The organism is Terrihabitans rhizophilus (genome assembly GCF_033898525.1).
Taxonomy (GTDB): domain Bacteria; phylum Pseudomonadota; class Alphaproteobacteria; order Rhizobiales; family Methylopilaceae; genus Flaviflagellibacter; species Flaviflagellibacter rhizophilus.
This window is the reverse complement of record NZ_JAXAFJ010000012.1, coordinates 1-55,883: the sequence shown is the minus strand read 5'-3', so window position 1 is coordinate 55,883 and position 55,883 is coordinate 1. Positions and strand designations below refer to the sequence as shown.

Genomic DNA, 55,883 nt, shown 5'->3' with positions numbered 1-55,883 from the left:
GAACTGATGCCGACAGACGGCATCGTGAAGGAGACGGCAGAGAAGGCCATCGCGGGCCGCACCACGGATCAGGAGAAGGCGGAGGCGATCTATCAGTGGGTGGTGGACAACACCTTCCGCAATGCCAAGACGCGCGGCTGCGGCACCGGCGATGTGGCCTCCATGCTCCGTTCCGGGAATCTCGGCGGCAAATGCGCCGACCTGAATGCCCTCTACGTGGCGCTGGTGCGTGCCGCCGGTATTCCGGCCCGCGACATCTACGGCATCCGCGTGGCGCCTTCGCGCTTCGGCTACAAGAGCCTTGGCGCAGGGTCGGCCACCGTCACCAAGTCGCAGCACTGCCGGGCCGAGGTGTGGCTCGAGGGCCGGGGCTGGGTGGCGACGGACCCGGCGGATGTCCGCAAGGTCGTTCTGGAGGAGCCGCCGGGCAATAACGGTGTGGACGCGCCCAAGGTCGTGGCCGCACGGCGTGCCCTGTTCGGCGCCTGGGAAGGCAACTGGATGGGCTACAACACCGCCCACGACGTGGTGCTGCCGGGCTCCGACCATAAGGTCGCGTTCCTGATGTATCCGCAGGCCGAGATCGCGGGCGCGCTGCTCGACTGCCTCGATCCCGACAGCTTCCGGTATTCGATCACCGCCGCCGAGGTTCAGGCGTGACAGGTGCCGTGCTCGACGCGGTACTGACACATGGCGCCGCGCCTAAGCTGACCAGCCTTGCCCATGGCGGCGGATGCGGGTGCAAGCTCGCGCCCGCCGTCCTGCAGCGGCTGCTGGCGGACCAGCCGGCGGCGGCGCCTTACCGGCAGTTGCTTGTCGGCACGGAGACGGGCGACGATGCGGCGGTCTGGCAGATCGACGATGAAACCTGCGTGGTCGCGACCACCGATTTCTTCATGCCGATGGTGGATGATCCGCGAGATTTCGGGCGCATCGCCGCGGCCAACGCCATCTCGGATGTCTATGCCATGGGAGGCCGGCCGATCCTCGCGCTCGCCATTCTGGGCATGCCGCTCGACAAGCTCCCCGAGGAGCAGGTGCGGGAGATTCTGAAAGGCGGAGCCTCGATCTGTGCTGAGGCTGGCATCCCGGTGGCCGGCGGGCATTCCATCGACGCGCCGGAGCCGATCTACGGGCTGGCCGTCATCGGTCTGGTGAAGCCGCAGAACCTGCGCCGCAACAGCGGGGCAAAACCCGGCGATGCCCTGATTCTCACGAAGGCGCTGGGCGTCGGCATCTATTCCGCCGCCTACCGGAAGGGCGAGCTGTCGGCGGCCGGCTATGACGAGATGATCGCCTCCACCACGCTGCTGAACCGCGTGGGGGCCGATCTGGCGCGCGACGCCGACGTCCACGCCATTACCGATGTCACCGGCTTCGGCATACTCGGCCATGGCCTGGAGATGGCGCGCGGTTCCGGAGCCACGCTGCGGTTGCGACTGGCGGATCTACCGTTCCTCGATGAGGCGAAGCGGCTGGCTGGGGAGGGGCGCGTGACGGGCGCCTCCGGACGCAACTGGGCCAGCTATGGCGAAGGTGTGGACTTGCCGCCCGGACTTCTGGATGCGGAACGGGCTCTTCTGACGGACCCGCAGACTTCGGGCGGTCTACTGGTTTCCTGCGCACCCGAGCGTGCGGACGACCTGCTGCGCACGATCAAGGACGCAGGATATCCGCGTGCCGCAGTCATCGGGAGCGTGGAGGAGGGGCCAGCGAAGGTGGTGGTGGTGTGATCCACCCGCGCGTTCCGGAAGCGCCTCTGGCGCTGTCCGGACCCATACGCCGTGCCGTCGGCGATCAACATAGAGCCTTGACCAAACGGAGTATGGGTCCCGGACAGTCGCTTCGCGCCTTCCCTGGACGCTCGCAAATGCTAAGCCGTCCCCACCTCATCCACCCTGAGTTCTCGGCCCCAGACATCGAAGAAGCCGGCATCGTTCAGCAGCAGCCGGTCCAGGCGCAGCCGCTCTTCGAGCTGGCGCAGGCGGCTTCGCGCAACGTCGTCCGGCACAGGGCCGCCATCATCGGCACGCGTTCCGAAGAAGGCAGCCGCGTCCCAGCTGACGCCGGCACTGCGGAACATCATGGTGATGTCGCCCCAGTCCAGTTCGTCGCCGATGACGTGCACGAAGGTGGAGCGCAGCGGCTCGATCCGGGGCTCCGCCACGCGCACCAGCACGATCAGCGCGGTGAACGGACCGCCGCGCCAGATGCCGGCGAGCCATGCATCGAAGTCAGTGCTGATGGGCCTAGAAGTCGACAACCGGCGTCTCCTGCACATAGCGGTCGAACAGGTCGTAGAAGTCAGCCTCGGTTTCGGAGCGATACCATTCCTCGAAGCCCAGCAGGGCGGCTTCCGCCTCTTCTACTGGCGCATCGTCGCGGGCCGTGCCGGCCAGAGCGAGGAACGCCGGCTGCAGCCGGTCCAGCACCAGCGCCTGACGTGGGCCGATGGGCAGCCAGCCAAGATCAGCGGCCAGCTTCAGCCGCGCGCGTTCGGCCGCGTCTTCCGCCGTTTCGGTGCCGCTCATCGCCGAGGCGGAGCTTCGAACAAGATTGAGGCGGCGGAAGGCGTTTCGTCGTTCGCGGGCCAAGGTCTCGATGCGGCGGGCGGCCTCGCGGCGAAAATCGTCCTCGGCTTCGCCGGCCTGGGCGGCGGCCCTTTCGAAGCGGGCGATGAATGCGGCGTGATCGGTCATCGGCACCTAGTGAACTGGCGGAGGAGAATGGGAGTCGAACCCACCAAGGACCGTCTGACGGCCCCTCCCGGATTTGAAGTCCGGACGCCCCACCGGGGACGCTTCTCCTCCAAGGGGCGCATCCACCGGGCCGAACAGGTCAAGCCGCTGGCGGTTGATGCGCCGGAGATCGCCGCGCCGGATGGTGACGCCGTGGCGATCGAAGAATTCAAGGATCTGGATAGCAACCTTTCGCCCATTGTCGAGGCGATCGCGGAAGGCGGCGGCGTTGAAGCCTGCCGGCTGCTCCTGCGCGAGATCGGCGGCGATGCCTGCCATCTCGGCCACCGTGTCGCGCCTGAAGAAGTGGTCCAGCGCCACCTCGTGCACCTCGCCCCGGCGCTGCACCAGCCGGAACACGCGCCGTACCTCCTCCTCTCCACGCCCGAGCATTTGCGCCACATCGCGGACGCGGGGAGGGCGGAACCGCTCGGCACCACTGACGAGCGGCGTAATGCGGGTCCAGAGATGCTCATCCTCCGGCGTCAGGCGCACCTCATGCTCGGGGAGACGCACCCAAGAGCCCTGCACCACCACCGTGCCGGAAGCGGTCAGCGCCGCGAGCGCCTCGCGGAACAGGCGGGCCGTCAGCCTAGGTTTGACGGAGAGGCGAAGGCGCTCCAGCCCGAGGCCGACCTGGTCGGGATGCTCCGCATGATGGATGCGCAGGGTCTCGGTCAACGACCTCTCAAAGCGCTCCCAGTTCTGCGGCAGCATCGCCATGGCCCCGATGCGGACGAGGCCGAGTTGCCGGGTGAGCTCCAGACCCTTCTGAGCGCTGAGAGCGCGATCCCGGATGAAGGCATCCAGGTCTGCATAGCCCGGTGCGACCGAGAGCAGGGCATGGAGCGCAGTGGCCGCGTCGGCGTGCGCCAGTGCGGCCAGTTGCGCGAGACGTTCCGGGCTGCGGCGATGACGTTCCGGCGCACGCAAATCGAGAAAGCGACCGCCGCCCACGGTGCGCGAGGCGCTGGTGTCACGCAGCACGAAACGGTCCAGAGTGGCGGCAGCGATGGGCTGTTCGAGCACGATCTGCACCGCTGTCGTGCTGCCCGGCGCAAGAGGCTCTTCGCCCAGCAGGACAAGACGTGCGCCCACTTCAGCCGAGGCGTGATGCAGGCGCACCGGCATCCACATGCCGAGCGGCTTCTTCTCGGAGGCGAGCACGGTGAGTTCCGCGTCGATCCGCTGCGTCGGCGCGTGCAGCGTATTGGCGAGAACCATGTCCCCGCGATGGATGGCGTCCTTGCGGATGTCCGGTCCGGCCAGGTTCAAGGCGCAGCGGTCGCCGGCCACGCCGCGCTCGGCAGGGCGGTTCTGCGCATGGATCGAGCGCACGCGGGCCGCGACCCCGGACGGAGAAACGGTCAGCATGTCACCGATTGCAACGGCCCCGGAAAGCACGGTGCCGGTGACGACGGTGCCCGCGCCGGCAAGCGTGAAGGAGCGGTCCACGGCCAGACGGAATTCGCCGTCCTCGCGCCGGGCGGCTGGGCTTCGGCTGGGGTCGGAGAGGAGGGTCGCAAGATCCGGGATGCCTGCCCCGCTCGTCGCCGACACTGGCAAGATCGGCGCATTCGCGAACGCAGTGCCCGCGAGCAGGCGCCGGATCCCGGCCTCTGCCGCCACCAACCTTTCTCGATCCACCAGATCGGACTTCGTCAGCGCCACCACGGCTTCGGGAATGCCGAGCAGGCGGGCGATGTCCAGATGCTCCCGCGTCTGCGGCATCACGCCGTCATCCGCCGCCACCACCAGCAGCAGGAGGTCGACGCCGGAAGCGCCGGCCAGCATGGTATGCACCAGCTTCTCGTGGCCCGGCACGTCGATGAAGCCGATGACGCGCCCGTCCGGCTGCGGCCAGTAGGCGAAGCCGAGTTCTATGGTGATGCCGCGCGCCTTCTCCTCCTTCAGCCGGTCGGTGTTGACGCCGGTCAGCCGCGCCACGAGCGAGGTCTTGCCGTGGTCGATATGGCCGGCGGTGCCGATGATCACGACACGGCCTCGGGCTGCATTGCGGCCTGCGCGGCCTTGATGAAGGGAATGGCAAGCGTGCTGCCGTCGCGCTCGGCAGCCAGCAGCAGGTCCAGCGCGCGGGCGGGATCGCGTTCGACGCCCTGGCCGAGAAGTACGGCGGCGCCGAGCATGGCGCGTCCATCGGGATCGCCCGCTTCGGCCGCGCGGCTCCACCAGAGGGCGGCCTTGGCGGCATCGCGTTCCACGCCCAGCGCATCGTGGTGCATCATGCCCAGCCGCGTCATGCTGGTGGCGATGCCGGCCTCCGCGGCCGCGTCGGCCCAACGCAGCGCCTCCTCGCGGGCCGAAATTTCGCCGCTCTCCAGCAGCATCCAGGACAGCATGTCCTGTGCCGGGGCGTCGCCGGCTTCGGCCGCCAGCCGGTAGAGGCGCAACGCCTCGGCGTCGCTCTGCTCCACGCCTTCGCCCTTGAAATGCAGGGCGGCGAGATTGCGCTGTCCCACCGCATCGCCGCCTTCCGCCGCAAGCGTCAGCCAGCGCAAAGCGAGCGCGGTGTCACGCTCAACGCCAAGGCCTTCGGCAAAGCAGGCTCCCACATTGTTCTGCGCGCGCGGCACGCCGCTGTGGGCGAGTGGCCCCCAGATGGCGAGCGCGGTGGCATGATCGCCAAGCGCCGCGGCCTCGGCGGCCCGCGCCATCTCCTTGCCGACATCCGTGCCGGGATCCGTTCTGCCGAGCAGGCGGTCAAGAAGACGCATGAAGCTCACCCACCCGCAGGCCGTTCAGCTGATTTGTGAACGCGGCCTCATCCTCCAGGCAGCGCAGGTCGAACAGCAGGGCGCCCTCCTTGATGCGGCCGATCACCGGCAGCGGCAGGGCGCGGAAGGCGGCGGCGAGGTCTTCCACCGCGCGCCCGGACGCGCGCTCCGCCGGCCGCATGGACAGGCCGGCGCTTGGCATGGTTTCCAGCGGCAGGGCGCCGGAGCCGATCTGGCTTCCGAGATCCAAGGGCTTGATGGCCCAGCCGGACCCGAGTGCTCCGGCCAGTTTCGGCTCCAGCCGTTCGGCCAGGGCGCGCAGCTCAATCTGAGTACGCGTGAAAAGACGCAGGGTCGGCAGGCGCTTCGGAAGGCTGTCGGGATCGCGGTAGAGCTTCAGCACGGCTTCCAGCGCCGCCAACCGCAGCTTGTCCAGTCGCAGGGCACGTTTCAGCGGGTTCTTCGCCAGCCTTGCCACGAGGTCCTTCCTCCCGGCCACGATGCCGGCTTGCGGACCGCCCAGCAGCTTGTCGCCCGAGAACGTCACGAGGTCGGCTCCCGCGCCGAGCGCATCCTGCACCGTCCTTTCGTGCTGCAGCCCCCAGCGCGCGAGGTCGACCAGCGTGCCGGAGCCGAGATCGTCGACGAAGGGCAGGCCGTGCTGGCTCGCGAATCCCGCGAGCTCAGTCGCCGAGACCTCTGCCGTGAAGCCCTTCACCACATAGTTCGAGGTGTGCACCTTCATCAGCAGCCCGGTCTCCGGGCCGATGGCGTCCGCATAGTCGCGCAGGTGGGTCCGGTTGGTGGTGCCCACCTCGCGGAGGCGTGCACCGGCGCGGGCCATGATGTCCGGCATGCGGAACGCGCCGCCGATTTCGATCAGCTCGCCGCGCGAGACCACCGCCTCGCGGTCCTTGGCGAGCGTGTTCAGCACCAGCATCACGGCGGCGGCGTTGTTGTTGACGAGCACGGCGTCTTCCGCGCCGGTCAGTTCGCGGATGAGGCCTCGCACATGGTCGTCGCGTTCGCCGCGCCGGCCGCTTTCCACGTCGTATTCAAGATTGGTGGGCTGACGCATGGCGCGGGACACGGCCTGCACCGCCTCGTCCGGCAACAATGCCCGGCCAAGATTGGTGTGCAGCACCGTGCCGGTGAGGTTGATCACCGGACGCTGCGACGGCTGGTCGGCGTCTTCGAGCGCCGCCAGCGCGCGTTGCGCCACGGCGTCCAGCGGCACGGATGCCCGGTCGTCCCGCAGCCGTGCGAGTACGGCGCGAACCGCATCCGTGGTGGCGGTGCGGCCGTGGCGGGCGGAAGCCAGTTCGCAGACCGTGCTGCGCAGCACCTGGTCGACGGAGGGGAGGCGGAAGTCTTCGGGGCGTTCCATGGCCTCAATAGCCCAGCAGGAACGGGTTCACGCCGGCCCTTCGCCAGCCGGCCTCGGACACGAGAAGATCAAGCCCCAGGCTGGCCACATCGTCGGCCACGGGTTCCAGCTCCATGTCCTTGGTCTGGTAGAGGATCTTCATGTAAGTGCCACACTCGTCGCAGGTTTCCGCCTTGATCGAGTCGGCGACGCCTTCGATGGCCTGGTACGAGATGCCCTTGGTGGAGCCGCAGGAGACGCAGCGCACGCGCACCTGGTTCCACTGCGCGGCGCACAGCGAGCACTGCACGTAGCGCACGCCTTCCACATTGCCCGCGCCCACCACGGCGCTGCTGACGCTGGGCGCACCGCAGCACGGGCAGATGCCGTCCGCGACCTTCTGCGGAAGCTCGGCATCCAGCTGCGCGCTGCGCATCGCGGCGACGACCTGTAGGGCAGCCGCGGCAAAGATATGCTGGGCCACGGTCTCCGCCGGCACGACATCGCTGAGCACGGCGGCGAACATCGCGCGGCGCCCACCTTCATCGAGCATGCGGGCTTCTTCCAGCGCGGCGCGTGCCGCCTCCGGCATGTCGACGGCGCTCATCAGGGCCAGCAAGCGCTCCAGCGCACCGAGCGCGAGGGCGTCATCCGCCAGATCCTCACGCGGCACGACCGGCATGCCGCTCGCAGCCCGCATGTGCTGGTCGCGAGGGGTGGGCAGGACGGCCGGCGGCAGTTCGCGGGCGAGCCGGTCCTGCACTCCGGAAAGCGCCGCGAGAAAGGTCAGGAAGGGCTGGAGCTGGTGATCCGGCGCCAGCTTCGCGAAGCGCATCGCGCGCAGGGCGAACAGGGTGGACGGTTTCGGCAACAGGACGAAGGGGGGCTTGTCGCGCTCCGCGATGCCGACCGGTTCGCCGAATCCGGCAAGGCTCTGTTCGTCACTCATCCAAAAATCCTCACGAACCGCACGGGCCACGGAGAGGCAGGCCGGCACGGGCCGGCCTGCATGATGTCTTGTGTCATTCGGCGGGGCGCATGCTCCGCTGGGGCTGCTGCCGTTCGTCCACCACGCCTTCGCGCGCTTCCTCGCGCAGCCAGCCGCGATGATGCCGGAACGCCCAGCCGCCCGTCACCTTGCCCTCGGTCATCGCATTGATTGAGCCGCGGATGTAGAAGGCGGCGTAGATGTGCGCGATGACGATGAGCAGCATGGCTATCGCCATCAGTGCATGAACGATGTGCCCGATGCGCTGCTGCTCGATGGTGAAGGTCGAGCCGAAATATTCGTACCAGATCACCAGGCCCGAGCCGAACAGGACGAGGATCAGAAGGGTCATTCCCCAGAAGATCAGCTTTTGGGCGCCGTTGTACTTGCCGGCCTCCGGCATCTTCTCCTCGTTGCCCGCCATGACGTCGCCGATGTGGCGGACCCAGACCGTGTCCGAGCGGTTCCAGAAATTGTGCCGCACCATCTGGATGAACAGCACCGCGAAGCTGGCGAGCAGCACCACGCCGATCCAGGGATGCAGCATGCGCGTCATGGACCCGCCGCCGAACAGGCCGGACATGAAGAACAGAGCGGGATGGAACAAGGCCATGCCGCTGAGCGTCAGCAGGATCAGCGCGATGGCGGTGACCCAGTGGTTGAGACGGGTCGCACCGCGGTAGCGGTCGACCATGGTGCGCGTTTCTTCACGCCTGACGACCATTGGCTGCCTCCTCGTCGATGAGATGCTCGGCCTCACGGTCCTCCGCGCGGGACACCTCGTTCTTCCGCGCGATGGTGGCGTGGACGAAGGCGAAGGCTGCCGCGAAACCCAGCGTGGCCATGCCGGCATATTTCGTCACGCCCTTCCAGATCTCGACGACCGGGCTGATCTTCGGATCCTTGGGCAAGTTGGCGTAGAGTTGCGGCTGGTCCGCGTGATGCAGCACATACATCACATGGGTGCCCCCGACGCCCGGCGGGTCATAGATGCCGGCGTTCTTGAAGCCGCGCGACTTCAGGTCCGCGATGCGCCCGTCGGCATAGTCCAGCATGGCCTCCTTGGTGCCGAACACGATGGCGCCGGTGGGGCATGCCTTGGCGCAGGCCGGAGCCTGCCCCACGGAGACGCGGTCGGAGCACAGCGTGCACTTGTAGGCCTTGTTGTCGGCCTGGCTGATGCGCGGGATGTTGAAGGGACAGCCCTTCACGCAATAGCCGCAGCCGATGCAGTTCTCGGAGACGAAGTCCACGATGCCGTTGTTGTACTGCACGATGGCGCCGGGTGCCGGGCATGCCTTGAGGCAGCCGGGGTCCGAGCAGTGCATGCAGCCGTCCTTGCGGATCAGCCATTCCAGATTGCCGCTTTCAGGGTTCTCCCATTCGGTGAACCGCATCAACGTCCAGCTGTTCGGCGTCAGATCGTGCGGGTTGTCGTAGACGCCGGTGTTGACGCCCACTTCCTCCCGCAGATTGTTCCACTCGAGGCACGCCGACTGGCATGCCTTGCAGCCGATGCACTTCGAGACGTCGATGAGCTTCGCCACCTCGAAATCGTGGCGCACCTCCGGCGGCCGGAACGTGGTGGCCGAGATGCGGGCGAAGTCCTGGCTCTGTAGTCCTGCCATAACCGCCTCCTAGCTCACGACCGGGCCGTTGCTGGGCTCCACGTTCACCAGGAACGCCTTGAACTCCGGCGTCTCGATGTTCGCGTCACCCACGAAAGGCGTCAGGCTGTTGGGGCCGAAGCCCTTCTTGGCCGCGCCCGTGAAGCCCCAATGCAGGGGTATGCCCACGATGTGCACCGTGCGCCCGTCGCAGATGAGCGGCTTGATGCGCTTCGTCACCACCGCCTTGGCCTGCACCTCGCCTCGGTTGGACGAGACCTTCACCCAGCCGCCGGGCTGGATGTTCTTCTCGGCGGCCAGCTGTTCGCTGATCTCCACGAAGAACTCCGGCTGCAGCATTGCATTCACCCAGACATGCTTGGTCCAGTAGTGGAAATGCTCGGTGAGGCGGTAGGAGGTCGCCGCATAGGGGAACTTGTCGCTCGTGCCGAGCGCCTCCATGTCGGCCTTGAAGATGCGCGCGGCGGGATTGCCGCGGATCTTGGGGGCCAGCACATTGGCGATGGGGCTTTCGAACGGCTCGTAATGCGCCGGGAAGGGGCCATCCTTCAGCATGCCGCGCGTGAACAGGCGTGCCGTTCCCTCGGGGTTCATGATGAAGGGGCCGACATCCTGCGGCTTGGCGCCCGGTGCGATGTCCGGAACGTCGAAGCCGGACCAGGCCGTGCCGTTCCATTCGATCAGCTTGCGCTTCGGATCCCACGGCTTGCCGTTCACGTCGGCGGACGCACGATTGTAGATGATCCGCCGGTTGGCCGGCCACGAGAACGCCCAATTGGAGTAGGCGCCGGTATTGCCGGGGTCGTTCGTGTCCCGGCGGGCCATCATATTGCCCTTCTCGGTGTAGCTGCCGGAATAGATCCAGCAGCCGCACGCGGTCGAGCCGTCGTCGCGCAGCTGCGCGAAGCCGTCGAGCTGCTTGCCCTTCTCCAGCACCACCTTGGTGGTGTCCACCGGATCGGTCACCGTGGAGACGACATAGCCGTTCATCTCCTTGGCCAGCTCGTCCGGCATCGGATCGTCGGGGATGCGGTACGGCCAGTGCAGGTTCAGGATGGGGTCAGGGAACGCGCCGCCTTCCTTCTGGTAGAGGGCGCGCAGCCGCAGATGGATCTGCGACATGATCCAGACGTCGCTCTTGGCCTCGCCCGGAGGTTCCTGTCCGGGCCAGTGCCATTGCAGCCAGCGGCCGGAGTTCACCAGCGCGCCTTCGTCCTCCGCGAAGCAGGTGGTCGGCAGTTCGAACACCTCGGTCTGGATGTCCTCGGGCTTCACGTCGTTGAAGACGCCCTCGTCCTTCCAGAACCTTGCCGTCTCCGTCTGCAGCGGATCCATGACCACGAGGAATTTCAGCTTGGACAGGCTCTCGGTGATCTTCGTCCTGTTGGGGAAGGAGAGCAGGGGGTTGAAGCCCTGGCAGACATAGCCGTTCACCTTGCCCTGGTGCATCAGCTCGAAGGTGCGCAGCACGTCGTAGCCGGGCACGTCGAGCTTCGGCAGCCAGTCGAAGGCGAAGTTGTTCTCCGGCGTCGCAGCCTTGCCGTACATCGACTTCAGGAAGCTCACCATGAACTTCCGGTAGTTCTGCCAGTAGCTCATCTGGTTCGGACGCATCGGCTTGAACTGCCGCTTGCTCATATACGTCTCGAAGTCCGGTTCCTTGTCGGTCGCGAGCGTCAGGTAGCCGGGGATCAGGTTCGACATCAGGCCGATATCGGTGAGCCCCTGGATGTTGGAATGGCCGCGCAGGGCGTTCATGCCGCCGCCGCGAAGGCCGATATTGCCCAGCATCAGCTGCAGCATGGCCATGGCGCGGATGTTCTGCGAGCCCTTGGAGTGCTGGGTCCAGCCGAGCGCGTACATGCTCGTCATGACCTTGTCGGTGGCCGCCGTCTCCGAGATCATCTTGGCAACGGTCAGGAACTTGTCCTTCGGCGTGCCGCAGATGCGCTCCACCATTTCCGGCGTGTAGGGCGCGACATGCACCTTCAGCAGCTGGAAGACCGAGCGCGGGTGCTGCAGCGTGTCATCGCTGATGACATAGCCGTCCGGCCCGATCTCGTATTCCCAGCTCGAGCGGTCGTAATCCCGCTTGGCCTCGTCATAGCCAGTGAACAGGCCGTCCTGATAGCCGTAGCCTTCCTTGATCAGGTAGGGGGCGTTGGTGAAGGCGCGGACGTATTCGTGCTGAATGTTGTCGTTGTCGATGCAGTACTTGATGACGCCCAGCAGGAAGGCGATGTCGGTTCCCTGCCGGATGGGCGCGTAGAAATCCGCCACCGAGGCCGAGCGCGTGAAACGCGGATCGACGACGATGAGCTTTGCTCCACGCTGCGCCTTCGCCTCAGTGACCCATTTAAAGCCGCACGGATGCGCCTCGGCGGCATTGCCGCCCATGATCACGACGAGATCGGTGTTCTTGATGTCCGTCCAGGAGTTCGTCATCGCACCGCGACCGAATGTTGGGGCCAGACTGGCCACCGTCGGTCCGTGTCAGACGCGTGCCTGGTTGTCGAACGCCAGTGCTCCTGTGCTGCGAACCACCTTGTAGGTCATGAAGGCGGTTTCGTTGGTGGATGCGGACGCCGCCAGGAAGCCCGTCGAGATCCAGCGATTGACCGTCACGCCATCGGCGTTCTTCGCGATGAAGTTCTGGTCGCGGTCGTCCTTGAGCTTGCGGGCGATCTTGTCGAGCGCCTCGTCCCAGGAGATGCGGCGGAAGTCGCGCTCTCCGGGGCCGCGATACTGCGGGTACTTGGTGCGCGTTTCGGCATGCACGAAGTCCAGCAGCGCCGCGCCCTTGGGGCACAACGTGCCGCGATTCGTCGGATGGTCCGGGTCACCCTCGATGTGGATGATGCTGGCATGGGCGTTCTTGGACTTGTCGCCAAGGCTGTACATGATGACGCCGCATGCCACCGAGCAGTAGGGGCATGTGTTCCGCGTCTCCGTCGTACGTGCCAGCTTGAAAGGACGCACGGCTTGCGCCAGCGCCTGTTCCGGACCGCCGAACCCAAGGGCGCCGATTGCCGTACCGGCCATGCCGGTGCCAGCGCCCTTCAGGAATTGGCGGCGTGAGAGCTCCTTCAGCATCCCAGACCTCCTGCGGGCGACAAACCGCCCGAACCTAGTTTGGAATGATGCTACGGTGGGCAGACCGCGTCAATTGAATCGGCAGCAATCTCGATGACGTGACAGTGATCCCCGGTGGCATACCAGATATCAATGTATTTTTGCGACCGTTGATGCTTGTGAGGTTGTGCAGAATAGATGACGCCAACTGGTGATAATGATGCCGGTGCTGTTGACCTCGCCAGTGAAAGGCGAGCGAACACATGGTAAGAATATCGGCGTTTTCTGAGCAGATCATGATGTATGGGGCTAAGGCCGCGATCAGCTTCCTCTATTGTGACTGTCCAGTCCTTCCAGTTTGCCGGAACCCCGTGGCCCGATCCGCGTTCCGGTGAAGGGTCCTCCGTGCGAGGCAAAGCAGCGCGGGAGATGGTCATGAGAACACGGGTTCTTCTTTCAGGCGTCGCAATATTTTCTGTGCTGGCCTCTGCCCCGCTGATGGCGCAGGCACCATCCGGCAACATGCCCACCGGGAGGGAAACCACCGTCCCCGAATCCACGTTCAGCGCCACCAAGGATGCCGATATCGTCGGCGCGGACGGGCAGTCGGTCGCAACGCTGCGCGACGTCCTGGTCGGCCGTGACGGCCATGTCCGCCAGCTTCTGCTGGGTGAGGGTGGTCTGCTCGGGCTCGGCGAGACGCTCCGGGTGATGAACACGGATCGCCTGCCGCCGGTGCAGGACGGCAAGGTGCAGATTTCCGGGCTGACCAAGGAGAGCCTTGCCGCGCTACCCGAATACAAGGCTGCGGAACCTGCAGAGGCGAAGGCCGCCACGGGCTCGCCGCCCGTCTCCGGCGCCAACCAGCCGGCGCCGCAAAGTGCCGAGGTCAATGTCCCGGTGAAGCCCAGTGTCGCGGCTGACGCCGCAACGCCGTCCGCGCCCCAGCCCGATGTGCAGGCTCCTTTGACCGCCTCCCCCAGCACGCAGGAGGAAGCGGAGAACAGCCGCGCATCGGGAACGACATCCGTGGAGAAGGAGGAGAGCGCCACGGGTTCGGGCAGCGGCGGCATGGCCCCGCAGCAGGGCACAGGCAGCGGCGCGACGCAGAGCACGCCGCAGGCCAACGAGAATCAGGGGCGTGCCAACGAAGGCAACAGCGCGGGCAGCCGGCCCGACCTCAACGCGCAGTATGGGGTTACGGAGCAGCCCGTCGGTCAGTCGCAGCCGCAGGACAATGCGGATGAGGCCACGTCGCGCCCGACGGGCGGCGATGCCGTTCCGGCAGGCTCGCGGATGGCCTCGCGGGAGGAAAGCGTCGGCGGCGCACCTTCCGGCACCACGTCGAGCGACGGGGCGGGCGACGGCACGCTGTGGCGCCTCGGCAAGATCGTCGGCGAGAGCGTCCGCGGAAAAGACGAAGGCCTCAGCGTGAAGGACGTGCGCCTCTCGGGCCCGCAGGCCGTCGTCCTGCTCCAGCAGAGCGGCGTCGACGGCACGAGGATGCTGGAGTTCTCCAGCCTCAACCTTGGGGGAACGCCGGACGATCCGGAGATCGCGCTCGGCGTATCCGCCGATGCACGCCCGGCCGATGTGGAGGCCACCGGCGCCGGCGAAGTCAGCCGCTAGTTCACCGGAGGCTTCTGCTGCCGCTGCGCGGCGGAAGCGTCCTTCGGCCACCATGTGACACGAAATTGGCCCAGCTTCAGGCTGGGCACTTCGCCTTTTACTTCTTCACGCTTGAAGTTCGGCCATCGCCGAATGGTCAGCGTACCTCTCCACAAGGCTATGCGCGCAATCGCCATCGCATCCGCTCCTGCTACGGCAAGGCGGCATCATGTCAGGGTGTTGTGAAGGCAGCACTACGCCGTTTGACCCGCACGGCCGGGGCCCGCCTGCGTCACCTGAAAAGGGCGGGGCGGCGCAGTTGCAGCGCCATGACGAGGGCGAAGGTCTTCATGTCGACGATCTCGCCCGCCGCAGCCAAGGCCGCGAGGTCGGCCAAGGGCATCTCCACGATCTCGATGCTCTCGTTCTCGCTGCCCAGCCCGCCACCGGCGCCCGTACGGTCGTCCTCACGAATGGCGGCAAGGTACAGGTGCATCCGCTCGGTCGAGATACCCGGCATCGTCCAGGCGGTTCCGATGAACTCCACCTCGCGGAGAGTCAGGCCGAGCTCTTCCTGGGCCTCGGCACGAACCGAATCTTCCACTGATCCATGGTCGGCCAGCCCCGCCGGCGCTTCGAGCACCTGCATAACGCCGGCCGCATGAAGGGCCGGCGCGCGCAACTGGCGGACGAGAAGCGCGGTTCGACGCTCGGTATCGTAAGGCAGCACGGCCACCGCCTCGCCATGGTCTTCGATCTCGCGCGTGAAGCTGGCGCCGTCGGCGGTTCGCACAGTCGCGACGAACAGCTTGCACCAGCCGTCATGAGCCGTGCGGAGCTCCGTGATCTCAGCCATGGCGACCCCCGTCAGCGGCGCGGACGTTCGCGCCCGTCGCTGTCGATATAGACGAGCTGTCCTTGCTCGGCCTTGAAGAAATACTGGCTTGCGACAAGCCAGCCCTTCAGGGGCCGCAAGGGCAGAAGGCAGAAGATCAGCAGCACGGGCAGCGTGATCAGGGCGTTCAGCCAATAGGGTACCTGATGCACCACTTCGAGCCAGACGCCCAGAAAGGCCGGCGGCACGCAGAAGAACATCATCACGAAGAAGGCGGGGCCGTCCGCCGGATCAGCGAAAGAATAGTCCAGCCCGCAAACCTCGCAGCGCGGTGCAAGCTTGATGAAGCCGTTGGCGAACAGCCTTCCCTCGCCGCAGCGTGGGCAGCGGCCGCGCACGCCGGTCTGCATGGGGGAGAGGCGAGGCCAATGCTCATCGGGCGAGCCCTCGATGACGACGGGCTTCCCGGACGTGTCGTCCAGATCCTGCGATGTCATCGGTGCGGGCCTCCATTGAAACGCGTCGGGCGCCTGAGCATTAGCACAGGCACCGGACGCCTGAAGGTCCGGGCAGCGTGCAAAGCGCCGCATAGGACCAAATGTCCGGCAGCGTTCACGGCCGAACACCCATCCCGCTCGACTAGCCTTCGCTCACCACGCGAGCCGGCCAGGGCGTTTCTGGCACGGGCGTCAGCGGGCCGCGGCCCTCTGCCCAGGCGATCAGGTTGTCGACGGCAAGCTGCGCCATCGCATCCCGCGTGGCTGCCGACGCCGAGGCAACGTGCGGCAGCAGCACCGTGTTCTTCATGTCCATGAGAGCCTGCGGGACATTCGGCTCGTTCTCGAAAACGTCGAGCCCCGCGCCGAGGATCGTCCCGTCCCGCAGCGCGTCGATCAGCGCCGCTTCGTCCACCACGGAACCCCGCGCAACATTGACGAAGATGCCATTCGGCCCAAGAGCCCTGAAGGCATCTGCGCCAATGAGGTGCCGCGTACCGGCGCCTCCGGGAGTCACGGCGATCACAACGTCCACCGCTTCGGCAAGCTCCGTCAGGCCTGCATGATAGGTGTAGGCTACATCAGCCTGCCGGTTGCGCCCGTAATAGGCGATCGGCACGCCGAATCCTTCCAGCCGCTTGGCAATAGCCTTTCCGATGCGGCCGAGGCCCACGATGCCGACGCTCCGCCCTTGCAGGCTAGCCGTCAGGCGGTAAGGGCCAGACGACGCCCAAAGCCCGCTCCGCAGGTGCTGCTCGGCCTGCGGAATCTCCCGTACCGTGGCGAGCAGCAGCCCGATGGCGAGATCCGCCACCTCTTCGGTCAGAACGTCGGGCGTATTCGTGACGGTGATGCCCATCCGGGACGCCGCCGTCACGTCGATGCCGTCATAGCCGACGCTCGATATGGAGATGATGGAGAGACGCGGAAATCGCTCCATCATCGGCGCATCCACACGCCCGCCGAAGCTCGCGAGGGCGCGGATGTCGGGGGCTATCTTCACCACCTCCGCGTCCTCCAACTCCCAGATCCGATGCACGTTGAACGCCGCTTCCAGCGCCTTGGGCGCAAACGGACGCATTTCGTTCAGCATCAGGAGGTCGGGCTTCGTCATGGCATCCTCTCTGTGTCAGCGCTTGGGACGCGGCGGCTTCTTGGCGAAATCGCCCGGACGGCCCGCACCCCGAGCCTCGCCCCTTGCGTCGCCACGAGGACCGCTTCCACGGAACCCATCCGGATGACGTTCCGAGCGCTCGCCGGAGCGAGGGGGCTTGGCGGCGTGTGCCGACCGCGGCGGACCCTTCTTCTCGGCCAGGAACTTCTCGGAACCACGATCCGTCGAAGATTTCCGCTCCGTCGGACGCTTCTCGGCCGGGCGTCGGGCGGGAGCCTCCCGCTCCGGTGCGTCACGGCGTCCGCGCTCCGGCGCCTCACCCTGGATGGCGACGATCTCGATATCGTCCTCGCCGCCTTTGCGGATGGCATGGGCGAAACGGTCCACGACAGAGGCGGCGACCTCAAACTTGGTCTCCCGCTCGAAGATGCGGATCGCCCCGATTTCCTGACGGGTGACATTGCCGCGCCGGCAGATCAACGGCAGCAGCCAGCGGGCATCCGCATTGTCGCGGCGGCCGATGCGCATCTGGAACCATTGGCTCCCCGCGAACACTTCCGCGCGGTTGCCGGGTGCCTCGCGGACGGGCCTGCTCTCGCCCTCGGGACGGCGGTCGCGCCGCTCGCCGGGATCGAACACCTCTTCCGGTGCCGGCAGGCGCGAGCGCCAGATCCGCACCAGCGCAGCCGCCAGATCTTCCGCCGACCGCTGGGTCAGCAGCGCCTGCGCCATCGAGGCGTCTTCCTCGGACACCGGCTCGCTGAGCAGGGGATCGTTGAGAAGCCGATCCTGATCGAGCGCGCGGATATCCTCCGCCGTGGGCGGCCCGCACCATTCCGGCACGACACCGGCGCCGGCCATCAGGCTTTCGGCGCGGCGACGGCGGGATGGCGCCACCAGCAGGGCACTGATGCCCTTTCGACCGGCGCGGCCCGTGCGGCCGCTGCGGTGCTGCAGCACTTCGGGATCGTGCGGAAGCTCCGCATGGATGACGAGGCCGACGCCCGGCAAGTCGATGCCGCGCGCGGCCACATCGGTTGCCACGCAGACGCGTGCGCGCCCGTCGCGAAGCGCTTGGAGGGCATGGTTGCGTTCGCTCTGGCTCAGTTCGCCGGACATGCCGACGACAGAGAAGCCGCGTTCGAACAGCGAGGCCTGCAGGTGCTTCACCGCGTTGCGGGTGTTGGCGAACACGATGGAGACGGGGGCATCCACCTGCCGCAGCAGGTTGACCACCGCATGCTCGACCTCGTTCGGCACGATGCGGACTGCGCGGTACTCGATGTCAGCGTGACCGCCTCGGTCGCCCGCCACCTCGATGCGTGCCGCATCGCGCTGGAAGCGCTTGGCCATGTTCGCGATGGTGCGCGGCATGGTGGCGGAGAACAGAAGCGTGCGGCGCTCATGCGGCGTGGTCTCGAGAATGAATTCGAGATCCTCGCGGAAGCCGAGATCGAGCATCTCGTCCGCCTCGTCGAGCACCACGGCGCGCAGCTTCGACACGTCGAGGCCGCCGCGTTCGATATGGTCGCGCAGGCGGCCGGGCGTGCCGACCACGATATGCGCGCCGCCGGCCAGCCGCTTGCGTTCGGTCTTCGGGTCCATGCCGCCGACGCAGGAGACGTTGCGCGCGCCGGAGGGTGCATAGAGCCAGTCGAGCTCGCGGGTGACCTGCAGGGCCAATTCGCGCGTGGGCGCCACCACCAGGGCCAGCGGCTCGGCCGCGTAGGGAAGGCGCTCGGCCTCGCCCATCAGGGTTTCGGCCAGAGCGAGGCCGTAGGCGATCGTCTTGCCGGAGCCGGTCTGCGCCGAAACGAGGAGGTCGCGTCCGCGTGCCCCGGGCTCCAGAACGGCAGCCTGGACGGGTGTCGGATCGTTATAGCCCCGTTCGGCCAGAGCCTGTGCCAGAGCGGGGTGAGTCGTAGGAAAAGTCATTTTGTGTCGGAATATCCCGGGCGAGAGAGGTTATAGCCTCGAAATTTGGGTCGACCCGCGTTATGTGACGAGCGTCATCGTGACGTGGGAAGGCCGGATCGGACCGTTTTCCGGCCCGCGCGGCGCATAGCTGCACTTCCACTAGCACGTCACACGTCAACTTTCGCATCTGGAATCCAACTTGGCCAAAGTAACAGACACATTCGCCGACCGTCAGAGCACCGCAGCAGAGGCGCGCAAGGCGCTTCTGGACAAGTTCAAGAAGCGTCCGAGCGCGGACGACCCCGAGATGCAGAAGCGGATCGAGGAGCGCCGCGCCATTGCCGAAGCTCGCGAAAAGCGCGAGGCGGAGCGTGCCGAGAAGCAGCGCCTCATCGACGAGGAGAAGGCCCGGCAGGACGCGATCCTTGCCGAGCAGCGTGAGCTTGAGCGTCTGGCGGCCGAGGAAGCTGCCAAGCTGGAGGCTAAGGCCAAGGAATCGAGCATGGCCGACATGGCCGCTCGCGTGATGGCCGACGAAGTCGAGCGCAAGGCGAAGCGCGACGCCAAATACGCGGCCCGCAAGGCGCGCGGCAAGGGCTGAGGCCCAACGGCTCGGGAGCCTTCCCGGGCCAACATCATCTTAATACGTGTCCGGGAGCGGCGGGTGCCGCCGAGCCCTCGGGCACGTTTGTCGATTCTGCAGGAACCAGACCCATGACCGCATGCGGCCTCGATTTCGGAACCTCCAACACGACCCTCGGCCTGGTTGGCGCCGGCCGGCCCGAACTGCTGGCGCTGGAAGGCGCGCACGTCACGGTGCCCAGCGCCATCTTCTACGGCCGCGTGGCGGCGCCGGTCATCGGCCGTGCCGCGATCGAAGCCTATGTGGAGGGCCATGAGGGGCGCCTGTTCCGCAGCATCAAGTCGGTCCTTGGCAGCGCGCTGCTCGACGAGGTGGCGCAGATCGGCCGCACGCGTGCGCCGTTCCGGCAGGTGCTGGTGGATTTCCTGCGCCATGTTAAGGTTCGCGCCGAGGCTGCGGCGGGCCGCGAGATCACGCAGGTCGTCCATGGCCGTCCCGTGCATTTCGTTGACGAAAATCCCGAAGGCGATGCGAAGGCCGAGAGCGCATTGCGCGAGATCGCGTACGAGGTCGGTTTCCGTGACGTCCTGTTCCAGTTCGAGCCCATCGCCGCCGCGCTCGATTACGAGCAGAGCGTCGAGCGCGAGGAACTTGCGCTCATCGCCGATATCGGCGGCGGCACGTCCGACTTCTCCATCGTGCGCATCGGCCCGGACGGGCGGCGCCGGGCGGACCGCACAAACGACATACTTGCCAATGACGGCGTGCGCATCGGCGGCACTGATTTCGACCGTTGGATCTCGCTGCGGCAGGTCATGCCGCTGCTGGGGCTCGGTACCGCGATGAAGCGTGGCGACCTCGACGTCCCGTCGAGCTATTTCCACGACCTCGCCTCGTGGCACAGCATCAACCGCCTCTACGATCCGAAGCGGCTGGGCGAAATTCGGCAGGTGCAGCGCGACGCTCGCGAACCGGACAAGCTGGAGCGTCTCGTCACCGTGATTGAGGAGCGGCGAGGCCACACGCTTGCCGGCGATGTCGAGCGTGCGAAGATCGCCCTGGCCGACGAGCCGCGCGCGCGGATCGCCCTCGACTGGGTGGAGCGCGGCCTCGCGGCGGAGTTCAGCGGCGACGAACTGGTGGAAAACACCGAGCAACTGGCGGACCGCATCGGCGCCCGCATCACGAACTGCCTGAACCAGGCCGGCATCCGCCCCGACGACGTGGACGCCCTGTTCCTGACCGGCGGATCAACCCGCCTGCGCCACGTGCGCGCCGCCATCGTAGCCGAACTGCCGAAGGCGCGCGTAGTCGAGGGCGACACCTTCGGATCGGTGGGGCTGGGGCTTACCGTGGATGCGATGCGGCGGTTTGGGGGATAGGGGCTGCCAAGAAGAGGAGGCGAGCAGCCTGACTGTCGTCCGTCTAGGCGTCATCGAGCATGATGATATCCGCCAGTTGGAATGTTTGCCGGCAGATGTGGCGAAGCTGTTCGCCAATGTTTGCGGTGCGAACCTCTATCGGATCAGAACACGCCCGTCGAAGGCGTAAGCGAGGTGTCGAGCGCGGCGCCTTTCTTCACGTTGATGGACTGGTCGCGCCAGACCACGGTTGCGCCTGCCCAGCCGCCTATCCAGATGGCGGGCCACAACACGTCCCGGATCAGGAGCGCGATGGGGGTGCGCCAGGACAGATGCCATCCGGCGCGTGAGGCGAGCACCAGTTCGGCGGCGTGGAACAGCGCCGTCATCAGCACCGCCGCCAATGCGGCAGCGGCGGGGCCGGCCGGCGCGGCTGCGATGGCCGCGAACACTGCCGCCAGTGCGGCTCCGGTCAGGATCTCCGGGGCGTAGACGGGAGCGAACGTCACGCGGCGCAGGCGGGCCCAGCGCAACTGGCGCATCCAGACCTGGCCTGCGGAGCGTCGGCCGAGCGGCTGCTCGAAGGCGGTGTCCGCCAGATGGACGTGGAACCCGGCATCGCGCACGATCTTCGTGGCCGCCGCATCCTCCGCTATGTCGGCCGCCAGCGCGCGGATGCCGCCATTGTCGTCCAGCAATTGACGGCGCCACAGCATGTTCTTGCCCTGCGCGAAGCCCATGCCCCCGGCCTCGGCGGCATATTGCCAGCGTGCCTGCAGCGTGTTCAGGAAGGCGCACTCCACCTCTGCCCACAGCCCTTCCGGGCGCGAGCCGCGTGGCGGGGAGCACAGCAGGCCCGTGTCCGCGCGCCAGCCGGCCATGAGGCGCTGAATGTAGTCGCGCGGCATCAACACGTTGGAATCGGTCAGGATGATCCAGTCGTAACGGGCGGCGTCCCAGCCCTTCACGCAATTGTTGAGCTTGGGATTGTCGCTGATGACATCGTCGCCGACGAGGAGCCGCGCCGGAATCTCGGGGTGATCCTCGATAGCCCGGAGAATGAGCCCGGTGATCGGATCGTCGCCGCGTGCCACGCAGAAGATCAGTTCGTAGCGGGGATAATCGAGGTTGAAGGCCGATTCGAGCGTCTCGCGGGCAAAGGTCTCGATGCCGTGCGTGGGAATGACGATGCTGACCGGACCCGCGCGCTCCGGATCGAGGATCGAGGGACGCCGACGATGCAGGCGCCAGTCAGCCAGCGCCACGCTGACCAATTGCCCCACGAGGAGGAGACCACAGATAACGAGCGCGACCGAGCTGCTCATCGCACATTGCTCCCATGTCGGCACTGTGCGCGGTATCCTCTGAACGCCGTCACTGCCGACTCCGTATGTTCTTAGCCTGTTCCAGTTTGACAGGTTAGGCAATGCTCCGTGCAGCTTTCATGACAACGCCGCATCAGACTTCCGGCTGACGAACTTCTCCCCGAGGAAGGTACTGCACGGCGATCGCCAGAAGGCACAGCGTGGCTCCCACGCTGCACACGCCGGTCCATCCCCAATGGGCCCAGGAACAGGCGGCGGCCGCCGACCCGAGGGCTCCCCCGGCGAAGCGGACGCACATGTAGACCGTGTTGGCGCGGCTCATGCTGGCCGGGTTGAGCGCAATGTTGCGGGTCATGTTCGACACATGACCCGACTGCATTGCGAGATCGAGCAGGATGACGCCCGCGGCCAGGCCCCACAAAGTGCCTCCGGCGACACCGAAGATGAGGAAGGCCACGACGAAGCCGACGCTGCTGATGAGCACCGTGAGCTTCGGGCTGCCGCGGTCGGACAGCTTCCCCGCATAAGGCGCCGCGCTGGCGCCCAGCACACCCACGAGACCGAACAGGCCTGCGACATCGCTGCCGTACTGGCCGGGCATGTTGTAGAGATGGAATGTGAGCGTGGTCCAGAAGGCGCTGAAGGCCGCGAACTGCAGGGCGCCGACTGCCGATGTTTCGCGCAGCACAGGTTCCTGCTTCACGAGCGTCCACAGCGAACCCATCAGGCTGGCATAGCTGCCGGTGAACGCCGGCTGGTCGCGGGGCAGGCGGCTGTTCAGTACGAAAACCAGCGCCAGCATGAGAACGGCGGCGGCGATGAACATGACGCGCCAGCCGAAATGAGCGCCCACGAAGCCGGCGATGGTGCGTGACAGCAGGATGCCGCAGAGCAGGCCGAACATGACGGTGCCGACGGCCTTGCCGCGCCCGGACGGGCCCGCCAGATGCGCCGCGAACGGGGTCAGCAATTGCGGCGCGACGCTGGTGAGGCCGATGAGAAAGCTCGCCAGCGTCAGGAACGCGAGCGAAGGGGCCGCCGCCGCTGCCGCGAGCGCGAGCGCGGAGAGCACCAGCGTAACCTGGATCAAGCGCCTGCGCTCCAGCTTGTCGCCAAGGGGCACGAACAGCAGGAGACCGAGAGCGTAGCCCGCCTGTGTCAGCACCGCGATGCGCCCGGCTGCTGCCTCCGTGACGCTGAAGGTGTTTGCGAAATCCACCAGCAGCGGCTGGTTGTAGTAATTGTTCGCCACCACGAGTCCGGCCGTCGCGGCCATGATCCAGAGGGTGGTGCGGCTCAGGGTGGGGGGGGTAGCTGTCATGGCAGGGATATCGCCATGTTGCGCCAGCGGCGTAAATCCGCTCCTTTCGCAAGGCAAGCTTTCATATTCTGCAAGGACGCCCGGTGGTCGACCGTCTTCAATCCATGTCGGTGCTGGTCAAGGCCGTGGACACCGGATCTCTCTCCGCCGCCGCACGGGCGCTGGGCCTAACCTTGCCGGCTGCAAGCCGCAAGCTCGCAGCCTTGGAAGAGCATCTCGGCGCCCGGTTGCTGACGCGGACGAGCCGCAGGCTCGCCCCGACCGAGGAAGGGCTGATATTCTGCGAGAAAGCGCGCCAGATCCTGGCGGAGGTCGAGGAGGCGGAAGCGGCGCTCAGCCTCAGCCGCACCGAGGTCAGCGGCCGTCTGAGCATCAGCGCACCGACACTGATCGGCCGGCTGCGTGTCTCGCCCCTGCTGCCGGAATTCCTTGCCTCGCACCCCGCCGTCTCGATCGACCTGACCCTGGTCGACCGCTACGTCAACCTTGCGGAAGAAGGCTTGGATCTCGCCATTCGCGTCGGCGAACTGCCGGATTCAGACCTGATCGCGCGCCGGCTCGGCGAGGTCAGCCGCGTGGTTTGCGCGACCCCGGATTATCTTGCGCGACGGGGCACACCGGAGACCCCGGACGAACTCGCCGCCCACGACTGCCTTGTCTTTGCGGATGCGCGGGACGATGCGGAATGGCGCTTCGAGCAGTCGGGCGGCACACGTCGCATGCCAATTCCGGGCCGGCTGCGCACCAACAGCCTCGATGCGGTGGTCTCTGCGGCGCTGGGCGGCGCAGGCATCGCGCGCGTGCCGGGCTGGCAGGTTGCGGGCTACATCGCCGAAGGGCGGCTCGTCCGCATCCTCGAAGGGTTCGAGCGTCCTGCCGTTCCGATACACGCGGTCTACGGGCATCGTCGTCTGCTGGCGCCGCGCGTGCGGGCCTTTGTGGATTTCCTCGTCGCTCGCTGGGCCTGATCAGCCGCGCTCGCGGGTGTCCACGAAGTTCAGCCCCGGCCAGTCCTGACGCGCCTGATCGAGCGCCCAGGTGTTGCGGGCCATGAACACCATGGCGCCGTCGCGGTCTTCCGCAACCGAGGAGCGGTTCGACTCGACGAAACGTTCGACGTCCGCCTTGTCGCCGGTGATCCAGCGCGCGGTGACATAGGGGGCGGCTTCGTAGCGGATCGGAACGTTGTATTCCTTCTCCATGCGCGAGGCGAGAACCTCCAGCTGGAGTGGGCCGACCACGCCGACGATGAACTGCGCGCCGAGGATGGGGCGGAACACCTGCGTCACGCCCTCTTCGGCCATATCCTGCAGGGCGCGTGTCAGTTGCTTGGCCTTCATCGGGTCTTCGAGCATCACGCGGCGCAGGATCTCCGGCGCGAAATTGGGGATGCCTTCGAAGCGCAGGGGCTCACCCTCGGTCAGCGTGTCGCCGACGCGCAGCATTCCGTGATTGGGGATGCCGATGATGTCGCCGGGCAGCGCCTCGTCCGCCGTCTCGCGCTCCTGCGCGAAGAAGAAGATGGGGGCGGCGATGGTCACCATCCGGTTCTCGCGGACGTGGAACACTTTCATGCCGCGCCGGAACTTGCCCGAGCACAGCCGCACGAACGCCACGCGGTCGCGATGGTTCGGATCCATGTTCGCCTGCACCTTGAAGACGAAGCCGGTGACCGGGTTCTCCGCGGCCGAGACCGCGCGGGCCGTTGCCGGACGCGTGGTCGGCGGCGGTGCAAAGGTCTCCAGCGCCTGCAGCAATTGCTCGGTGCCGAACTCCTTGAGCGCGCTGCCGAAGAACACGGGCGACAGATGACCCTCGAGGAAGCTCTGCAGATCGAAGCGGGGCAGGGCGCTTTCGGCGAGTTCCAGACCTTCGAGGGTCGGCTTCAGGATGTGCGGCTCGATGCGGGCCGTCGTCGCGAGTTCTGCCGGATCAGTGAACTTGATCTCGGAAACCTGCGCGCCGCCGCGCTGGTCGGGCAGCAATGCCCGCTTGCCCTCGATGTCGATGAGACCGCGAAAATCCGTGCCGAGGCCGATCGGCCATGTCATGGGCGCGAGATCGAGCGCGAGGCCAGTGGCGATCTCGTCCAGCAGTTCCAGTGGATCGAGGCCTTCCCGGTCCACCTTGTTGATGAAGGTGATGATCGGGATGTCGCGCAGGCGGCACACCTCGAACAGCTTGCGCGTCTGGCTTTCGATGCCTTTCGCGGCGTCGATGACCATGATCGCGGCGTCCACGGCGGACAGCGTGCGGTAGGTATCTTCCGAGAAGTCGGAATGGCCCGGCGTGTCGAGCAGGTTGAAGGTGATGCCGTCGCGCTCGAAGGTCATCACCGATGAGGTAACGGAAATGCCGCGCGACTGCTCGATGTCCATCCAGTCGGAGCGGGCGCGCCTGCGCTCGCCTCGTGCCTTGACGCTGCCGGCCGCCCGGATCGCGCCGCCGGCGAGCAGCAGCTTCTCCGTCAGCGTGGTCTTGCCGGCGTCAGGATGCGAGATGATCGCAAAGGTACGCCGCGACGCATAAGGCGCCGGCGGGGCGATGGGGGCGTGGTCGAGTGTTGCGGTCATGGCCGCGCGCGTTTCCGGACGTTTTGGATGTTGCGCTTTAGGTAACAGCGACAGCCGGGTTTGAACAGGTGCGGCCTGTATTAGTGGCAGTAGGTCGCGTTGCCGTTACGGCCGCGCCGGATGACGTCAAAATGCAGGTGGGTGCTGTGATAGACGTCGGAGCCTGGCCCCAGCACCGTCTTGAACAAGCCACAGGCCTTGGCGCGAATATCGAGCATGAAGCTAAGCCCAGGATCTTCGCGATGGCCGACGGCGACGATTTTGCCCGAGACAAACTTGAAGCTCCCGATATCGACAGCATTTGCGCGACCGTGCTCGCTCAGCTTCGTATCGGTGCGCCGGTTTCGACCTCGGCAGGCATAACCGTTCGTGGACCCGAGGGACGCGACCTCCTCGCCCAGATACTTTTTCGCCGAGGGCTGCACGGTGTCGCGCATCCAGGTCACCATTGCGGCCGCCACGGCGCAGCGTGCAACGACCGGCTGTTCGAGAGCGACCCGTTGGCCGCCCTTTGGCTGGATGGCGGTGATGCTGATGGGGAATGGTGCCCCGCAACGATTCTCGACGATCGGCGGCAGCGGCTTGAACTCCACCTCTCCGGCCGCCTTCAGTGCGTCGCATTCGGGGTCGGATGTGGCTGTCTTCGTCTCCTCCTCGGCGGGAGCAGGCGGAGGAGAGCCGGGCTCGGCAGTGGGCGGCTCTGACGCCGTCTTCTCGGTCGCCTCTGGCTCCGCGGGCTTTGCCGGTTCAGCCTTCCCGGAGGGCTTTACCTCGGGCGGGGCGGGTTGCGGGACGGGCACGTCCGCCGCCTCTGTCTTCGCAGCTGGCGGAAACGGATTGGGGCGGGGTGTCGGCACGGCCTGCGCCGATGAGGCGGAGCCAAGCAGTGCCAGCAGGAGGAGTGTACGGATCAGCACACTCACACAATCAACCGGTGGCAGCTTGGTTCAAACCTGCCGCATTTATTTCAGGAGGCTTCGGCGGGCGCGCGGATCGCCCGGGCAGCAGGCGGGCTCTTGTCCGAGACGGTGTGGGCAATCTCGCGGGCCAAGGCTTCGATCTGCTGGCGCAGCAAAGCGAGTTCCTCGGCATCGGCCGGAAGAGCCGCCGCAGCATCCGCCCGTCCGGCGCCGCCGGCTTCCAGTCTCGTCAAGGCTTGCGCGAGCTGTGCTTCGGCTGCCGTGAGGCGTGCTTCCAAGCGGTCAGCACGTTCCGCCTCCTGAAGCCGTGCGGCGCGGGCCGCGTTCAGCTGCGACTGCAGGTCGATGGCGTCTGCTGCCGAGGAGACATCGTTTCGCCCCGGGCCAGAGCCCCGAATATCCGCCAGCCGCAGATTGGCATGGGCCAGCTCTTCGCGCCGTGCATCGGCCAATTCGAGCAAATTCCGGCGGTCATGTTGCGATTGCTCCAGATCACGCCGGACCACCGCGAGATGCCGCTCCGTCTCGGATAGGCGAGCCCGCAGATTGTTGTGCTCTTGCGCCAGCCGGTCGATTTCAGCTTGCGCTTCAGCCTGCCTCTGGGAGCTTTCGGCCAGCCGCTCCCTCTCCCTCTCGACGCCTGAACGGAGCTCCGCGATGCGGGCATCACGCTGGCCGACGGCTGCCATGCTGGCACCCATGCGCTCGCGCATCAGGTTCGACTGGCGTTCGAGGCGTCGGTGCTCGACGGCATGCTCGGCGCGCAGCAGATCACGCGCGGCGACGATCTCGTCGCGGGAAAGAGGCAGCCGACGCATCACGCGGTGCGTGGTCAGCCGCACGGCCCGGTTCCAGAGCGCGCGACCGAAGAACAAGGCGAGCAGGCTTGCCACGAGGAAGCCGAGCGCGGCGTAGAGAAGCGGCTCGACCATCACAAGCCTGTCCAACCTTCTGGTGAGCGGCCTTCATGGCATGGCCGCAACGGTCCCGCCAGAGGGCGGCAGGGCGACAGCGATCTTGGCGCCGTCACCTGGTCGATGTCAGAACGGATTCCAGGTCTGGTTCCGCGTGAACTTCAGATATCCGACGTTCACGCCGAGCCGTGCGCCCACTCCGGACTGGATCGGAACCAGCACGACATCTCCCGCTCCGAGCGCCGTCATGCCCAGCCCGCCGACCAGATAGGCGGAACCGTTGATCCCGGCGAAGCGGCGGAACAGGGCCTCCGGTCCCGGCAGGTTGTAGACGAGAATCATTGTGCGGGCGCCTTCGCCGCCGAAGTCGAAGCCCAGCGACGGACCCTGCCAGTACACCCGGCGCTCACCGCCCAGCTTCATGTACAGCTTGCCCTCGCCGTAACGGACGCCGGCGCCGATGGCTCCCGAACCTTCCTGGCCAAGGATGTAGCCGTTGGGTTCGCCCCATTGTCCGCCGGCCCGCTGCACGAGCGTCGCCATTTCGCGCGACACGGTGCCGAAGAATTTGTGCCCGCGCTGGACGATCTCGTCGGCGGAATAGGTTCCCGCCCGGTCGGAAGGCTCGTACTGCGCGGCTGCTGGATAGGAGGCGGTCAGCATGAACGCCGCGAGGGCGCACACGAAACGAGTGGAACGGGCGAAGATGGTCATGGTCCTCCGATCCTGCGCAGCACATGCGAATCGCTTACTGAGGATCGCCTGCAAAAATGTCTTTGCGAAGGCCTTAGCGCGTCACACGGCCCCACGCCACGAATGCGTGGTTGCGATATCCCTCGTCGGTCTTGCCGTAGCGCACCGGCTCCCCCTCCGGTGAAAGCACATCCCCGCCGGCGGCGAGGATCAGCGCATGGCCTGCGGCAAGGTCCCATTCCATGGTCGGCCCGAAGCGGGGGTAGATGTCCGCCGACCCTTCGGCCACCAGCGCGAACTTGTAGGCCGAGCCGATGCGCTGGCGCTCGCCCACCACGCCGAGCTTGTCCAGAAAAGCTTCCGTCGCAGCGTCGTTGTGGCCGCGGCTGGTCAGCGCCATGAGGCCGGGCGGCGGAGTGCGGGTGCGGATCGGCTCGAACATCTCCTCGACCGGGAGGGCGCCGACCTCGTGAAGGGCGCGCGCGGCACCGGCGCTTTCCGCACCGTGATAGGTGCGTCCGTAAGCCGGCACATGCAGCACGCCGAGCACAGGCCGTCCCTCTGAAACGAGCCCGATATTGACGGTGTATTCCCGCCGCCCGGAAACGAACTCACGCGTGCCGTCGAGCGGATCCACCACAAGGAAGGTGCTGCCCGGCAGGGGCGCCTCTCCGCGCGATGCGCTCTCCTCGGCGAGCACGGGCACGCCTGGCAGCAAGCGGCCGAGCCCCGCCAGCAAGAGCTCTTCCGCCGCAATGTCCGCATCGGTCACGGGAGAGTGATCGGACTTCTCCTGCACCTCCGCGCCCCGGCGCGAGATGTCCAGGATCAATCGACCCGCCTCCGCAGCCAGTACGGACAGGTGGAAGGACAGGCTGCGGAAGCCGGCGGAGGACAGCACGATCGGTAACCTCGATGACGTGGAGGGATGGTCTCGGCGCGTCATGGGCCGGGGCCGTCGAACGCGCAAGCCTTGAGACGAATCCCCGGGGAGGCTATCAGGCAGGATCGTTCCCGGCGCCCTGAACACGGAGCCGCGTCAGCCTGGAAGCCGAAATGACCGCCCCTGTCGTCCTTGATCCTCTCGATCTTGCCGCCCTGATCTCCAGCCGCCTGTGCCACGATGTGATCAGCCCCGTGGGCGCCATCGTCAACGGGCTTGAAGTGCTCGAGGAAGAGAAAGACCCCCAAATGCGGGAGTTCGCGCTCGACCTCGTGCGCAAGAGCGCCATGCAGGCATCGGCCCGCCTCCAGTTCGCCCGCTTGGCTTATGGCGCAGCAGGATCCGCCGGCGCGATGATCGACCTGGCGGATGCGGAAGGCGTGACGCGCGGCTTCATGCGCGACAGCAAGGCCGAGATGACGTGGACCGCGCCACGGGCGCTGCTGCCGAAGAACAAGGTCAAGCTGCTGCTGAACCTGGTCGTGATCGCATCCTCGACGATCCCGCGCGGCGGTTCGCTCGACATCGCGGTGGAAGGCGTGGAGCCGGATACATCCTTCCGGCTGACGACGCGCGGTGTCATGGCCCGTATCCCGGCGCATGTGGAGGACCTGATTGCGGGAACACCGCCCGAGAACCGCGTGGATGCGCATGTCATCCAGCCCTTCTACGCAGGCCTTGTCGCTCGCGAGACGGGCATGGACGTCAACATGGTCATTGATGGCGACACGGTCACGATCACCGCGCAAGACACGCTGCCGGACCCGCAGTTCGGAGCGTAGCATCCGGGCCTCAACCGGCGGGTAAGACTTCTTGGCTACAACCGTCCCGTGTTCCGGATATTCAGCCCCGGAAAGGGTCCGTGGTTCGTGGACGATCTGCTTGCCGATTTCCTGAACGAGGCCGAGGCCGCTCTCGACGCGATCGAGCGCGAACTTGGAAGCCCTCAGGCGTCCAAGCACACGGCGCCGGTGCTCCGTCTCTTCCACACCATCAAGGGCACCTGCTCCTTCTTCGATTTTCCGCGGGTGGCGGCTCTCGCGCACGCTGCCGAGACCTGGATGGTGGAGATCCGGGACGGTGCGTCCCTGCAGGAGCGCTGTCCGCATCTGCTGGCCGCCGTCGAACGAATCCGCTGGCTGCTGGACGTGGTCGAAGCGCAGGGATCGGAACCGCCGGGCGACGATGCCGACATCACCGAATCCAAGGGAATCGGTGCGGCGGTGCTCACGCAGGGTGCCTGGGTGCTGGGGCTCGAGCGCTACGACCCGGCGCTTGCGGCCGTGCGAAGCCGACTTGCTGGTGTCAGCGAAAGAATGCGGCTCGCCATCGAGCAGAACGAGCAGGTGCCGGTCAGCCTTGCCTGGCACAAGCTGCCCCGCATCCTGCGCCATCTTGCCCGCGACCTGAGGCGCGACGTTGACCTGCATCTGGAAGGCGGAGGCACCCCCGTTCCGAAGGGGCTCGTCGAGGCCCTCGACGATCCGCTGATCCAGCTTGTCCGCAATTGTCTTGCGCACGGCATCGAGGATGACGAGACGCGCCTCTTGTTAGGAAAGGCCGTGCCGGGCAGGATCGCCATCTCGGCACGAGCGGAGGAGGATCGCCTGCTGCTGAGTGTAAGTGACGATGGCTGCGGCCTCGATCACGACAAGATAGCCAAGACCGCGCTGGCGCGGGGACTTGTCACACCTGATGAACTGGCGAGCATGACCCGCGAGGAGGTGTTCGGCTTCATCTTTGCGCCTGGATTTTCCACTTTCAGCGCCGTCTCCATGCTGGCCGGGCGCGGCATCGGTTTGGACATCGTGAAGCATGTGGTCGACGAGCGCGGAGGCAGCATCGTGTTGGATTCGCGCCCGGGGCAGGGGACCCGCATCCTGCTTGATCTGCCGATGGCGGCTCGCGAGCCCAGCGTCGACGATATAAGGCTGGCCGGCCAGCAAGCTCTCGCGCCGAAAAACTGGCGATAGCTTCAACTTTCTGCGAATCTCTTCACCTCGTGGAGAGGCATGCCCGCCGATGGTGCCCCGGGGATCGCGACATTCGCGGGAGAGGGTTGGCTATGAAGACGTGCCTTGTGGTGGACGATTCCAGCGTCGTGCGGAAAGTCGCACGCCGGATTCTGGAAAGCTGCCACTTCCGCATCATCGAGGCTGAGAATGGCCGCGAAGCCCTTGAGCAGTGCATGGACCAAATGCCCGACGCCATCCTGCTGGACTGGAACATGCCAGTGATGGACGGCATGGAGTTTCTTCGGGAACTGCGTTCGACCGAGGCGGGAAGGGCACCGAAAGTGGTGTTCTGCACGACCGAGCATGATGTCGCGCAGATCGCTCGCGCGCTGCGGGCTGGTGCCGACGAGTACATCATGAAGCCCTTCGACCGGGATCTGGTCCAGTCGAAGTTCCAGCAGGTCGGCCTCGCCTAGACCGGGTTCAGGAAACAAAAAACCCCGCCGAAGCGGGGTCTTTTTTTGCGTGGCGTGGATCAGGCGCTTGCGCGCAGATCCTCCGGCGGTTCGCGCAGCACATAGCCGCGGCCCCACACGGTCTCGATGTAGTTCTTGCCGTCGGTGGCAGACGCCAGCTTCTTGCGAAGCTTGCAGATGAACACGTCGATGATCTTCAGCTCCGGCTCGTCCATGCCGCCATAGAGATGGTTCAGGAACATCTCCTTGGTCAGCGTGGTGCCCTTGCGCAGGCTCAGGAGCTCCAGCATCTGGTACTCCTTGCCCGTCAGGTGCACCCGGTTTCCACCGACTTCCACCGTCTTGGTGTCCAGGTTGACCACGAGGTCGCCGGTGTTGATCACCGACTGGGCGTGGCCCTTGGAACGACGCACGATCGCGTGGATGCGGGCAACAAGCTCGTCCTTGTGGAAGGGCTTGGTGATGTAGTCGTCGGCGCCGAAGCCGAGGCCGCGAACCTTGTCTTCGATGGTCGCGAGGCCGGACAGGATCAGGATGGGGGTCTTGATCTTGGAGACACGCAGCTGGCGAAGCACTTCGTAGCCCGACATATCCGGCAGGTTCAGGTCCAGCAGGATGATGTCGTAGTCGTAGAGCTTGCCGAGATCGACGCCTTCTTCGCCGAGATCGGTGGTGTAGACGTTGAAGCTTTCGGACTTGAGCATCAACTCGATGCTCTGCGCTGTCGCGCTGTCATCCTCGATCAGAAGCACGCGCATAATGCCCTCCACCGCTCCTGCAATGCCGCGTCGCGGCAAGAAGCCGGGACCAATCCATTTCCGTTACTGAACTCTGACACCGAATGGTTAACAGAGTTTTATTTCCCTCAGCAAGCACCACGTGAACGAAGCTGTGGATGGCGGATAAACCGTTGCCCCAAAAGCAAAATTCCCAGCGGCAGGTGCTAAACTAAGTTCTTAGCTATACGCCCTAACTGACTCAAGTGACTCAGCCTTCGACGATCCGTATGGCAAACGCGGCTTGTCGAACCTTGGTTCAAATCATTAACCGGCGAGGTAAACGAACCGTTACCTTCGCGACCGAATCATCGGGCTGTGGATTTCCTGTGGATGACGGGCCACACCGAATGCGTCCGCCCGGTAAGGAAGCGGAAACAGGATTGCGTCAGGATCGCGGCAGATAGTTCAAATTGCGCACGGCCGGCAAAGCCTGTGCTAACCGGCCGTATGTCATGAACGAACTTATGAAATCGCGTGACACCATGATCCGCTTGAAGCGGTTCCAAGTTGACGAGCGCCGCCGCCAGGTGGGCCAGATCGAAGCCATGGTCGCAGAGTTCATGCGCATCGCGGCCGATCTGGACCGGGAGATCGAGGTGGAGGAACAGCGCGCCGGCATTGGCGACGTGAACCATTTCGCCTATCCAACCTATGCGAGGGCCGCAGCACAGCGGCGCGACAATCTCCTGCGGTCGGCGGAAGAGCTCAAGGTCCAGCTGGCCGAGGCTCAGGCAGCCATGGAAGATGCCCAGGCGGATCTGGAGAAGGCGGAGGCCCTCGACGCCCGCGACCAGCGCACGGAAGCCGGACGCGAAACGACGTCACGCCGCGCCAGCTAGAACCGGCGTTCCAAATCGCAGCACCGAAAGCCCGCATCACGCGGGCTTTTTTCGTTTCGGCAGGCCGGAGGCGTCACCAAGTTAACAAAAGCAAAACGCCGCTCTGAGAGCGGCGTTTCGGTAAGGAACAAGTAATCGGTATGAATAGGATTTAACGTTTATCCGACGCGATATTGCTGGATCCTGGTGGTGCGGAGACCGGCGAGACCATGACGCTCGATGCTTGCCTGCCACGCCAGAAACTCCTCGACCGTCAGAGTGTAGCGCTTGCACGCCTCCTCGAGGCTGAGCAGTCCGCCACGCACCGCGGCGACCACTTCCGCCTTGCGGCGAATGACCCATCTCTTGGTATCGGTGGGTGGCAGGTCGGCAATGGTCAACGGGCTGCCGTCGGGGCCGATAACGTATTTTACCTTTGCGCGCGGCAACTCGGTCATCGTTTACTCTCAACAAGACTGACCATCATTCCTATTGAAGGTAATGCCGGGCGTTTAACATTTGCCTAAGCTGGAAGCATAAAAGCGGAGTAATCGTGTGACGGCATGGAACCATCCGGTTCATCGGCTATTTCTGAGGGCCCAACCGGGTACCTCCGCGGTGGTTCAAGGGCGGCAGGCTGGAACCGCGGGCGCAGAGCGCCTAAATGAAGCGGTGCCCGCGCGGGTGCCGCGGCATCATGGATCATGAGCAAAATGCGCACAGACCTCGATCTTCCCGGTCGCCCACAGGACAACCGGGTCGTGGTTGCGATGTCGGGCGGTGTCGATTCCTCGGTCGTCGCGGCTCTCCTGAAGCGCTGCGGCTATGATATCGTGGGCGTGACCCTCCAGCTCTACGATCATGGCGCCGCGGTCCACCGCAAGGGCGCCTGCTGCGCGGGGCAGGACATCCACGACGCGCGACGCGTGGCGGAGGCCATCGGCATTCCTCACTACGTGCTGGACTACGAGGACCGCTTCCGCCAGGCGGTGATCGACCGCTTCGCGGAAAGCTATGCGTCCGGCGAGACGCCGATCCCCTGCGTGGACTGCAACCAGCGCATCAAGTTCACCGACCTTCTCAACACCGCGCGTGATCTGGGTGCCGCCGCGCTTGCGACAGGGCATTACGTGTCCTCGCGCGCCGCAGCCAACGGCGGCCGGCAACTCCTTCGCGGTCGCGATCCGGATCGCGACCAAAGCTACTTCCTCTATGGCACGACGCGTGACCAGCTCGCGCTCCTGCGTTTCCCTCTGGGCGATCTCAGCAAGGACGAGACGCGCGATCTCGCCCGCGAATTCGGTCTCCACGTCGCGGAAAAGCACGACAGCCAGGACATCTGCTTCGTCCCGAACGGGCACTACGCGGACATCGTCGGCCGCCTCAAGCCGGAGGCGGGCGAGGCGGGTGACATCGTCCATGTCGATGGCCGCCTCATGGGCCGCCACAAGGGCATCATGCACTACACCGTGGGCCAGCGGCGCGGTCTGGGGCTTTCCACCGGTGAACCGCTCTTCGTGGTCGGCGTCGAGGCCGCTACACGGCGCGTTTTCGTCGGTCCGCGGGAGGCGCTCGCCGTCCGGCGCATCGTGCTCCGCGACGTCAACTGGATCGGCGAAGACGGCTTCGAGCGGATTCCGGAAGAGGGCCTGGACATTTTCGTGAAGGTGCGCTCGACGCGCCCGCCGGCACCGGCCCTTCTGCGCGTCGGCGCGTCGGGCCCGGAAGTGCTGCTCAGCGAGGCGGAAGAGGGCGTTGCGCGCGGGCAGGCCTGCGTGTTCTACGATGCGGCGCAAGGGCAGGCGCGGGTGCTCGGAGGCGGCATCATCGCGGCCGTCGAGAAGCCGCCGATGCCTGTGCCCGAGGCAGAACTGGTGCAGACACGATGAGCGTCCAATACGATCTGGCCGGGCAGAAACGCGTCTACGAGAAATGGGCGCCGATCTACGACAAGGTTTATAACAAGCTGCTGTCGGACGCGCACCGCAAGACCGCGGGGGCCGCCGCGGCCTGCGGGCGCGACATCCTTGAGGTGGGCGTCGGCACCGGCCTTGTGCTTCGCTACTACCCGCATGACAGGCAGGTCACCGGAGTCGATCTTTCCGAGCACATGCTGGGCAAAGCCGTCGAGAAGGTGCGCGATCTCGGGCTTCATCATGTCCGGGTGCTGGCCAGCATGGACGCCTGCCGCCTCGGCTTCCGGGACGAAAGCTTCGATGCGGTGGCCGTGCCCTTCGTCATCACCCTCGTGCCCGATCCCGAAAGCGCGCTGGACGAGATGCGGCGCGTGCTGCGTCCCGGCGGCGAGATCGTGGTCACCTCCAAGCTCGGTGCCGATGCCGGGCTGCAGGCCAAGGTGGAAGAGCAGCTTGCTCCGCTCATGAGCAAGGTCGGCTGGAGCTCGCACTTCAAGGTCTCGCGCCTGGAGCGCTGGGCCGAGCGTCACCCGGACATGCGCTTCATGAACGTGGAGCCGGTGTTCCCGGCGGGCTTCTTCAAGCTGGTGCGGCTGCGCAAAACAGGGTGAACCGGCTCTACTGTGAGCAAGCATGCTTTTGCGACAGAACCATTGCGCCGCGCTTGACTTGAGAAGGGGCGGGAACCTATATCCGCGCCAGTGGCGGGGTAGCTCAGGTGGTTAGAGCAGCGGAATCATAATCCGCGTGTCGGGGGTTCGAGTCCCTCTCCCGCTACCAAGAACCTCTAGGGGGGGGTTCTCACTACGCGGCGTTCGTCTAGACACTCCGATCCGAATTTCTAGACAACTTTCTTCCCGTTTCGTTCCGTGTCCAAGCTCTGAACGATGGCCGTCATCTTCTTCCGAAGGTTGGCCCGGCGGGAGTAGTGGCCCGCCTGTCGCTCATCGCTTTGGCCCAGCGCGTCGGCAATGGCGCGCCGATCCCAGCCCAGCTCTGCCAGTTCCCCCGCGACCGTATGGCGCAGACCGTGGAACGTGAGGCCCGCGCCGACCCTGCCATCCGCGTGCAGCTTGCCTAGAAACTTGAAGAACGACGCCCGGAATCCGCTCTCCGTCCAAGGCATGCCCCGCGAGTTCGCGCAGAGCGTGATGGCGTCGTGCTGCGGCATGCCTTCAAGGATGACCGCCAGCGGCTCCACGCAGGGCCAGAACACCTCTTGCCCGGTCTTGCTCGTGCGAACGGTGATCGTGCCGTTGGCGTAGGCGGTCTTGCCGAGCCGAATCACGTCGCCTTCCCGCAGGCCCGTGTATCGGCCAATGGCGATAGGCACCTGGAGATGCGGCGGCGCTTCGGCCAGCACGATGTCGCGCTCTTCCGGTGTCCAGGGGCGGTTCGCCTCCGGGGCATCCTTCGGGCGCTTGACCTTCTTCACGCCCTTTACGGCGTTCTCTTTCACGATGCCGCGCTCGATGCCGAACGACAGCATGGCCGACAGAACCGCGATCACGTAGTTCGCGAACCGACGCTTGCGGAGTTGGTAGGTGGCGTCTCGCAGTTCCGCGACGAAGGGACCGTCGATCTCGGCGAGCACGGTGTCGTCGATGATCGCCAGATAGTCGAGCACCTTCTGGTAGTCGCTCTGCGTGCGCCGGGCCAGGTCTTGGAATGCCGGTGAAGACCTGTACGCCTTAATGAGCGCGGCAAGCGTGCCATCCTTGGCTGCCTTCGGCGCGTGCTTCTGGTTGAGCTTGTCGAGTTCCACGAAGAAAGCGGCCGTCCCGAACTCCGCGAGAATGCGCGTGCCGCTCGCACGATGGTAGCAGTACCACTTGCCGGTCTTCGGCTCCCGGTAGCGCTTAATGCCTTTCACGCGCACAACCGTCATGGACTGCAAGCCTCTCCATCAATGTGCGGGGCCGCGCAGGCCCCCTGGTCTCGTCCAGGCTGTCAATCCAGCGGTCCAGCGCCGCTCGATCCCAGCGAAGACCCCGTTCCCCTGCATGCACGCGGACAGGCGCGACAGGGCAGTTAGAATCGAAGGTGCTGTGCGCCATGGAGCAGTAGTCAGCGGCGCGCGATCTGTTCAGCAGGCGCGGCTCGATCGGTGCGACACTCTTGCCCATCAGAAGGTGCCCCCCCTAACCCAATCGAAGCAGGCAGAACCGAGTAATGCGTAGCCCGCGTATACCGGGGTAAAGTGAACGACCGATGCATCCCTCCCCATGATTGGCCTGCGCCCCAACAAAAACGGACGGAAGATAAGTAAACCTACGATACTTGCGGGGCTGATATGTATCGTCGCACTATGTTTGAGAGGTTCAGGAAGAGGGGTCATTGGCGTTTCTGTGGACCGCTATTTAGAAGTGCAGGGCATTCGGCCCAGCATTGTTTCGTACACTTCATTTATAGCGGTGCCGGCACCAGACTGACTCAGATTGTTGAATTTTCTTGCGGCGACACGGATCGCCGGCGCAGACGAGGTGAAGTGGGCGGCCTTCCCACCCTATGCTCGCCGCCTGTCCGCTTGCTGCTTTGTTTGCGTTGCTGGTGAGCCTGCGTATCGAGCTTGTTGATCTCACGCTCGCTTCGCTCGCCTGCGCGGCCTTCGGCCTTCGGCCTTGCGGGCGCCTGGCGGCGCAGCTCTGCGTACATCGCAAGAAGGGCGGCAGGCCTAGTGCGATCCCGAAGCATGAGCTACCAGGAGCATAGGCAGGTATCCAGAAGCCGGCAGCTTCCAGCGAAGCAGCAAACGGTAGCCAAGCACACCGGCACCCGGGCGAGCTCGTCATCTAGGTGGTAGTGACCAATGATCGGCTTCTACGTCGTGTCCCGCTCGACGGACACGATCGCGAACACCATTGCGGGCGCGATTGGAAGACGTGGGGATCCTCCGAAGGCGGGTGGCAGATGACCCGCTATCAGCAGCAAGCCCGCGAGCGCGGGCTGGAGTGGCTTTCCGCCGCCAACATGATGCCGGGGGCCTGATCCTCGTGCAGTCAGGCCACACGCTCGGCGCGGTCAACTTCACGGAGTTGGTGTCTCACGGGTTCAGCGGAGAAGGCTTGGCTAAAATCTTCGGCACGGTCGGAGGCATGCGTCTCGCCGCGCTGTAAATCAACGGGCGCTGGCCTAAGACGCCGGTTCTTCGAACGGCAGGTGCCGTCGCGGTTCTTCTGATGTGGGGGCAGATCGCCTCCATGTTTGGCACTAGCTACTTGACAACCGGAAACGCCGGCACCGGCTTCGCCGCCTATGGCTGTATCGCCATGGCGGAAACGCTTCAGTATCTATTGGGCGGCTTGCGATTCTCGGTCTAACCCGCCCCTGACGCGGTCCTGATCATTGGCGCGATCACCAGTGGCAAGGGCGAGCTTTCGCTCGCTACGGGTTCATGGCTGGGGAGCGCAGTTCCCGCACACTGCCGTAGGAAGCAATGCCCTGCACGACCTCTAATTAGGTGCTTGTAGCTGAAAGGCCATCACAAGGCGGGAGCCTATGTGGAGGCGAGCACGGCGGCACTGCTCAAACTCTTGCTACGCTCAACAAAAAAGCCCCGCCGAAGCGGGGCTTTCCTATTCAGGGTTAGGTGACGCGATGATCAAAAATCGAGGTCGTCGCCGCCGCCGAAGCCGCCCAGCAAGCCGCTGATGCCAGCGCCGAGATTGTTGAACAGGGTGTCCTTGACCGGGTCGAGCGAAGCGCCGGAACGATCGCGCTCAAGCAGCGTCTGGGTGCCGAGGTTGAGCTTCAGGCCAGCCAGAACCTTGACGGTGCCGAACTCGCCTTCGTCCAGGAAGCCATCAGACAAATCTTCGAGGCCGTCGGTCTCGCTGTGGATGTATTCGGCATTGGCGAACACGCTGAGCGGGCTGTCAGCGAAGCGGTACTCGGTGCCGCCGCCAACCGTGAAGGTGTCGAAGTCGAGTTCAAAGTCGCCGCCTTCGCCGAGGTCCGCGCTCAGGGTGGCGGTGTTGTAGCCGGCCTTGACGAAGAGCTTCCAGTTTTCGGTCGCAAAGTAGCGGGCTTCGGCGTTCACGAAGAAGCCGTCAACGTCGTCGAGGCCCGGGATGTCGATGCCGAGGTCGAGGTTCTGATAACCGGCCTGAGCGTAGAGCGTGAAGTTGCCGAAGTAGCCCTGTGCTTCCGCACCGCCGTAGAACCGGTCGAAGTCAACGCCGAGCGGTCCGATGATGTCAGCGCTGGTCAGGCCGTACTGGCCGAACGCGCCGAGCAGGAAGCTGTCATTGCGCCAGAAGGCATGGCCGGCAACGTCCGTGGTCTTCACGCTGTCGAGAATGTTGAGACCGGGCGCGATCTCCGGGAAGTCGNACGCGCCGAGCAGGAAGCTGTCATTGCGCCAGAAGGCATGGCCGGCAACGTCCGTGGTCTTCACGCTGTCGAGAATGTTGAGACCGGGCGCGATCTCCGGGAAGTCGAAGCTCTGGTAGTTGAACACCACGTCGCTCTGCACGCCGAAGCTGGCGAACTGATAAGCGGCCGTAGCGCGCACTTCCGCCTGGAAGTCGTCGAAGTCGAGTTCATCGCCGTCGTCGCCGCCGATGACGCCGCCGAAGCCGAGGTCATCGCCAACGTCGAAGAAGCTGTAGCCAGCGCCCACGGACACATAAGCGTCCCACGGGTTCTCAGCGACAACAGCCGGAGCTTCAACAGGATAAGCGGGCATGTCAGCGGCATTGGCCGCGCCGCAGAACAATGCAGCTGCGCTTGCCAAGAGTAGGGTCTTCGTCTTCATGTTCAGATGCTCCCCAGCGGTTGTATGATGCTTTCGTCTACCTCTGATGCTTCGCGCTGGATAGACGCTGAGTTAAGCCTGTCCTGCTCTGTGACCTTTGGGAGACTCCAGAAGTTGGGGCAGCCGGCGCACACTGGCCGCATGACAAACAATGATCGCCGCAGCCAATCGTCTGCCGAGGCAGCTGCATACATCATGGAGATGTGTGAAAGCCTCCGCTCGCTCGCACAGCAGAACAAATTGCGGTCTGTCGACTACCTTCTGACCTTGGTGATCGAAGCATGTCGGCTCGTGTCTGGACCAAAGCCTTTGCGGCCAAGGCGGAAGGTGGGCAACGTCTGACTGACGGGCTGCAGCCCAGGTACGAGCAAGGGCGCTTAGATGAGCATTTGCGGAGGGTGGGGCTGCCACGCTGCAAGTGGCAGCCCCTCGTTCTCACCGCTATTGAGAACCCGGCCAACCAGTATCAGTTGAGTGCGGCCGGAGCAGATGCCCCCAAGCCCCTGCTGAGACTTTGGTAGCAGATTGCCTTGCTTGTTTACAGTCGCAGTAGCGCGTCATCGCTCTCAAGCCGGTATTGCCGACTCGCTCCGGGCTGAGGTGATTGGCATCCATGAATGTCGAGATCGTACATCGCAGCTTCGTTCACATGGACGGCGGCAAGACTGTGGAACTTCAAGAGCATCTAGTGCAGCAGCCGAACAGCACGGCCCGGCATTGGACCTCGTGCTCGGCCTTCCTGCCGTCTCCGGATCCTGATGCTTATGCGGGGGAGTTGCGTGCTGCGATCAGCAAGGCACATGTCGAGGCGGTGCCTGCGGCAGCCGGCGTCTGGCTGCGCGGTCCTCATTATCAGCTAAGCTCTGCGCTTGAGACGATGGGATTCAACTGGTCGGGCGCCTGACGTTCAGCCCTGATCCTCGTCGTCCGGGCGAGGCGGATGGCGGATCCACCACACCAACGTCATGCCGAATGTGAAGGCGGCCCAAAGGACGATGAAGAGATAGGGGTCTGTCGCGTCCAGCATCCGTCGGCGCCTCTTATGCCAGATGCGGTACACGCGGCTGGATCGGCTGGACGCATGCAGAGGGCGCAATGCTGCTATGCCTGCAGCTCGCCTAGAACCTCAGCCTCTTCAAGGTCATTCGGCAGCCGGCCAGCTTTGAACAGAACGACGGGCGCGTCGAACTCGCTGTCGTGATCCCCGGTTACCTGGAAGGCCACTGCTCCGATCTTCGTGGCTGACATGCGCTCTGCAGCTTCCTTCGCTTTGTCTGCCGATCGATGCTTCTCGGGTGCCCCGGCTGCCACCTTGCGCCCATCGCGCGGAAGGACTGTGCAAAGAACAGGGTCTCTCGGGCCATCGTTGACTCCTCTGCGTGTTCGCCATTTGTTCTCACAATGCGTGTGCCGAGTCGACTTTCTGATTTTCCTTGGGTGAAGGTGCGGATCACCTGCGTTCTTTGCACGAGGCGTGGGGAGTATCGGCTCGCGCGGCTTGCTGCTCGCTTTGGACCGGAGGCTGAGCTGAAGGATGTGCTGCACGCACTGGCTTGGGATTGTCCATGGGCGCGAGACCCGCGCCGGCCGCCCCCGCGCAAGTATGAGGCGCGATGTGGGGCGAGATTCGCTGATTTGAACGAGGCGTCGGCTCCAGTGGAGGATGTGCCGCCAGAGGCCCGTCGCGCCGCATTCGACATCCTGCCTGGAGGACGAAAATAGCCCCGCGCCGGACGCCTGTGACCAGCAGATTTGTCGAAATTGTTCAAATTTATGGCGCTGCGATTCTAGTTCCCGCTTTACTGTAGTGCTCACATGACTTCCGAAAAGTGGAACCAGCTTCCGCGTGATTGCAGTTTCGACTAGCCGATTATCCGCGTAGAACTACGGTCAAAAGACTGTTGGACTTCGTGAGGGAAGAACAAAGATGGCCAGTGGAACGCCGACGGCCGCGCAGCGAAAGGCTGCAGCAGCGATCATCGCTAAACTAGACATAGCCATTCCAGCGGCAGGCACAATCGAAGGCGATGCCGACCGAAAAAGAATCCTCGGCTATCTGAATCAGGCGAGGGAGGAATGCCGAAGCGTGATCGATTACGCTGCGGATGAAGCAATCACAGCCAATCACGACGCCGAGACGCCAGCAAAGCGTGAACCTTCATGCTGAAGTTGCCTAGCGTCATGTCGAGAAGGTGCTTCGTAACCTTCAGATCATGCTTGTCGGCGATTGCTCTCGCTCGCATACAGCATTCGGCGATTTGCGCCATCGTGTGATCGTCGCCGTTACGGCTGGCGATCACTTGCTCTTCGGTCAAGTCGATGAAGGTGCCTGGAAACAGCAGGTCACCTTCGGCATTCTCAAAGCAAGCACCGCTCGCTGAGACAGTGCGGAGCCTGCCATAGGCATCCCGCATCTGATAAATTTCCGAATAGGTTCCGCGTCTCCTGATAGCGTCCAGCACCCGCGAATGAATGCGATCCACATCGTCGCTGTGGATCGTGGACATGTAGGCGCTTTGTGAAGTTCCTTGCCGGGCTTCGACCGGATCCACACCGCAAAGAATCGCTGCCCGATCATTGGAATGCACGCGATCCGTCGTGACGTTGTAGTCCCAGACCCCAATCATGGATGTTGGTGCAGGCGGTTCGATGCTCACCCTAGTGCCATCCCGGCATCTTGCGCTTGGCGGCAGAGGCAATGCGGTGTCCGAGGTCAAGCAGGGTCATGTCCAGAAGATGCGAGGTGAGCTTCAGCCCAGACTTCGCCGCCAATTCGCGAGCGGACATACAAACGGACGCGAGTTCATCCAGCGGCTCTGCGAATCCATTTTCAACGTCCGCGACCTGTTGTGGCGAGAGGTCGATAAGCGTGCCAGCAAAGAGAGTGCGCTTCGTCGTCTCGTCCACATAACCGCACGCCTGCCCGAAGATCACGCGCTCCGTGCCTGACGTGTCCAGCAGGCGATAACTCTCGATGAATTCTCCACGAGTTCGGATTGCATGTTCGAGCCTCGTTAGCACGCGATCCAGATCGTCTGAATGGATCCTGACTGAAGCGGCGAAGGCCGTCTTATGAAGACCCGCTCGAGCCGAGACGGGATTGACCCCGAACAGCTTGGACATGTGAGCGTTCGCCGTCTTGATGCCGGTGTCGACGTCGTGGCGGAAGGTACCGATGGCTGGCGCCGTGTTCATCTGGTTGAAACTCGGTTTCGGAACATGACACTAAGACGATGCAACATATGCGCGTAAAGTAGCGTCCATTAAAATTCTTCGGAAATGTTAGATGGCGTTGCAGAAGTGTGACTTCCGGTGGAGAAACTGAGCTCTTCTCTGGATCGGCGAGACGGCTCGGATGGACCAATGACGCGTCTGTGACAATCCAGCGGTCTACCCTAGATTGCATATGGATTGCTTCGTGAGGCATTATGGTCGCCGTGAAGGTGAGCAGAATGAACGAAAAAGAAGCAGACCTGAGAGCACGTCAACTTGCCGCTGGCTACGTCGCGGACTCCTGTGAGCAGCTACTCAAGCTCGCGGAGCGCCATTCCCTCGATCATATTCATTACTTGCTATCAATGACCGCTATGGCGGGAAAGATTGAAGCAAATCAGATGTCTCGAGTAGCGAATGCACGGGCGAATTCCCGGGCGCGGTGACGCTCTCTCCGCTGCGGATCCCTTGTCGACTCCCGAGAATTCCCTGGATTCAGGTGCTGATCACCTGCGTTTGCGGCGTGGGGAGTACAGCCTCGTGCGGCTAGTCACGTCGTTCGGAGCCGATGCGCGGCTGGTCGATGTGCTGCACGAGATGGCGAAGGATTCCTCCGAGAAACGAATGCCGTGGCAGCGGCCGCCGAGAGCGTTTGAGGTGCGGCGCGGAGCGCGCTTCGAAGACATTGAGCCCGTCGAAGTGAACTGTGAAACGTGCCGGCGACCCAGTATCCTCAGGCCGGCATAGCATCCCCCATTGTCGCTTTTCTTCAAGTTTACGGCGCTCACGCACAAGCGGCCGTCTGCACGGCATGCGACTAACGTCGTACTGAGGCGTGATAATCTGAAGATGCGTGACGACAAGTTAATCGAGGCGTCGCAGGCGCGATGCCAAGTCATTCGCCGTATAGCGGACGAAATCAACACTATGCTCAATAGTCTCGAAAGGCAGCCCGGGAGTGCGACGGTGAGGCAAGCTCTTCTGCGTGCGAAGGAAATGGTAGAGGAAGAAATGGAGATTGCTCAGGAAGAGCTGACGAGGATTCAGAAGCCGCACTAGAATTCGAACTCGCGAGCTTTTGTTCACAAGCGCGTGGGGTAGCGGTCAGTAAGAATTCCTCAACGAGCGCTGTGGATACTTCTCCTAATCCGCCGATGTGGCAAATGGCGGGGGGAGAGTCATTCATGGAGCGGACTGCGGACAATGTCCTCACCTATGTGGAAGAGCAGTTGGACGCTCTGCACGAGATGAGCCGAGAAGCGGGTTTGGAGAGCTTGGCTGGCCTGCTGCTGCTGGTGCGTCTGGAGGCTAATCAGTTGGTCGCGAGACCTTATGCAGGCAGGTACGATTTGACGAGGGCGACCTCGGAGGCGAGTTCTCCATCTCAGGTTGGCTAATCGTCTTTCAGGACAGCGGCGGCGCTCATCTGCTGCCCAAGATCCTGCGCCGCGCGATCCAGAAGGTGCTTTAGAAACGGGAGGTCTGCACGGTCGGCTAGATGGCGAAGGGTTCGGAGACGTTCTGCCAACGCCCTTAGATCATCCCGGCCATCCACCCAGCCCGCCACCTCTGCGGCACCTAGGTCAATAACAACGCCAGGAAAGTAGAGATCGCCATCTGCCGCTCGGTGGAATGAACCTTGGGCGAACAGGAGCCTTAGCGTGCCGTCCGGGGCGAAAGCCCGAAAAGTGTTGGAGTACGCGTCGGCTTCGGCAGCCGCGGCTCGCTGAATCTTGTCGTTTATGCGATCAATGTCAGCAGCGTGGACGCTGTGGTTGTAGGCGGACTGCGGCGCTGCTCCTGTTCGGGCGGCCTCGGGGTCTACGGAAAAGAACCGGGCAAAGCGACTACTCGCGCGGACGATGCCGCGCGATACATTCAGCTCCCAGGCGCCGACGGCCCCATTGGTGTCAAATTGATTGTCCACGACGCCTTAAGTGCCCTGTGTTACCCATTTGGCGGAACGCTCACCGCGGATTTCCAGAGAACAATGCTCAAAAAACATTGGTCAAATGAGCAGCGCCAAGCTGCGGCGGAGATCTTGTCTGACCTCTGCGAAATGCTACCAGCGATCGAGCGTACCGCCTCGCCCCGCTCGCTGACTTATATAAGGGCCGCTATAGCTGAGTGCGAGCACATAGTGAACAGCCAGGAGATCGATCTCGGCGAGTTGCGAGCACTCGTCACTGCGGTCTCTAGCTACGCAACGCACTAGCACATTCGTCACCGCCCAAGCCATTGTGGCACAACTTTACCGATTGTTTCTGGAATAAACTCGCCTTTGATGCGTATGTTAGTTGGCGCGTGCGGCGCTGACGAAAGGTCCTCCCATGACCAACGCTGATACAGTGGAGTACATCCACGAGATGACGCTTGAACTCGCGAAGCTGGCTGAAAAGCAGGGCTTGTACCAGCTGGCGTACCTGCTGGCTCTTGCAGCCGAGGCGGCCGGGCGCGAGCAACGAGAGATCATGCGTGCCCTGGCTCATATTCCGGAGATGCCCGCCGCGTCGGCGGACGCTCACGCTAGCTGAAGGCGAGGTACGCCACGCGCTTGATAAGCAGGATCAGGGCTGCTGTCGCTGCGATGCACAACAGCATGATCTGCACCTCGCGGGTCAATTGCTTCGGCGCCAATCCCACGGCTTGGTGAAGGTGCCGGCCCACATCCCGGCTTTTCTGCGCCGTGCCAGTTCTTCAGCCGGCGCATAGTCCATGCTGTACTGGCGATAGGCCAAAGCCCAGCCCAGACCTGTCATCCAAGCGCTCAGATCTTCGGCGAGAGCTCGGCAGCGGCCTATGGTGCGTCCGTATCGATCAGTGTCCAGCGGCTCGCAATAGACCGTCGAGCCACTGATCCGGTAATCGAGGGCATTGGCCGCCTTCTGCCCACAGCGGAAGGGCTTACCTTCAGCATCCTGACACCGCTGGCCGATCTCTGGGGCATCGATGCCATGCAGGTGGATGCGTTGGCCGCGAATTTCGATGGTGTCGCCGTCGACGACCGTGGCCCGACCAATAATGAGGTTAGCTGCGGGCGCCGAAGCTGCCTGTAATAGCAGATAGAGGCCCAGCGTTGTGGCGATCGCCTTGGTTCTCACAGCGAGTTCAGCATCTCGGCATCGTCCAGTGCCGACCCGTTCACGCGCGGGCTGACCATCCAGTGCTCCGTGTCGTCGGCGGGTAGGGGCGAAGTAACCCTGCCACGTCGGTTTTCGGTGCCAAACATTGCTCGCAGGTGTCCGGCTTCAGGATCACCAGCATTCGCTCGTGGAGATCGGCCTCTCGCCTGCCTGCGGGCTTCGGCTCGCCAACACCATTATCATGCTGCTGCCCTTCATGTTGGCAGTCGACGTCGACGTCGACATGATCTTCATGGTCTCGCTGCTCTGCGCGTCGCAGATGGGCGGCGGCATAACCTCCATCCTGCTCAACATCCCGGGGAACGGAGGCTCGGCGGCCACCTGCCTGGACGGCTACCCCATGGCCAAGAAAGGGCAGGGGCAGCAGGCGCTGGTCCTCTCCTTCGTGGCCTCCACCGTGGGCGGCATGGTGACGGCGGGAATGTCGATCTTCCTGCTGCCCTACATGGCCAGGCTGGCCTACTACCTGCATAGCGGGGGATCGCACTGGGATCATGCGATAGGCTGGCAGGATCAATTGCGGCGGCCATCTCGGGCTGACAGGACAACTGCCTGTGGAGCACGTTGGCACATGCGCAGATCAATTGGCGTCGCGTGTCTACATGCTCCCTCAGTTGCGCTTCACTGGGACGGCGCCGGCAAGCGTCACCTGTCTCTCTGCAGACATAATTGCTTCAGTGACGGTCCGCGGATTAGCTATTTATGATCAAGCTGGATGAGGCTTTCCTCTCTTGGAACTCCATCTGGATTTGCATCAGGGTGAGCGCTGAAAGTCGTCCGATAGCAGCGCCCTCGTATTGCGTAGGAGAGCTGCCTGCTTGCTCTTGCTGCTTCCCTGTTGATCTGTAAGTACGTCCGCATTCAGATCGCTGGTGGAGCCGCTCCGCTGCGCTCAGACAAGCCATCGAATGTCGGCTATCCCGCGGCCGCGCCAGGGGCCGTTCCTGACGCTAAACAGATTTCACGTCCGGCAGGTCGAGCAATGCATTCTGCGAGGGATAGCGTTTCACGCTGAGATGCTGGGCGGGTAGGTTCCAGCGATCTTGCTTCCGGCATCTGTCCACCTCCAGAGCGGAGGATAGGCTGCCCGGCGGTTCGGGGCACTACCCCCATCCCCATGCGGCTCAAGGGTTTACCTAGGACTTCGCTGGCTCCCTTTGGCAACACGCGTGCTGCTCTGCACCGGCGGAGCCCTTGCAAGCGCCTTTCCTAATCACCGGCATGTCTCAATGCTCCCGACGATCGTCCAAGATCCTGTGTGTCCGAGAACATCAGAGTAAGCCGCGACGACACTCAGATCATGCAAGCGCGTGATCCCGAAGCAGTCCCATCAAGTACTCGCTATAAACAAAGTATATATCATAGCGAGATAAGTCATGCACAAGAACTCAATTAGTACTGCATTTGGGGACACGCGTCTTCCGAAATATCTCTCCCATCGCATTCTGGAGATGAAGCCGAGGAAGACTCAGTCGCAGATTGCGGCGGAGGCAGGATTCCCCAATCCGAACATGTTGGCGATCATCAAGGCAGGCAAGGCTAAGCTGCCTTTGGACAGGGTTCCTGCGTTGGCGAAGGCACTCGAATGCGACCCGCGTCTGCTTTTCGTCTTGGCGCTGGAACAGCTCGGTGGCAGCACTACCGAGACAGCGATCAGGCAGATTTTCGGGACTATCGTGAGTGAGAACGAGGTAGCCTGGCTGGAGGAAATCCGCAGTGCTTCCGACCACAAGAACCCGGCTCTCACCACGAGGGCGCGCTCGGCAATCCGCGGGATTTTCGGAAAGTGAGTGGGTACTTCGATGAGCGATGGCTCGGGAAGGTGATCCCTCAACACCATTGGCATTTCCACAAGCGGCTTCTCGAACGCTATGGAATCGTTCTCGGGCCCGGCGAGTTCTCTCAGATGATGAACGACATCGAAAGTGGAAGGGCGATCGAAGTACGCCGGACGGGGAAGGACCGTGTCGTCTACTCGATCCTCAACACGCGGATCCACGAGAGGTACTTTGTGCTGGTTAGCGGCGGCCATGTCGTCACCGCGTTGCCGCGGAACAAGCCGCTGATGAAGCGGTGGCGGCGGGCATCAGCGCATCTTGAACCGAACTCGTCTGCCTAGGCACCAGCGAGATCACTCGTCCTACAAACACGTCCATTTTCAGCAGTCCAACGTCTCCGACGCTCGATCGCTTCAAACCTTCTCGTCCTTGTATCCCGCCCGTGCGGCGGGGAAGTAGGTGAGGAACGCCGACCGGCTGACGCCGAGACGCTTGTTTATCGGACAGCGAGATCTGCGTGCGCGAATTTGACCTTGATCTCAGTTAGTAGGTGAGTGTGACCACCACGGTGTCCTGATAGAGGCCGACCGGGGGAGTTGCCTGCGGATTGACGCGGCCGAACACCTGCACGCTGAGCGGTAGCCCAGTGCCGCTGTTGGCGTAGAGATCGTTGGTGGCCGTGCCCCACACGGAGGTGCGATCGGCGTTACGGAACAGGCTGTAGGCGATGCTGGCGCCCCCTGGGCCGCTCATGCGGCGCGTGTTGACGGTGGCTCCGAGGACGCTGCCCGCCCCTAGTCCCACTCGGAAAGGCGTGCCGCTAGTGCAGCGCACCTGGAGCCGCCCTTCGGCGTCGCGGACGGCGCTCAGGAACGACACCGCTCCGAAATCGACGGCCTGGGGAACGCTCAACTGACAGCTCTTGCCAACTTCGGCCTGAACGCGGAACGAGGGGCCTGCCACCGTCGTCGTGAGAAGACCGGTGCATCCCGTCAGTGCCGAGACCGTCCCGAAATTGATGCTCGTCGAGATCGTCTCCGAGTAGGTCCCGGCGGGCACTGTCTGCTGGTTTGCAAGTATCTGCCCGTAGATCGGGCGGGTGGCGGTGCCTCCCCCGCCAAGCACCAACAATACCGTATTTCCTGGCACAGTGCCCAGCTGCGTATCGCTGACCGACCCCCAGGGGATCGTACGCGCCGTGTCCTGATAGAGCCTGTATTGCAGCTTTTCGGTTCCGCCCTCGCGCGTCATCTGGCGAGTGCCGCCAACGGTGCCACCGCTTCCGGCCGGAAAGCTCACGCAGACTTGCGTCAGCCCCAGCAGGCCGGTGCAGCGGATGCTCAGGGTGCCGCTGGTGTTGATGGCAGCGCCCGAGAGGATGTTCGTTGCGCTGAAGCTGATCGGCGACGTGATGGTGGTCTGGGCATTGCAGTTCTGAGCGCTGGCCATGGACAGCGCCGCCATCATGAACAGCGGCACGAGCAGGAATGTCCGTAGCCATGTCGTCATTGGCAGATGACCTCCCGGCGCGCGATGGTGCCGTTGCCTTCCGGTTTGAAGTCGAAGTGCGCCGCACAAGGCTCGCCGATACCGGGATGGACGGACAGCGTGTTCGATGGCTTGAGGCCGCTCAGGAACGTCTCGCCGTCATAGCCGACGATGGCCGGCTCAGACGCTCCATCCAGGAGCACCGTCGAACCGACAGGTACCGGACTGCCGTCCGCACCGCGCAGGACGATGAGGGCCGAGGTGGCGCCCGTGTCCGAGCCGAACCGCACGAGCACTCCGCCGCTCTCCGCAGGCACGATCTTCTGCCGTGTCTCGCTGACGAAGGTCTGCAAGGGCAGGTTCGTGGGATCGATCGCAATCTCGTTTGTGTCCCAAGAACGGAGCTCCGGAACGAGGGCCTTTCCGGACCGGCCGGTGCGCCCAATGACGCGGTTCTCGTGCATTACATCGACACCCGGCACCCCGGCATCCACCACGGCGAACGCGTCGTCGATGCGGTTGGTGAAGAAGACATCTCCGGCCATGAAGCCGACGGCGCCCTCCACCTCTGCCGTGACTTCGCTGTAGCCGTCGCGGGCCTGACCTCCCACCGAAAGCTTGGCCGCCGAGGTGCGGTAGCTCACCGCAGCCGAGCCGCCATCGACCTGCCCCTTGGCGGCACGGACCCGCCAGCCGTAGTCGCCCGGCGCCGAGCCGAGATAGCGCACGGCATCCGCCGTGAGGCTGGTGCCCTGGCCGCTGCTCTGGGCGCCGACATAGGCGGAGGTGGAGGGACCGAGGGGAATGCTCAAGCCCGCGAACAGCCCATATCTCCCGCCATCCTCGATGTCGGCATGTGCAGAGATGAAGCCGGTGCTGCCGCCGAAGAGTGGACGGCTGTAGGTGCCCTCCACCAGCGTCGAGGTTTTGCCGTTTGCCTCCTCCAGCCGTGTCAGCGAGACGTTCAGGGAGGTGCCGTCGAAGGGCATGGGGATGGAGAGCGCTGCCTGGTCCAGCGCTTTCGCGGGGCGGGGATCCCAGGTGCGAGTATGCCTGGCCAGTTCGTCCCTGAAGCGCGCGCGGTCGGTCACCGAGGCGGCGTCGTCATAGTCGCCCAGTGTCCGCTGGGTGCGGAACTGTGCCACCCAACCGCCGAGCTCGATCTGGACTGTGCCCGCGAATTGCGCGCCGACACCTTCGCCGCTGTTGCTTGCCGCTGCTGCGAGGGAACCCACACCGAAACGGCCGAGGCCGAAGACACCGCCCAGGCCTCCATTGATGAAATCGGTGCCGCCCTCCCCATGGCTCTCCAGGGTCAGCCAGTCGTTGAGGCCATAGCGGGCGGTGGCGGATGCGATGGGAGTGTCGTCGTAATCCCATGAGCGCAATCCGAAACTGCTTCGCGCGAAGCCCGCTTCCACAGAGTAGTCCAGCAGGCCGTCAGCCAGCAGACGCGGCGTTGCGTAGAACGAGACGTCCTGGACCGTCTCGCGGCCCAGCACGTCGCGCACCACCACGCGGGCCTGTCCCGGTCCGGATTGTATCGGCAGGTTGGAGATCTGGAACGGACCGCCCAGCACCTTGTCGGAGAAGGCGCGGTTGTTGTTGACGATCACATCCACCGTGGACGGCACGGCGGCGCTTCCCGAGAGCAGCGGCACCGGCATGGTGACGAGATCGGGGCGCAGGCCGAAATTCCGGGACATCTGTGCGCCGCCGACGCGGAGGGGGCGGCTCCAGCTCACACCGCTCGTCACAAGATCGCCCGCCCTATAGGTGGCGAGCCGCTCCGGATCCGAATAGCTCCAGCTGGTGTCAAGCCTCTTAAAGGCCGGGACATTGAAGTCGTCCTCGACGCGCCCGACCACCGTCTGAGACAGGGTGCCGAAGCTCGAAAAGACGCGGCTGTCGAACAGGCCCGAGGCTCCGGTGTAGGAGGGCACGCGATCCCAGGCATTCTCATTGAAGTTCGCGAACAGGGTGTAGTTCACGAGGGCGCCGGTTCCCCGCTGCGGCTCCGGTGTCTCCGCACGACGGCGCGCATCGAGCATCTTACGCACCCGCTGGGCATCGCCCGCGGTGAAATGCAGGGCCTGCGTGGCTTCGTCATAACGGACATGGATGCCCGTAAGCGCATCGAGCGGAACCAGCCCATCGGCTGCGGCGCCTGCTGGCGGTGCGATCCCGACATTGTGGAGCTGGTCGCGCGGCATCCAGAGCGTGCCGTTCGCCTCCTGGCGCAGCGACGCAATCAGGCCCGTCGAGGTCTCGTTGATGAAGATTTCGAGTTGCAGATCGGCCGGGAACGCTGCCTCGGCCGGCACGGCGTCCAGCGCAGGCACCACCTGCGCGGCAGCTTCGGGCACTGCAAAGCCGAGAAACAACGCGCTAGCGAGGAGCCTGGCCAGCCTTGGCACGGATGGCCCCGCTCTCGCTCGTTGCCTCGATGTTGTAGGGCCCGGCGCCGCCACTTGCGGGCAGCGTCCAGCGCACCGTGGAGCCGGCGAGGGCATAGCCGACCAGGCCTGAATTCTGTGCGACCTTTGCGCCGGACGCATCCTTCACGAGAAGATCCGCAACGCGCAGGCGGCGCTGCCCCCTGTTGTTGAGGGTCAAGGTGATCTGTCGGCCCGAGCGCGTCGCCAGCCAGTCGGCGGCTGGCGGGGTTTCCGTGGGCGGGCGGAAGAAGACGGGAATGGAATGCCTGACGAGAAAGTTTACCGTCCCCGAACGTGCCCGTCCGGCGACCGGAAGCTCGTCGACGACCACGCGATAGCTTTGCTCGGAGACGATGGGCTGCTTGGATGTGCGGACGATGCGCACAACATTGTCCACGCCTGGCTGGAGCTTCATCATGGGCGGGCTGACGGCGATATCAGCCGTCGGCTCGAGCTTGTCCTCACCGCCCACCTGCACCCACCGGAAAACCCGGGTCTGCACCGTCATGGGCTCAGCCCCGGCATTGCGGACGGTGAGCGCAGCGGCCGCCGCCGGCGCCGTCTTCTCGATCAGCACCGGTGAGACGTGAAGGGCCGCAGCCTGCGCGAGCGTGGGCGAAACAAGGAAGAGAAACGCAAACAGACACTGTCTCGACACGCCGGACCTCGACCTCAATAGGTGACGGTGATCGTGACCGTGTCGGTGTACAGGCCTGCGGTCGGCGTGGTCTGCGGCGGCACCTCGCCATAGACGGTGTAGGGCTGCGCAACGCCGTTGCCGGTGCCTTCGACGATCTCGCCTGTGTCGTCGCCCCAGACGATCGTGCGGCCGGCATTGCTGTAGAGCTCGTACTCGATGAACTCGCCGGCTGCCGCCATGCGCCGGACTTCCCCGGCCGCGTTCGCGCCGTTGCTGAGCGCAACATCGTAGGGCAGCGCATTGGTGCAGCGCACGTCGAAGCTTCCGGTCGCCTCGAACTCCTCTGTCAGGAGGGCCTCGGTGCCGAAATCGACCGGGGCGACGTTCTCGATGGCGCAGCCGCCCGTGATCTGCATGCGGACCTGAAGGTCCGCTGTCGCAGTTTGCGCACTGGCCGGTCCAGAGAAGATGCCCGCCGCCAGAAGGATGGCAGCCGCGGACGATGGCCTGCTGGCGGCCCAAGAAAGACTTAGCATAATCTCAGACCCCAACTCTGATGTATAGGCACAAAGTGGCGGAGTATAACGCCAGACGTTTGCTCGCTTGCCGGGGGAGCGCTTCTCCAGCGCCTCCTTCCCAGAACGAGATAGCATCCATAAGCCTTTCGGACCCCGCCGATCTTTGCGCAAACCTGGACGCCTTGATCTAAAGCGGCGGAGCTGCGAAAAAACTACTGCTGCCAGATCTCATTGCTTAACGATTTGTTTCTTTGCAACCTCTCGTTGCAATGCTGAGACAGCTTATCCGAGCGCCGCTGCAGTAGTCTGCGCGAGAAGCCTCGTGACAGTTTTGGCAATCCACGGGCGCAGATAACGATCCAATCTTGCCCTGCTGGTGCGGGACAAGGATGGATCTGACCGCATCATGGTCGTGATGAAGGCCTTTTCGGACCAGAACCGCTACGGAGGAATGCGCCGCCTTCTAACAAAGTGAATACACTCGGGCTCATCGTGACGTATTTTAGCAAATAACGTGCACATTACAGTGCAATAGTCGACCAAAACTGGTGCCGCACTGCCCGTGATATTTTGGACGCAGTGTATCCTTATGGAGAGCACAAGTCGGTTTCAGCATAGCAGCTCCGATATTTGCCTATACCCTCAGTAACATGCCCATCCATTGTCCAGCCTCTGCAATCCAGGGGGTTGAACTGGACGGGCGGTAGAGTGAACTGGTCCTTCGCAGTAAGCAGGTGCTCTCGCACCGCAGCGGCGTCTTGAGCGCGGCCTGCAAGAAGAATGCGGCGCTCGGCCACCAAGATCCTGATCGACTAATCCACCGGGAAGCAGATGCGGTTCGCGTTCACGCCGATGGCGTCGCGGGCTTGCTCGTCTGGGGCTTGAACAGGGGAAACATCATGGCGGCGACCATCATCAACAAGGCTAGCGGTTCTGCGCAGACGATTGCGGGAGGTTCGATCCCCGTCTCCGCAGCAAGCGTTATCCGCCTGCAGGTTGGTCCCAATGATGTTGCGGCTTTGGAGCGCCAGGGCGACGCACTGATCGTTCGCCTTCGCTCCGGCGAGGTGATGCGAATCGAGAACTTCTTCAGCACGGACAGCGATCTGGTGCTGCAGGACGCCAACGGCGATCTCTGGCATGTACAGGGCGGTGACGGTGCCGGCGACTTCCGGTACGCCAAGATCGAGTCTGTGGACCAGCTCATCGCGGATGGCGAAGGCGTGTCTCCTCTGATCCCCTTGCTCGGAGCGCTTGCTGGCGGCGCCGCAATAGCGGCCGCGGTGGGTAGCGGCGATGACGATGATAGCGACGCTGATGCGGACGCCGACGCCGACGCCGACGCTGATGCGGATGCAGACGCCGACGCTGATGCTGATGCTGATGCGGATGCTGATGCGGATGCTGACGCAGATGCTGATGCGGATGCAGACGCCGACGCTGATGCTGATGCTGATGCTGATGCGGATGCTGATGCGGATGCGGATGCTGACGCAGACGCAGATGCAGATGCTGATGCTGATGCTGACGCCGACGCCGACGCTGATGCGGATGCTGACGCAGATGCAGATGCAGATGCTGATGCTGATGCGGATGCTGACGCAGATGCTGATGCTGATGCTGATGCAGACGCCGATGCGGATGCTGACGCTGACGCTGATGCGGATGCGGACGCCGACGCCGACGCTGATGCTGATGCTGATGCTGATGCGGATGCTGACGCTGACGCTGACGCAGATGCAGATGCTGATGCTGACGCCGACGCCGACGCCGACGCCGACGCTGATGCGGATGCTGACGCAGATGCTGACGCAGATGCTGACGCAGATGCTGATGCTGATGCTGATGCTGATGCTGATGCGGATGCTGACGCAGATGCTGATGCTGATGCTGATGCGGACGCTGACGCCGACGCTGATGCTGATGCGGACGCTGATGCCGATGCCGATGCCGATGCCGACGCTGATGCCGACGCGGACGAAGATCCGCCCGAGGCTCCTACGGCAGCACTGACGACTGACACCGGTCTCCCCGGGGACGGCATCACCAATGATGCGACGATCACGGTGGGCAACCTCGAAGAAGGCGCCACCTGGGAGTACAGCTTCGACGGCGGCGACACCTGGAACGACGGCGACGGCACGAGCTTCGAACTGCCGGCGGGCACCTATGAGCGCGGTGACGTGCTGGTCCGCCAGACGGACCCCGCGGGCAATACGAGCCTTGTCGGCTCACTGCCTCCCGTCACCATCGATCTCGAGATACCGGCAGCACCCGTGGCGGCTTTGGCGACCGACACCGGCGTGCCTGGCGACGGCGTCACGAGCGATCCCACCGTGCAGGTAGCTGGTCTCGAAGACGGCACTGCCTGGGAATACAGCCTGGACGGCGGTGAGACCTGGCTCGACGGCACCGGCACAAGCTTCGAACTGCCGGCGGGCAGCTATGAAGCAGGAGACATCCAGGTTCGGCAGACCGATCTCGCCGGCAACACCAGCCCCGTCGATACGCTGCCCGCGACCACGATCGACATTCTACCGCCTGCGGCTCCGGCGGCCGCGCTCGCAACTGACACGGGAACTGCGGGCGACGGCATCACCAGCGATGCGACGGTCAATGTCGGCGGCCTGGAGCCCGGCGCGAGCTGGGAGTACAGCACCGACGGTGGCGACACCTGGCTCGACGGCGCAGGCACAAGCTTCGAGCTGCCTGCCGGGGAATACGAGACCGGCGACGTGCTGGTGCGACAGACCGACCTTGCGGGTAACACAAGCCAGCTGGGTTCGCTTCCGGCCGTGACCATCGACCCGTCCATTCCCGAGGCGCCGACGGCC

53 protein-coding genes, 2 tRNA genes and 3 pseudogenes (1 of these 58 running past the window's edge) are annotated in these 55,883 nt (G+C 64.4%); 23 read left to right on the top strand and 35 right to left on the bottom strand.

The window, feature by feature from the left end; all coding sequences use genetic code 11:
* Positions 1-660, top strand: the 3' portion of a protein-coding gene (locus tag SCD90_RS15395) for a transglutaminase-like domain-containing protein (protein ID WP_319845594.1). The gene continues 438 nt to the left of window position 1, outside the view; 660 of the gene's 1,098 nt are visible here — the last part of the coding sequence; its start codon lies off the left edge, out of view; the stop codon is at positions 658-660.
* Complete coding sequence (gene selD / locus SCD90_RS15390) at positions 657-1,733, top strand: selenide, water dikinase SelD (RefSeq protein WP_319845593.1); 1,077 nt, start codon at positions 657-659, stop codon at positions 1,731-1,733. Before SCD90_RS15395 ends, selD begins: the two co-directional genes overlap by 4 nt.
* 140 nt (positions 1,734-1,873) lie before the next feature.
* On the opposite strand, the gene SCD90_RS15385 is transcribed toward selD, so the two are convergent.
* From SCD90_RS15385 to fdnG, 10 genes and pseudogenes are all read right to left on the bottom strand, one after another.
* Complete coding sequence (locus tag SCD90_RS15385; RefSeq protein WP_319845592.1) at positions 1,874-2,263, bottom strand: hypothetical protein; 390 nt, start codon at positions 2,261-2,263, stop codon at positions 1,874-1,876.
* Positions 2,250-2,699: a hypothetical protein gene (locus SCD90_RS15380; protein ID WP_319845591.1), complete on the bottom strand. Its 450-nt coding sequence runs from the start codon at positions 2,697-2,699 to the stop codon at positions 2,250-2,252. The genes SCD90_RS15385 and SCD90_RS15380 overlap by 14 nt, the downstream gene beginning before the upstream one ends.
* Before the next feature lie 15 nt (positions 2,700-2,714).
* Positions 2,715-2,810, bottom strand: a tRNA-Sec gene (locus SCD90_RS15375).
* A gap of 60 nt (positions 2,811-2,870) precedes the next feature.
* A pseudogene (gene selB / locus SCD90_RS15370) lies at positions 2,871-4,733 on the bottom strand (selenocysteine-specific translation elongation factor); the annotation flags it as partial.
* Entirely contained in the window at positions 4,730-5,473 is a 744-nt protein-coding gene (locus SCD90_RS15365; protein ID WP_425265707.1) for a tetratricopeptide repeat protein, read from the bottom strand. The pseudogene selB and the gene SCD90_RS15365, both read right to left, overlap by 4 nt.
* Complete coding sequence (gene selA / locus SCD90_RS15360) at positions 5,460-6,860, bottom strand: L-seryl-tRNA(Sec) selenium transferase (RefSeq protein WP_319845590.1); 1,401 nt, start codon at positions 6,858-6,860, stop codon at positions 5,460-5,462. The genes SCD90_RS15365 and selA overlap by 14 nt, the downstream gene beginning before the upstream one ends.
* A 4-nt stretch (positions 6,861-6,864) precedes the next feature.
* On the bottom strand, positions 6,865-7,788 hold the full coding sequence (gene fdhE, locus SCD90_RS15355; RefSeq protein WP_319845589.1) for a formate dehydrogenase accessory protein FdhE: 924 nt from the start codon (positions 7,786-7,788) through the stop codon (positions 6,865-6,867).
* Between the two features lie 73 nt (positions 7,789-7,861).
* Positions 7,862-8,551 (bottom strand): formate dehydrogenase subunit gamma, encoded by a 690-nt coding sequence (locus SCD90_RS15350; protein ID WP_319845588.1) that lies wholly within the window; start codon positions 8,549-8,551, stop codon positions 7,862-7,864.
* Entirely contained in the window at positions 8,535-9,455 is a 921-nt protein-coding gene (gene fdxH, locus SCD90_RS15345) for a formate dehydrogenase subunit beta (protein WP_319845587.1), read from the bottom strand. The genes SCD90_RS15350 and fdxH overlap by 17 nt, the downstream gene beginning before the upstream one ends.
* 9 nt (positions 9,456-9,464) lie before the next feature.
* Complete coding sequence (gene fdnG, locus SCD90_RS15340) at positions 9,465-12,548, bottom strand: formate dehydrogenase-N subunit alpha (protein WP_319845586.1); 3,084 nt, start codon at positions 12,546-12,548, stop codon at positions 9,465-9,467.
* 414 nt (positions 12,549-12,962) lie between these two features.
* On the opposite strand from fdnG, the gene SCD90_RS15335 reads away from it, so the two are divergent.
* A complete protein-coding gene (locus tag SCD90_RS15335; protein ID WP_319845585.1) occupies positions 12,963-14,156 on the top strand; it encodes a hypothetical protein in 1,194 nt (397 codons plus the stop codon).
* Here SCD90_RS15335 and SCD90_RS15330 read toward each other — a convergent pair.
* From SCD90_RS15330 to SCD90_RS15310, 5 genes are all read right to left on the bottom strand, one after another.
* A complete protein-coding gene (locus tag SCD90_RS15330; RefSeq protein WP_319845584.1) occupies positions 14,153-14,332 on the bottom strand; it encodes a hypothetical protein in 180 nt (59 codons plus the stop codon). The two genes, SCD90_RS15335 and SCD90_RS15330, sit on opposite strands and share 4 nt — an antisense overlap.
* A 95-nt stretch (positions 14,333-14,427) precedes the next feature.
* Complete coding sequence (locus SCD90_RS15325; RefSeq protein ID WP_319845583.1) at positions 14,428-14,991, bottom strand: NUDIX hydrolase; 564 nt, start codon at positions 14,989-14,991, stop codon at positions 14,428-14,430.
* An 11-nt stretch (positions 14,992-15,002) separates the two neighbouring features.
* A complete protein-coding gene (locus SCD90_RS15320) occupies positions 15,003-15,467 on the bottom strand; it encodes a DUF983 domain-containing protein (protein WP_425265706.1) in 465 nt (154 codons plus the stop codon).
* A 142-nt stretch (positions 15,468-15,609) separates the two neighbouring features.
* Positions 15,610-16,581 carry a 2-hydroxyacid dehydrogenase gene (locus SCD90_RS15315; RefSeq protein WP_319845582.1) on the bottom strand — a complete coding sequence of 324 codons (972 nt, stop codon included), beginning with the start codon at positions 16,579-16,581 and terminating at the stop codon, positions 15,610-15,612.
* Positions 16,582-16,596: 15 nt separating this feature from the next.
* Positions 16,597-18,516, bottom strand: a complete 1,920-nt coding sequence (locus SCD90_RS15310) for a DEAD/DEAH box helicase (protein ID WP_319845581.1) — start codon at positions 18,514-18,516, stop codon at positions 16,597-16,599.
* 181 nt (positions 18,517-18,697) lie between these two features.
* Here SCD90_RS15310 and SCD90_RS15305 point away from each other — a divergent pair, with 181 nt between their 5' ends.
* On the top strand, positions 18,698-19,099 hold the full coding sequence (locus SCD90_RS15305; RefSeq protein ID WP_319845580.1) for a DUF6481 family protein: 402 nt from the start codon (positions 18,698-18,700) through the stop codon (positions 19,097-19,099).
* A 113-nt stretch (positions 19,100-19,212) separates the two neighbouring features.
* On the top strand, positions 19,213-20,463 hold the full coding sequence (locus SCD90_RS15300; protein ID WP_319845579.1) for an Hsp70 family protein: 1,251 nt from the start codon (positions 19,213-19,215) through the stop codon (positions 20,461-20,463).
* 143 nt (positions 20,464-20,606) lie between these two features.
* Here SCD90_RS15300 and SCD90_RS15295 read toward each other — a convergent pair whose 3' ends face one another.
* Positions 20,607-21,767 carry a glycosyltransferase gene (locus SCD90_RS15295; RefSeq protein ID WP_319845578.1) on the bottom strand — a complete coding sequence of 387 codons (1,161 nt, stop codon included), beginning with the start codon at positions 21,765-21,767 and terminating at the stop codon, positions 20,607-20,609.
* Positions 21,768-21,900: 133 nt separating this feature from the next.
* On the bottom strand, positions 21,901-23,088 hold the full coding sequence (locus SCD90_RS15290; RefSeq protein ID WP_319845577.1) for an MFS transporter: 1,188 nt from the start codon (positions 23,086-23,088) through the stop codon (positions 21,901-21,903).
* A gap of 83 nt (positions 23,089-23,171) precedes the next feature.
* On the opposite strand from SCD90_RS15290, the gene SCD90_RS15285 reads away from it, so the two are divergent.
* Entirely contained in the window at positions 23,172-24,056 is an 885-nt protein-coding gene (locus SCD90_RS15285; protein ID WP_319845576.1) for a LysR family transcriptional regulator, read from the top strand.
* Here SCD90_RS15285 and SCD90_RS15280 read toward each other — a convergent pair whose 3' ends face one another.
* From SCD90_RS15280 to cysQ, 5 genes are all read right to left on the bottom strand, one after another.
* Positions 24,057-25,661 (bottom strand): peptide chain release factor 3, encoded by a 1,605-nt coding sequence (locus tag SCD90_RS15280; protein ID WP_319845575.1) that lies wholly within the window; start codon positions 25,659-25,661, stop codon positions 24,057-24,059.
* Positions 25,662-25,741: 80 nt separating this feature from the next.
* Entirely contained in the window at positions 25,742-26,584 is an 843-nt protein-coding gene (locus SCD90_RS15275) for an extensin-like domain-containing protein (RefSeq protein ID WP_319845574.1), read from the bottom strand.
* Positions 26,585-26,628: 44 nt separating this feature from the next.
* A complete protein-coding gene (locus tag SCD90_RS15270; RefSeq protein ID WP_319845573.1) occupies positions 26,629-27,513 on the bottom strand; it encodes a coiled-coil domain-containing protein in 885 nt (294 codons plus the stop codon).
* A gap of 108 nt (positions 27,514-27,621) precedes the next feature.
* A complete protein-coding gene (locus SCD90_RS15265; protein ID WP_319845572.1) occupies positions 27,622-28,209 on the bottom strand; it encodes a DUF1134 domain-containing protein in 588 nt (195 codons plus the stop codon).
* Between the two features lie 73 nt (positions 28,210-28,282).
* A complete protein-coding gene (gene cysQ / locus SCD90_RS15260) occupies positions 28,283-29,089 on the bottom strand; it encodes a 3'(2'),5'-bisphosphate nucleotidase CysQ (RefSeq protein WP_319845571.1) in 807 nt (268 codons plus the stop codon).
* A 155-nt stretch (positions 29,090-29,244) separates the two neighbouring features.
* Here cysQ and chpT point away from each other — a divergent pair, with 155 nt between their 5' ends.
* The 3 genes from chpT to SCD90_RS15245 all read left to right on the top strand — a co-directional run bounded on the left by chpT (position 29,245) and on the right by SCD90_RS15245 (position 31,562).
* A complete protein-coding gene (gene chpT, locus SCD90_RS15255; protein ID WP_319845570.1) occupies positions 29,245-29,913 on the top strand; it encodes a histidine phosphotransferase ChpT in 669 nt (222 codons plus the stop codon).
* Between the two features lie 87 nt (positions 29,914-30,000).
* The gene (locus SCD90_RS15250; protein WP_319845569.1) at positions 30,001-31,104 is read left to right on the top strand and encodes a chemotaxis protein CheA; all 1,104 of its coding nucleotides are present in this window, start codon (positions 30,001-30,003) and stop codon (positions 31,102-31,104) included.
* 92 nt (positions 31,105-31,196) lie between these two features.
* On the top strand, positions 31,197-31,562 hold the full coding sequence (locus SCD90_RS15245; RefSeq protein ID WP_319845568.1) for a response regulator: 366 nt from the start codon (positions 31,197-31,199) through the stop codon (positions 31,560-31,562).
* 59 nt (positions 31,563-31,621) lie between these two features.
* Here the strand turns inward: SCD90_RS15245 and ctrA are convergent, their stop codons facing one another.
* Positions 31,622-32,320 (bottom strand): response regulator transcription factor CtrA, encoded by a 699-nt coding sequence (gene ctrA / locus SCD90_RS15240; protein ID WP_319845567.1) that lies wholly within the window; start codon positions 32,318-32,320, stop codon positions 31,622-31,624.
* 485 nt (positions 32,321-32,805) lie between these two features.
* Between ctrA and SCD90_RS15235 the strand changes: the two genes are divergently transcribed.
* Entirely contained in the window at positions 32,806-33,180 is a 375-nt protein-coding gene (locus SCD90_RS15235) for a flagellar export protein FliJ (RefSeq protein ID WP_319845566.1), read from the top strand.
* Between the two features lie 158 nt (positions 33,181-33,338).
* On the opposite strand, the gene sciP is transcribed toward SCD90_RS15235, so the two are convergent.
* Positions 33,339-33,617, bottom strand: coding sequence for a CtrA inhibitor SciP (gene sciP, locus SCD90_RS15230; protein ID WP_319845564.1), 279 nt, complete (start codon positions 33,615-33,617; stop codon positions 33,339-33,341).
* A gap of 255 nt (positions 33,618-33,872) precedes the next feature.
* Here sciP and mnmA point away from each other — a divergent pair, with 255 nt between their 5' ends.
* The 3 genes from mnmA to SCD90_RS15215 all read left to right on the top strand — a co-directional run bounded on the left by mnmA (position 33,873) and on the right by SCD90_RS15215 (position 35,855).
* Entirely contained in the window at positions 33,873-35,048 is a 1,176-nt protein-coding gene (mnmA, locus tag SCD90_RS15225) for a tRNA 2-thiouridine(34) synthase MnmA (protein WP_425265710.1), read from the top strand.
* Positions 35,045-35,686 carry a class I SAM-dependent methyltransferase gene (locus tag SCD90_RS15220; RefSeq protein ID WP_319845562.1) on the top strand — a complete coding sequence of 214 codons (642 nt, stop codon included), beginning with the start codon at positions 35,045-35,047 and terminating at the stop codon, positions 35,684-35,686. Before mnmA ends, SCD90_RS15220 begins: the two co-directional genes overlap by 4 nt.
* Before the next feature lie 92 nt (positions 35,687-35,778).
* Positions 35,779-35,855 (top strand) — tRNA-Met (locus SCD90_RS15215).
* 61 nt (positions 35,856-35,916) lie between these two features.
* Here SCD90_RS15215 and SCD90_RS15210 read toward each other — a convergent pair.
* Positions 35,917-36,963, bottom strand: a complete 1,047-nt coding sequence (locus tag SCD90_RS15210) for a tyrosine-type recombinase/integrase (RefSeq protein ID WP_319845560.1) — start codon at positions 36,961-36,963, stop codon at positions 35,917-35,919.
* A 3,481-nt stretch (positions 36,964-40,444) separates the two neighbouring features.
* Here SCD90_RS15210 and SCD90_RS15205 point away from each other — a divergent pair.
* On the top strand, positions 40,445-40,735 hold the full coding sequence (locus SCD90_RS15205; protein ID WP_319845558.1) for a hypothetical protein: 291 nt from the start codon (positions 40,445-40,447) through the stop codon (positions 40,733-40,735).
* Positions 40,736-40,932: 197 nt separating this feature from the next.
* On the opposite strand, the gene SCD90_RS15200 is transcribed toward SCD90_RS15205, so the two are convergent.
* The 3 genes from SCD90_RS15200 to SCD90_RS15190 form a co-directional block, all read right to left on the bottom strand.
* A complete protein-coding gene (locus tag SCD90_RS15200) occupies positions 40,933-41,079 on the bottom strand; it encodes a hypothetical protein (RefSeq protein ID WP_319845557.1) in 147 nt (48 codons plus the stop codon).
* Positions 41,080-41,945: 866 nt separating this feature from the next.
* Entirely contained in the window at positions 41,946-42,488 is a 543-nt protein-coding gene (locus SCD90_RS15195) for a PAS domain-containing protein (RefSeq protein ID WP_319845556.1), read from the bottom strand.
* Between the two features lies 1 nt (position 42,489).
* Positions 42,490-42,954, bottom strand: a complete 465-nt coding sequence (locus tag SCD90_RS15190) for a PAS domain-containing protein (protein ID WP_319845555.1) — start codon at positions 42,952-42,954, stop codon at positions 42,490-42,492.
* Between the two features lie 329 nt (positions 42,955-43,283).
* On the opposite strand from SCD90_RS15190, the gene SCD90_RS15185 reads away from it, so the two are divergent.
* Together SCD90_RS15185 and SCD90_RS15180 are read left to right on the top strand one after the other, a co-directional pair.
* Positions 43,284-43,490: a hypothetical protein gene (locus tag SCD90_RS15185; RefSeq protein WP_319845554.1), complete on the top strand. Its 207-nt coding sequence runs from the start codon at positions 43,284-43,286 to the stop codon at positions 43,488-43,490.
* 403 nt (positions 43,491-43,893) lie between these two features.
* The gene (locus SCD90_RS15180) at positions 43,894-44,103 is read left to right on the top strand and encodes a hypothetical protein (RefSeq protein ID WP_319845553.1); all 210 of its coding nucleotides are present in this window, start codon (positions 43,894-43,896) and stop codon (positions 44,101-44,103) included.
* Between the two features lie 334 nt (positions 44,104-44,437).
* Here SCD90_RS15180 and SCD90_RS15175 read toward each other — a convergent pair whose 3' ends face one another.
* On the bottom strand, positions 44,438-44,971 hold the full coding sequence (locus tag SCD90_RS15175) for a PAS domain-containing protein (RefSeq protein ID WP_319845552.1): 534 nt from the start codon (positions 44,969-44,971) through the stop codon (positions 44,438-44,440).
* A gap of 403 nt (positions 44,972-45,374) precedes the next feature.
* Here SCD90_RS15175 and SCD90_RS15170 point away from each other — a divergent pair, with 403 nt between their 5' ends.
* Positions 45,375-45,578 (top strand): hypothetical protein, encoded by a 204-nt coding sequence (locus tag SCD90_RS15170; protein ID WP_319845551.1) that lies wholly within the window; start codon positions 45,375-45,377, stop codon positions 45,576-45,578.
* Positions 45,579-45,662: 84 nt separating this feature from the next.
* Here the strand turns inward: SCD90_RS15170 and SCD90_RS15165 are convergent, their stop codons facing one another.
* Together SCD90_RS15165 and SCD90_RS15160 are read right to left on the bottom strand one after the other, a co-directional pair.
* A complete protein-coding gene (locus SCD90_RS15165; protein ID WP_319845550.1) occupies positions 45,663-46,145 on the bottom strand; it encodes a thermonuclease family protein in 483 nt (160 codons plus the stop codon).
* A complete protein-coding gene (locus SCD90_RS15160) occupies positions 46,142-46,273 on the bottom strand; it encodes a hypothetical protein (RefSeq protein WP_319845549.1) in 132 nt (43 codons plus the stop codon). Before SCD90_RS15160 ends, SCD90_RS15165 begins: the two co-directional genes overlap by 4 nt.
* Positions 46,274-46,314: 41 nt before the next feature.
* Between SCD90_RS15160 and SCD90_RS15155 the strand changes: the two genes are divergently transcribed.
* From SCD90_RS15155 to SCD90_RS15145, 3 genes are all read left to right on the top strand, one after another.
* On the top strand, positions 46,315-46,893 hold the full coding sequence (locus SCD90_RS15155) for a tripartite tricarboxylate transporter permease (protein ID WP_319845548.1): 579 nt from the start codon (positions 46,315-46,317) through the stop codon (positions 46,891-46,893).
* Positions 46,894-47,563: 670 nt separating this feature from the next.
* Entirely contained in the window at positions 47,564-47,977 is a 414-nt protein-coding gene (locus tag SCD90_RS15150) for an XRE family transcriptional regulator (RefSeq protein WP_319845547.1), read from the top strand.
* 116 nt (positions 47,978-48,093) lie between these two features.
* Positions 48,094-48,306 (top strand): hypothetical protein, encoded by a 213-nt coding sequence (locus SCD90_RS15145; protein WP_319845546.1) that lies wholly within the window; start codon positions 48,094-48,096, stop codon positions 48,304-48,306.
* A gap of 202 nt (positions 48,307-48,508) precedes the next feature.
* Here the strand turns inward: SCD90_RS15145 and SCD90_RS15140 are convergent, their stop codons facing one another.
* The 4 genes from SCD90_RS15140 to SCD90_RS15125 are packed head-to-tail and all read right to left on the bottom strand — an operon-like array spanning position 48,509 to position 53,067.
* On the bottom strand, positions 48,509-49,474 hold the full coding sequence (locus tag SCD90_RS15140) for a Csu type fimbrial protein (protein WP_319845545.1): 966 nt from the start codon (positions 49,472-49,474) through the stop codon (positions 48,509-48,511).
* Positions 49,471-51,819: a fimbria/pilus outer membrane usher protein gene (locus SCD90_RS15135; RefSeq protein ID WP_319845544.1), complete on the bottom strand. Its 2,349-nt coding sequence runs from the start codon at positions 51,817-51,819 to the stop codon at positions 49,471-49,473. Before SCD90_RS15135 ends, SCD90_RS15140 begins: the two co-directional genes overlap by 4 nt.
* Positions 51,820-51,841: 22 nt before the next feature.
* A complete protein-coding gene (locus tag SCD90_RS15130) occupies positions 51,842-52,549 on the bottom strand; it encodes a fimbrial biogenesis chaperone (RefSeq protein ID WP_319845543.1) in 708 nt (235 codons plus the stop codon).
* Positions 52,550-52,563: 14 nt separating this feature from the next.
* Positions 52,564-53,067 carry a Csu type fimbrial protein gene (locus tag SCD90_RS15125; protein WP_319845542.1) on the bottom strand — a complete coding sequence of 168 codons (504 nt, stop codon included), beginning with the start codon at positions 53,065-53,067 and terminating at the stop codon, positions 52,564-52,566.
* Between the two features lie 881 nt (positions 53,068-53,948).
* Between SCD90_RS15125 and SCD90_RS16690 the strand changes: the two are divergent.
* The 3 genes and pseudogenes from SCD90_RS16690 to SCD90_RS15110 all read left to right on the top strand — a co-directional run.
* A pseudogene (locus SCD90_RS16690) lies at positions 53,949-54,230 on the top strand (BapA/Bap/LapF family prefix-like domain-containing protein); the annotation flags it as partial.
* A gap of 115 nt (positions 54,231-54,345) precedes the next feature.
* Entirely contained in the window at positions 54,346-55,062 is a 717-nt protein-coding gene (locus SCD90_RS15115; protein ID WP_319845638.1) for a hypothetical protein, read from the top strand.
* Between the two features lie 53 nt (positions 55,063-55,115).
* Positions 55,116-55,883: pseudogene (locus tag SCD90_RS15110) on the top strand (hypothetical protein); the annotation flags it as partial.

Excerpts from the sequence above, each read along its gene's own strand:
- SCD90_RS15190 (WP_319845555.1), bottom strand. The coding sequence starts at position 42,954 with ATGTCCAAGCTGTTCGGGGTCAATCCCGTCTCGGCTCGAGCGGGTCTT.
- SCD90_RS15270 (WP_319845573.1), bottom strand. The coding sequence starts at position 27,513 with ATGGTCGAGCCGCTTCTCTACGCCGCGCTCGGCTTCCTCGTGGCAAGC.
- SCD90_RS15325 (WP_319845583.1), bottom strand. The coding sequence starts at position 14,991 with ATGGCTGAGATCACGGAGCTCCGCACGGCTCATGACGGCTGGTGCAAG.
- SCD90_RS15295 (WP_319845578.1), bottom strand. The coding sequence starts at position 21,767 with ATGAGCAGCTCGGTCGCGCTCGTTATCTGTGGTCTCCTCCTCGTGGGG.
- fdhE (WP_319845589.1), bottom strand. The coding sequence starts at position 7,788 with ATGAGTGACGAACAGAGCCTTGCCGGATTCGGCGAACCGGTCGGCATC.
- SCD90_RS15220 (WP_319845562.1), top strand. The coding sequence starts at position 35,045 with ATGAGCGTCCAATACGATCTGGCCGGGCAGAAACGCGTCTACGAGAAA.
- fdxH (WP_319845587.1), bottom strand. The coding sequence starts at position 9,455 with ATGGCAGGACTACAGAGCCAGGACTTCGCCCGCATCTCGGCCACCACG.
- SCD90_RS15185 (WP_319845554.1), top strand. The coding sequence starts at position 43,284 with ATGAACGAAAAAGAAGCAGACCTGAGAGCACGTCAACTTGCCGCTGGC.
- SCD90_RS15245 (WP_319845568.1), top strand. The coding sequence starts at position 31,197 with ATGAAGACGTGCCTTGTGGTGGACGATTCCAGCGTCGTGCGGAAAGTC.
- SCD90_RS15280 (WP_319845575.1), bottom strand. The coding sequence starts at position 25,661 with ATGACCGCAACACTCGACCACGCCCCCATCGCCCCGCCGGCGCCTTAT.
- SCD90_RS15205 (WP_319845558.1), top strand. The coding sequence starts at position 40,445 with ATGAATGTCGAGATCGTACATCGCAGCTTCGTTCACATGGACGGCGGC.
- SCD90_RS15300 (WP_319845579.1), top strand. The coding sequence starts at position 19,213 with ATGACCGCATGCGGCCTCGATTTCGGAACCTCCAACACGACCCTCGGC.
- SCD90_RS15315 (WP_319845582.1), bottom strand. The coding sequence starts at position 16,581 with ATGACGAAGCCCGACCTCCTGATGCTGAACGAAATGCGTCCGTTTGCG.
- SCD90_RS15140 (WP_319845545.1), bottom strand. The coding sequence starts at position 49,474 with ATGACGACATGGCTACGGACATTCCTGCTCGTGCCGCTGTTCATGATG.
- ctrA (WP_319845567.1), bottom strand. The coding sequence starts at position 32,320 with ATGCGCGTGCTTCTGATCGAGGATGACAGCGCGACAGCGCAGAGCATC.
- SCD90_RS15180 (WP_319845553.1), top strand. The coding sequence starts at position 43,894 with ATGCGTGACGACAAGTTAATCGAGGCGTCGCAGGCGCGATGCCAAGTC.
- SCD90_RS15115 (WP_319845638.1), top strand. The coding sequence starts at position 54,346 with ATGACGATGATAGCGACGCTGATGCGGACGCCGACGCCGACGCCGACG.
- SCD90_RS15365 (WP_425265707.1), bottom strand. The coding sequence starts at position 5,473 with ATGCGTCTTCTTGACCGCCTGCTCGGCAGAACGGATCCCGGCACGGAT.
- SCD90_RS15145 (WP_319845546.1), top strand. The coding sequence starts at position 48,094 with ATGATGAACGACATCGAAAGTGGAAGGGCGATCGAAGTACGCCGGACG.
- chpT (WP_319845570.1), top strand. The coding sequence starts at position 29,245 with ATGACCGCCCCTGTCGTCCTTGATCCTCTCGATCTTGCCGCCCTGATC.
- SCD90_RS15210 (WP_319845560.1), bottom strand. The coding sequence starts at position 36,963 with ATGACGGTTGTGCGCGTGAAAGGCATTAAGCGCTACCGGGAGCCGAAG.
- SCD90_RS15170 (WP_319845551.1), top strand. The coding sequence starts at position 45,375 with ATGACCAACGCTGATACAGTGGAGTACATCCACGAGATGACGCTTGAA.
- SCD90_RS15330 (WP_319845584.1), bottom strand. The coding sequence starts at position 14,332 with ATGGCGATTGCGCGCATAGCCTTGTGGAGAGGTACGCTGACCATTCGG.
- sciP (WP_319845564.1), bottom strand. The coding sequence starts at position 33,617 with ATGACCGAGTTGCCGCGCGCAAAGGTAAAATACGTTATCGGCCCCGAC.
- SCD90_RS15235 (WP_319845566.1), top strand. The coding sequence starts at position 32,806 with ATGAAATCGCGTGACACCATGATCCGCTTGAAGCGGTTCCAAGTTGAC.
- SCD90_RS15160 (WP_319845549.1), bottom strand. The coding sequence starts at position 46,273 with ATGTTTGGCACCGAAAACCGACGTGGCAGGGTTACTTCGCCCCTACCC.
- SCD90_RS15290 (WP_319845577.1), bottom strand. The coding sequence starts at position 23,088 with ATGACAGCTACCCCCCCCACCCTGAGCCGCACCACCCTCTGGATCATG.
- SCD90_RS15350 (WP_319845588.1), bottom strand. The coding sequence starts at position 8,551 with ATGGTCGTCAGGCGTGAAGAAACGCGCACCATGGTCGACCGCTACCGC.
- SCD90_RS15320 (WP_425265706.1), bottom strand. The coding sequence starts at position 15,467 with ATGACATCGCAGGATCTGGACGACACGTCCGGGAAGCCCGTCGTCATC.
- SCD90_RS15200 (WP_319845557.1), bottom strand. The coding sequence starts at position 41,079 with ATGTCAGCCACGAAGATCGGAGCAGTGGCCTTCCAGGTAACCGGGGAT.
- SCD90_RS15380 (WP_319845591.1), bottom strand. The coding sequence starts at position 2,699 with ATGACCGATCACGCCGCATTCATCGCCCGCTTCGAAAGGGCCGCCGCC.
- selA (WP_319845590.1), bottom strand. The coding sequence starts at position 6,860 with ATGGAACGCCCCGAAGACTTCCGCCTCCCCTCCGTCGACCAGGTGCTG.
- SCD90_RS15335 (WP_319845585.1), top strand. The coding sequence starts at position 12,963 with ATGAGAACACGGGTTCTTCTTTCAGGCGTCGCAATATTTTCTGTGCTG.
- SCD90_RS15150 (WP_319845547.1), top strand. The coding sequence starts at position 47,564 with ATGCACAAGAACTCAATTAGTACTGCATTTGGGGACACGCGTCTTCCG.
- SCD90_RS15125 (WP_319845542.1), bottom strand. The coding sequence starts at position 53,067 with ATGCTAAGTCTTTCTTGGGCCGCCAGCAGGCCATCGTCCGCGGCTGCC.
- SCD90_RS15310 (WP_319845581.1), bottom strand. The coding sequence starts at position 18,516 with ATGACTTTTCCTACGACTCACCCCGCTCTGGCACAGGCTCTGGCCGAA.
- SCD90_RS15265 (WP_319845572.1), bottom strand. The coding sequence starts at position 28,209 with ATGACCATCTTCGCCCGTTCCACTCGTTTCGTGTGCGCCCTCGCGGCG.
- mnmA (WP_425265710.1), top strand. The coding sequence starts at position 33,873 with ATGCGCACAGACCTCGATCTTCCCGGTCGCCCACAGGACAACCGGGTC.